This is a genomic window from Pseudomonas sp. LH21 (assembly GCF_036549575.1).
GTDB classification, from domain to species: Bacteria; Pseudomonadota; Gammaproteobacteria; order Pseudomonadales; family Pseudomonadaceae; genus Aquipseudomonas; species Aquipseudomonas peradeniyensis.
Map to the genome: position 1 here is coordinate 2,014,221 of NZ_CP144367.1, position 56,191 is coordinate 2,070,411.

The 56,191-nt window shown below is 64.8% G+C and carries 50 protein-coding genes (1 of these 50 running past the window's edge); 23 read left to right on the top strand and 27 right to left on the bottom strand.

The annotated features are described in order from the left end of the window. Nucleotides 1–39 precede the first annotated feature (39 nt). Nucleotides 40–1,356 (top strand): APC family permease, encoded by a 1,317-nt coding sequence (locus VUG52_RS09275; protein WP_050704963.1) that lies wholly within the window; start codon nt 40–42, stop codon nt 1,354–1,356. A gap of 94 nt (nt 1,357–1,450) precedes the next feature. Here the strand turns inward: VUG52_RS09275 and VUG52_RS09280 are convergent, their stop codons facing one another. The 11 genes from VUG52_RS09280 to gloB all read right to left on the bottom strand — a co-directional run bounded on the left by VUG52_RS09280 (nt 1,451) and on the right by gloB (nt 13,697). Further along, nucleotides 1,451–1,783: a hypothetical protein gene (locus VUG52_RS09280; RefSeq protein ID WP_050704964.1), complete on the bottom strand. Its 333-nt coding sequence runs from the start codon at nt 1,781–1,783 to the stop codon at nt 1,451–1,453. Continuing rightward, complete coding sequence (locus VUG52_RS09285) at nt 1,780–2,403, bottom strand: hypothetical protein (RefSeq protein ID WP_156329607.1); 624 nt, start codon at nt 2,401–2,403, stop codon at nt 1,780–1,782. The genes VUG52_RS09280 and VUG52_RS09285 overlap by 4 nt, the downstream gene beginning before the upstream one ends. Nucleotides 2,404–2,681: 278 nt before the next feature. Further along, nucleotides 2,682–2,951 carry a DUF3077 domain-containing protein gene (locus VUG52_RS09290; RefSeq protein WP_050704966.1) on the bottom strand — a complete coding sequence of 90 codons (270 nt, stop codon included), beginning with the start codon at nt 2,949–2,951 and terminating at the stop codon, nt 2,682–2,684. Nucleotides 2,952–3,150: 199 nt separating this feature from the next. Then, on the bottom strand, nt 3,151–3,396 hold the full coding sequence (locus tag VUG52_RS09295; protein WP_050704967.1) for a hypothetical protein: 246 nt from the start codon (nt 3,394–3,396) through the stop codon (nt 3,151–3,153). 387 nt (nt 3,397–3,783) lie between these two features. Further along, entirely contained in the window at nt 3,784–5,394 is a 1,611-nt protein-coding gene (locus VUG52_RS09300; RefSeq protein ID WP_050704968.1) for an ABC transporter ATP-binding protein, read from the bottom strand. Nucleotide 5,395: 1 nt separating this feature from the next. Beyond that, the gene (locus VUG52_RS09305; protein WP_028690523.1) at nt 5,396–6,415 is read right to left on the bottom strand and encodes an ABC transporter permease; all 1,020 of its coding nucleotides are present in this window, start codon (nt 6,413–6,415) and stop codon (nt 5,396–5,398) included. Nucleotide 6,416: 1 nt separating this feature from the next. Next, on the bottom strand, nt 6,417–7,490 hold the full coding sequence (locus tag VUG52_RS09310) for a microcin C ABC transporter permease YejB (protein WP_050704969.1): 1,074 nt from the start codon (nt 7,488–7,490) through the stop codon (nt 6,417–6,419). Between the two features lies 1 nt (nt 7,491). Continuing rightward, nucleotides 7,492–9,324, bottom strand: a complete 1,833-nt coding sequence (locus VUG52_RS09315) for an extracellular solute-binding protein (protein WP_050704970.1) — start codon at nt 9,322–9,324, stop codon at nt 7,492–7,494. After that, nucleotides 9,321–11,153 carry an extracellular solute-binding protein gene (locus tag VUG52_RS09320; protein ID WP_218188890.1) on the bottom strand — a complete coding sequence of 611 codons (1,833 nt, stop codon included), beginning with the start codon at nt 11,151–11,153 and terminating at the stop codon, nt 9,321–9,323. The genes VUG52_RS09315 and VUG52_RS09320 overlap by 4 nt, the downstream gene beginning before the upstream one ends. Nucleotides 11,154–11,389: 236 nt before the next feature. Next, nucleotides 11,390–12,817 (bottom strand): lytic transglycosylase domain-containing protein, encoded by a 1,428-nt coding sequence (locus VUG52_RS09325; RefSeq protein ID WP_050704972.1) that lies wholly within the window; start codon nt 12,815–12,817, stop codon nt 11,390–11,392. Between the two features lie 100 nt (nt 12,818–12,917). Beyond that, on the bottom strand, nt 12,918–13,697 hold the full coding sequence (gene gloB / locus VUG52_RS09330; RefSeq protein WP_050704973.1) for a hydroxyacylglutathione hydrolase: 780 nt from the start codon (nt 13,695–13,697) through the stop codon (nt 12,918–12,920). An 84-nt stretch (nt 13,698–13,781) separates the two neighbouring features. Here gloB and VUG52_RS09335 point away from each other — a divergent pair, with 84 nt between their 5' ends. From VUG52_RS09335 to VUG52_RS09350, 4 genes are all read left to right on the top strand, one after another. After that, complete coding sequence (locus VUG52_RS09335) at nt 13,782–14,555, top strand: class I SAM-dependent methyltransferase (protein ID WP_028690528.1); 774 nt, start codon at nt 13,782–13,784, stop codon at nt 14,553–14,555. Between the two features lie 13 nt (nt 14,556–14,568). Next, a complete protein-coding gene (gene rnhA / locus VUG52_RS09340) occupies nt 14,569–15,015 on the top strand; it encodes a ribonuclease HI (protein ID WP_050704974.1) in 447 nt (148 codons plus the stop codon). Nucleotides 15,016–15,165: 150 nt separating this feature from the next. Then, nucleotides 15,166–15,921, top strand: a complete 756-nt coding sequence (gene dnaQ / locus VUG52_RS09345; protein WP_050704975.1) for a DNA polymerase III subunit epsilon — start codon at nt 15,166–15,168, stop codon at nt 15,919–15,921. 152 nt (nt 15,922–16,073) lie between these two features. Then, on the top strand, nt 16,074–18,317 hold the full coding sequence (locus tag VUG52_RS09350) for an Orn/Lys/Arg decarboxylase N-terminal domain-containing protein (RefSeq protein WP_050704976.1): 2,244 nt from the start codon (nt 16,074–16,076) through the stop codon (nt 18,315–18,317). Here VUG52_RS09350 and VUG52_RS09355 read toward each other — a convergent pair. Continuing rightward, nucleotides 18,301–18,519 (bottom strand): hypothetical protein, encoded by a 219-nt coding sequence (locus VUG52_RS09355; protein ID WP_028690532.1) that lies wholly within the window; start codon nt 18,517–18,519, stop codon nt 18,301–18,303. The two genes, VUG52_RS09350 and VUG52_RS09355, sit on opposite strands and share 17 nt — an antisense overlap. Before the next feature lie 158 nt (nt 18,520–18,677). On the opposite strand from VUG52_RS09355, the gene VUG52_RS09360 reads away from it, so the two are divergent. Further along, on the top strand, nt 18,678–19,238 hold the full coding sequence (locus tag VUG52_RS09360) for an NADPH-dependent FMN reductase (protein ID WP_050704977.1): 561 nt from the start codon (nt 18,678–18,680) through the stop codon (nt 19,236–19,238). Nucleotides 19,239–19,329: 91 nt separating this feature from the next. On the opposite strand, the gene phnX is transcribed toward VUG52_RS09360, so the two are convergent. Further along, a complete protein-coding gene (gene phnX, locus VUG52_RS09365) occupies nt 19,330–20,157 on the bottom strand; it encodes a phosphonoacetaldehyde hydrolase (RefSeq protein ID WP_050704978.1) in 828 nt (275 codons plus the stop codon). 34 nt (nt 20,158–20,191) lie between these two features. After that, nucleotides 20,192–21,298: a 2-aminoethylphosphonate--pyruvate transaminase gene (locus VUG52_RS09370; RefSeq protein WP_050704979.1), complete on the bottom strand. Its 1,107-nt coding sequence runs from the start codon at nt 21,296–21,298 to the stop codon at nt 20,192–20,194. A gap of 113 nt (nt 21,299–21,411) precedes the next feature. Here VUG52_RS09370 and VUG52_RS09375 point away from each other — a divergent pair, with 113 nt between their 5' ends. The 8 genes from VUG52_RS09375 to VUG52_RS09410 all read left to right on the top strand — a co-directional run bounded on the left by VUG52_RS09375 (nt 21,412) and on the right by VUG52_RS09410 (nt 33,637). Further along, nucleotides 21,412–22,275, top strand: a complete 864-nt coding sequence (locus tag VUG52_RS09375) for a LysR substrate-binding domain-containing protein (protein ID WP_050704980.1) — start codon at nt 21,412–21,414, stop codon at nt 22,273–22,275. Nucleotides 22,276–22,339: 64 nt separating this feature from the next. Continuing rightward, the gene (locus VUG52_RS09380) at nt 22,340–23,368 is read left to right on the top strand and encodes an AraC family transcriptional regulator (protein ID WP_050704981.1); all 1,029 of its coding nucleotides are present in this window, start codon (nt 22,340–22,342) and stop codon (nt 23,366–23,368) included. Nucleotides 23,369–23,438: 70 nt separating this feature from the next. Further along, on the top strand, nt 23,439–27,992 hold the full coding sequence (locus VUG52_RS09385) for an NEL-type E3 ubiquitin ligase domain-containing protein (RefSeq protein WP_262974368.1): 4,554 nt from the start codon (nt 23,439–23,441) through the stop codon (nt 27,990–27,992). Between the two features lie 89 nt (nt 27,993–28,081). After that, nucleotides 28,082–29,728, top strand: coding sequence for an AMP-binding protein (locus VUG52_RS09390; RefSeq protein WP_262974369.1), 1,647 nt, complete (start codon nt 28,082–28,084; stop codon nt 29,726–29,728). 12 nt (nt 29,729–29,740) lie between these two features. Further along, nucleotides 29,741–30,508 carry an SDR family NAD(P)-dependent oxidoreductase gene (locus tag VUG52_RS09395; RefSeq protein WP_050704984.1) on the top strand — a complete coding sequence of 256 codons (768 nt, stop codon included), beginning with the start codon at nt 29,741–29,743 and terminating at the stop codon, nt 30,506–30,508. A gap of 12 nt (nt 30,509–30,520) precedes the next feature. Then, nucleotides 30,521–31,714, top strand: a complete 1,194-nt coding sequence (locus VUG52_RS09400) for an acetyl-CoA C-acyltransferase (RefSeq protein WP_050704985.1) — start codon at nt 30,521–30,523, stop codon at nt 31,712–31,714. Nucleotides 31,715–31,722: 8 nt separating this feature from the next. Next, nucleotides 31,723–32,850, top strand: a complete 1,128-nt coding sequence (locus VUG52_RS09405) for an acyl-CoA dehydrogenase (protein WP_050704986.1) — start codon at nt 31,723–31,725, stop codon at nt 32,848–32,850. Nucleotides 32,851–32,863: 13 nt separating this feature from the next. Beyond that, on the top strand, nt 32,864–33,637 hold the full coding sequence (locus VUG52_RS09410) for an enoyl-CoA hydratase (protein WP_050704987.1): 774 nt from the start codon (nt 32,864–32,866) through the stop codon (nt 33,635–33,637). Nucleotides 33,638–33,676: 39 nt separating this feature from the next. On the opposite strand, the gene VUG52_RS09415 is transcribed toward VUG52_RS09410, so the two are convergent. Beyond that, nucleotides 33,677–38,221, bottom strand: a complete 4,545-nt coding sequence (locus VUG52_RS09415; protein ID WP_050704988.1) for a hypothetical protein — start codon at nt 38,219–38,221, stop codon at nt 33,677–33,679. A 342-nt stretch (nt 38,222–38,563) separates the two neighbouring features. Here VUG52_RS09415 and VUG52_RS09420 point away from each other — a divergent pair, with 342 nt between their 5' ends. The 3 genes from VUG52_RS09420 (at nt 38,564) to VUG52_RS09430 (ending at nt 41,039) form a co-directional block, all read left to right on the top strand. Beyond that, nucleotides 38,564–38,968, top strand: a complete 405-nt coding sequence (locus VUG52_RS09420; RefSeq protein WP_050704989.1) for a TraR/DksA family transcriptional regulator — start codon at nt 38,564–38,566, stop codon at nt 38,966–38,968. A gap of 275 nt (nt 38,969–39,243) precedes the next feature. Next, on the top strand, nt 39,244–40,728 hold the full coding sequence (locus VUG52_RS09425; protein ID WP_262974373.1) for a methyl-accepting chemotaxis protein: 1,485 nt from the start codon (nt 39,244–39,246) through the stop codon (nt 40,726–40,728). A gap of 116 nt (nt 40,729–40,844) precedes the next feature. After that, nucleotides 40,845–41,039 carry a hypothetical protein gene (locus VUG52_RS09430; RefSeq protein WP_050704990.1) on the top strand — a complete coding sequence of 65 codons (195 nt, stop codon included), beginning with the start codon at nt 40,845–40,847 and terminating at the stop codon, nt 41,037–41,039. 4 nt (nt 41,040–41,043) lie between these two features. On the opposite strand, the gene VUG52_RS09435 is transcribed toward VUG52_RS09430, so the two are convergent. Continuing rightward, the gene (locus tag VUG52_RS09435; protein WP_082337700.1) at nt 41,044–41,286 is read right to left on the bottom strand and encodes a hypothetical protein; all 243 of its coding nucleotides are present in this window, start codon (nt 41,284–41,286) and stop codon (nt 41,044–41,046) included. A gap of 259 nt (nt 41,287–41,545) precedes the next feature. On the opposite strand from VUG52_RS09435, the gene VUG52_RS09440 reads away from it, so the two are divergent. Both VUG52_RS09440 and VUG52_RS09445 read left to right on the top strand, forming a co-directional pair. After that, nucleotides 41,546–42,016: a hypothetical protein gene (locus VUG52_RS09440; protein ID WP_050704991.1), complete on the top strand. Its 471-nt coding sequence runs from the start codon at nt 41,546–41,548 to the stop codon at nt 42,014–42,016. After that, a complete protein-coding gene (locus VUG52_RS09445; protein WP_050704992.1) occupies nt 42,013–42,222 on the top strand; it encodes a hypothetical protein in 210 nt (69 codons plus the stop codon). Before VUG52_RS09440 ends, VUG52_RS09445 begins: the two co-directional genes overlap by 4 nt. A 165-nt stretch (nt 42,223–42,387) precedes the next feature. Here VUG52_RS09445 and VUG52_RS09450 read toward each other — a convergent pair whose 3' ends face one another. From VUG52_RS09450 to VUG52_RS09480, 7 genes are all read right to left on the bottom strand, one after another. Beyond that, nucleotides 42,388–42,753 (bottom strand): Na+/H+ antiporter subunit G, encoded by a 366-nt coding sequence (locus tag VUG52_RS09450; RefSeq protein WP_050704993.1) that lies wholly within the window; start codon nt 42,751–42,753, stop codon nt 42,388–42,390. Next, on the bottom strand, nt 42,750–43,028 hold the full coding sequence (locus VUG52_RS09455; protein WP_011534656.1) for a K+/H+ antiporter subunit F: 279 nt from the start codon (nt 43,026–43,028) through the stop codon (nt 42,750–42,752). The genes VUG52_RS09450 and VUG52_RS09455 overlap by 4 nt, the downstream gene beginning before the upstream one ends. Continuing rightward, nucleotides 43,025–43,513, bottom strand: coding sequence for a Na+/H+ antiporter subunit E (locus VUG52_RS09460; protein ID WP_050704994.1), 489 nt, complete (start codon nt 43,511–43,513; stop codon nt 43,025–43,027). Before VUG52_RS09460 ends, VUG52_RS09455 begins: the two co-directional genes overlap by 4 nt. Then, nucleotides 43,510–45,189 carry a monovalent cation/H+ antiporter subunit D gene (locus VUG52_RS09465; protein ID WP_050704995.1) on the bottom strand — a complete coding sequence of 560 codons (1,680 nt, stop codon included), beginning with the start codon at nt 45,187–45,189 and terminating at the stop codon, nt 43,510–43,512. Before VUG52_RS09465 ends, VUG52_RS09460 begins: the two co-directional genes overlap by 4 nt. Next, nucleotides 45,186–45,530: a Na+/H+ antiporter subunit C gene (locus tag VUG52_RS09470; RefSeq protein ID WP_028690551.1), complete on the bottom strand. Its 345-nt coding sequence runs from the start codon at nt 45,528–45,530 to the stop codon at nt 45,186–45,188. Before VUG52_RS09470 ends, VUG52_RS09465 begins: the two co-directional genes overlap by 4 nt. Next, on the bottom strand, nt 45,530–48,436 hold the full coding sequence (locus tag VUG52_RS09475) for a monovalent cation/H+ antiporter subunit A (protein ID WP_050704996.1): 2,907 nt from the start codon (nt 48,434–48,436) through the stop codon (nt 45,530–45,532). Before VUG52_RS09475 ends, VUG52_RS09470 begins: the two co-directional genes overlap by 1 nt. Nucleotides 48,437–48,731: 295 nt before the next feature. Beyond that, the gene (locus VUG52_RS09480) at nt 48,732–49,739 is read right to left on the bottom strand and encodes a DMT family transporter (protein ID WP_409077810.1); all 1,008 of its coding nucleotides are present in this window, start codon (nt 49,737–49,739) and stop codon (nt 48,732–48,734) included. A gap of 21 nt (nt 49,740–49,760) precedes the next feature. On the opposite strand from VUG52_RS09480, the gene VUG52_RS09485 reads away from it, so the two are divergent. Further along, nucleotides 49,761–50,324: a helix-turn-helix domain-containing protein gene (locus VUG52_RS09485; RefSeq protein WP_050704999.1), complete on the top strand. Its 564-nt coding sequence runs from the start codon at nt 49,761–49,763 to the stop codon at nt 50,322–50,324. 4 nt (nt 50,325–50,328) lie between these two features. Here the strand turns inward: VUG52_RS09485 and VUG52_RS09490 are convergent, their stop codons facing one another. Further along, nucleotides 50,329–50,877, bottom strand: coding sequence for a cysteine hydrolase family protein (locus VUG52_RS09490; protein WP_050705000.1), 549 nt, complete (start codon nt 50,875–50,877; stop codon nt 50,329–50,331). 82 nt (nt 50,878–50,959) lie between these two features. On the opposite strand from VUG52_RS09490, the gene VUG52_RS09495 reads away from it, so the two are divergent. Further along, entirely contained in the window at nt 50,960–51,937 is a 978-nt protein-coding gene (locus tag VUG52_RS09495; protein WP_050705001.1) for a GlxA family transcriptional regulator, read from the top strand. Here the strand turns inward: VUG52_RS09495 and soxR are convergent. After that, the gene (gene soxR, locus VUG52_RS09500) at nt 51,904–52,392 is read right to left on the bottom strand and encodes a redox-sensitive transcriptional activator SoxR (RefSeq protein WP_262951320.1); all 489 of its coding nucleotides are present in this window, start codon (nt 52,390–52,392) and stop codon (nt 51,904–51,906) included. The genes VUG52_RS09495 and soxR overlap by 34 nt on opposite strands. Nucleotides 52,393–52,480: 88 nt before the next feature. Between soxR and VUG52_RS09505 the strand changes: the two genes are divergently transcribed. Next, a complete protein-coding gene (locus tag VUG52_RS09505; protein ID WP_050705003.1) occupies nt 52,481–52,861 on the top strand; it encodes an antibiotic biosynthesis monooxygenase in 381 nt (126 codons plus the stop codon). On the opposite strand, the gene VUG52_RS09510 is transcribed toward VUG52_RS09505, so the two are convergent. Continuing rightward, nucleotides 52,840–53,610, bottom strand: coding sequence for an alpha/beta hydrolase family protein (locus VUG52_RS09510; protein ID WP_050705004.1), 771 nt, complete (start codon nt 53,608–53,610; stop codon nt 52,840–52,842). The two genes, VUG52_RS09505 and VUG52_RS09510, sit on opposite strands and share 22 nt — an antisense overlap. Continuing rightward, nucleotides 53,594–54,706: a DUF3182 family protein gene (locus VUG52_RS09515; RefSeq protein ID WP_050705005.1), complete on the bottom strand. Its 1,113-nt coding sequence runs from the start codon at nt 54,704–54,706 to the stop codon at nt 53,594–53,596. Before VUG52_RS09515 ends, VUG52_RS09510 begins: the two co-directional genes overlap by 17 nt. Before the next feature lie 195 nt (nt 54,707–54,901). Between VUG52_RS09515 and VUG52_RS09520 the strand changes: the two genes are divergently transcribed. Then, on the top strand, nt 54,902–56,191 hold the 5' portion of the coding sequence (locus VUG52_RS09520) for an aminopeptidase P family protein (protein ID WP_050705006.1). The gene runs 513 nt beyond the window's last position; the window shows 1,290 of its 1,803 coding nt (coding positions 1–1,290); its start codon is at nt 54,902–54,904; its stop codon lies off the right edge, out of view.

Genomic DNA, 56,191 nt, shown 5'->3' on the forward strand with positions numbered 1-56,191 from the left:
CGGCCCGTGGCATCGCCCCTGCGCGCCAGGAGGCCACTCATGCCTGACGCCACCCCTGCAAAACTTTCCCTGACTTCCCTGACCGTCTTCGGCCTGGCCTACATGTGCCCGAGCCTGGCCATGGTGATCTTCGGCGTGATCTCCGAACGCAGCGACGGCATCGCCCCCAGCGCCTTCCTGCTGGCCACCGGCGCCATGCTGCTGTCGGCCCTGAGCTACGCCAAGCTTTCGCGCCTGTTCCCGGTGTCCGGCTCGGCCTACTACTACGCCAAGCGCCTGCTCGGCCCCGGTTGTGGCTTTGTGGTCGGCTGGGCGGTGCTGCTGGCCTACCTGTTCATGCCCATGGTTGCCTGGCTGCTGCAGTCGGTGTTCCTCAACGCCCAGTTCCCGCAGGTGCCCACCTGGGGCTGGCTGCTGATCAACATCGGTTTGACCACGGCGGTGACCGTCAGCGGCATGACCCTGACCGACCGCCTGAACAAAGTGCTCACGGTCTTCAGCATGGCCCTGGTGCTGTTGTTCATTGGCTACTGCCTGCGCTATGTGGCCGGCCAGCCCCAGGTCGGCTTCACCCACCCCGTATGGAACGAGCACAGCACCTTGACCGGCCTCACCGCCGCCGCCGCCATCGCCGCCTATTCGTTCCTCGGGTTCGACGCCGTGACCACCCTGGCCGAGGAGGCCGAGCAGCCCAAGCGCGACATCCCCCGGGCGGTGCTGCTGGTGATCAGCGTGGGCGGGCTGCTGTTCACGGCGGTGGCTTACCTGATGCAACTGAGCCACCCCGGTGGCCAGTTCGCCGACCCAGAGACCGCGACCTACGCACTGTCGATCGAGGTGGGTGGGCAGTTCTTCGCCGACTTCGTCAATCTCGGCGGCATCGTCGCCGGCTTCGCCTCGTGCCTGGCGGTGCAGGTCAGCGCCAGCCGCTTGCTGTACTTCATGGGCCGCGAAGGCGTGCTGCCGCCGCGTTACTTCGCCAAGGTGCAGGGCAGGGCGCGCACGCCGGTGTTCAACCTGCTGCTGATTGCCGGGCTGGGGTTGATCGGGATCGGCGCGGATGTGAGCTCGGCCGCTTCGCTGATCAACTTCGGCGCGTTCCTGGCGTTTGCCGCGGTGAATGTCTGCGTGATTGCGTACTACCTGCGTGAGCGGCGCAAGCAGCGGTTGAGTGGGGTGGGGTTCGTGGTGTTTCCGCTGCTGGCGATTGGGGTAAACCTGTATCTGCTGTCGCTGTTGAGCACGGTGGTGATACTGGCCGGGGTGGCTTGGCTGGTGTGTGGCGGGTTGTACCTGATGTGGTTGACGGCGGGGTTCAGCAAGCCCACGCCGGGGCTTATGGAGGTTGAGACCTGAAAGCGCAGGGTGTCCAGGTCAGGTATCTGGTGGGAGCGGGCTTGCCCCGCGATCAACTGAGATCGAAATAAAACGAGGCATGGCGAGCTATGCCTCAAGCTCCACGACTGAACCCGGCCATGAACTTCTCCATATCGCTTTTGACATCGTTCGCGTTTGCAGTGACTTCTTCAAAAATACTCTTCATAAGCCCATACCCCTGTTCCTTTTCAGAGACTGAAAATGGCGTAGAGCGTGTACTGCCATTCAGACGGAACCAAAATGTGTTGATATCGCGGTCTGGGTCGTAATCAGAGGAGATGATCAAGGTGATTTCCTCGTGAGAAGCAACGAAGCTACCACCCTCGCCAATGCCCCATTGCAAGTCGCCATTTTGAGTGTGGGTCAAGACGAATTGCATAAAACGTTCGAAGTGAGATGGAATCATGCAGGGTCACCTATGTATTCATTTTTTGAAGCCGAATGCATCAGCAGGTCATCTTGCATTCGTTTCAGTGTGTCGATGGTCAGTCTATAGGGATTGTCGGGCGCCCCGGGGTTGGGTTTGGGATACTGGCTTCCCGCATAGTTGGGATTGGTTTTGGTCTTGAGCACTCGGGATTGCACCAGATGCTCGTAGCTATTCAGGATATTCAGGTTTTCTCGGTAACGATCAGGTATCCCGGCTTTTGAGAATGACGAGATGTAGCCTTGTTTGATCCGGGTTATAAAAATGACTGAAACGGCTTTCTTGTTATACAGGTCGCTCAGTGCGGAATTTATTATTTCAATGCAGGCTTGGACTTCATGATGTTCCATTTGACGCTTGAGCCTATTGTGTGAAGCCTCGGCAACGCGAGCCATTTGATGAGCCGCTGAGCCATTGCGTACAATTTCGCATATGGCAACAATCAAGCCGTACAGCGTTAACCAGAATCCCAGGAAGCCCAAGGTGTTGACGTCAGTGTCATGCAATGCTGGGTATTTGTGTGCAGTGAAAAGTGCACCTGCTGTGAGTAGAACCAAGATAGCTATGTACACCAATCGGCTTAAGGGGTTTCCTTTCATGGGGGAGTTCCATTGTTTGTACTGTGCCGGGCCGAACAAGAAAACTGATTATAGTGGCAGGGCAAACTGTGCAGCTGCCCGATAGCGTGACTCGGTGTGTCAGTGCTTTCCCAAACAGCCATGGGGTGGCGCTTCTGTCGTGTCCACCCTCATACAAATCTCCAGAAGTGGCCTTGTGCCGCGATGGGCCGCGACACAGCCCAGGCTATTGCCGGGGCTGCTACGCAGCCCTTTCGCGGCACAAGGCCGTTCCTACAGAGCCCGCATGTACCTTGAGGTCAGTGTTTCATCCCCAACTCCGCATCATCCATCAGCGCCTTGGCCAGCGCGCTCAGGTAATACGATGCCCAGATTAACTGAGGCTTCTCCTCCATGATCCCGGTGATGGTCAGGTCGCACACGCAGCCCATCAACTCCGAAGCCTGTTCCCGAGCGTGCTGGCAAGGGATGCCGGGTTCGATGCAGAACAGCGGGTCGGTATGCTTTTCACCCTGGTAGAACTTGGTCTTGCCCACGGTGGTGTGGGGCGTGCTGTCGTCTGTGCTCATGGCTCAATCTCCCTGAAATGATCGGTGCCTGGGCTTGCGCAATCGCGGGACAAGCCCGCTCCCACGGGTACAGGTGCCACGCCGCATGTGGGTGTGCTGCACATAGATCGCAGCCATGGATCACAGCGTGTTGGGATCACAGCGTGGGAGCGGGCTTGCCCCGCGATTGCGTCAGCCCAGCCAACAAATGACTCAAGCCCTAGTGCAAAGTCCGAGGCTCCACCTGCGGCATCTGCACCTGAATCAACGCCGACTCGAGCAGTACCCGCAGCGCCTCCATTTCATGCATCGCGGCCATGACCAGAATCGACACGGGCGACTTGGGATGCAGCAGAATAGCCTGATGCGCCACAGTCTGCGCGCACAGGGCGTACTCCGTGGCCTGAATGATGGTGTCTTCGAGGGAGTGGTGGTTGTGAGGTGGATCGGGGACGATCTTTAACATAACAATTTCCCTGTGGTGGTGCGGCCACCTGCCTGCTGTCAAACAGTAGGGTGGCAGCTGTACGTGGGTTGACAGACCGGCGGAAATTGCAAAGTTCCGGCGCACGCAAGCGTGCCCGCACGTACAGCTGCCATAAAGGTTGAGCTGCGTGCAATTTGCCGTCACAGCCTGTCAAAGCTGTATCGTTGATGTGCAACGATAGGCCGAGACTAGAGCCCCGCCAGGGCGACCGCAACGGAAAAAAGGCGGCAGAAGTATGTTTGGGAAATGGACTACAGCATAGGGTCTTAATCTGATTTTTCTGGACGACCCACCGCGATACGACGTGATACCAACAAGGCGGACAGCGGTTGCGCGTCCGATGACATTTGAGTTGGCTACGCTGCTTCAGGCGGTCGATGTCGTCCCCAAAAACGCAGCTTCCAACAACTGCCGCGTATACCCATGCCGCGGCTCATGAAATATCGCCCCCGCATCCCCCTGTTCCACCACCTGCCCATGCTTGATCACCATCAACTGATGACTCAACGCCTTGACCACCGCCAGGTCATGACTGATAAACAGATAAGTCAGGTTGTACTTAACCTGCAAATTCCGCAGCAACTCAACCACCTGCCGCTGCACCGTCCGATCCAGCGCCGAGGTCGGCTCATCCAGCAAAATCAGCGCCGGCTTCAACACCAACGCCCGAGCAATCGCAATCCGCTGCCGCTGCCCCCCAGAAAACTCATGGGGATACCGATGCCGCGTCCGCGGATCCAGCCCCACTTCCTCCAACGCCGCAATAATCGCCGCTTCCTGCTCAGCCGGCGTGCCGATCTTGTGAATCCGTAACCCCTCGCCAACGATATCCGCCACGCACATGCGCGGGCTCAGGCTGCCAAAGGGATCCTGAAACACCACCTGCATCTCCCGCCGCAGCGGTCGCACGGCCTTCTGGTTCAGCCCTTCAAGATCCTGCCCATGAAAGCGAATGCCACCCTGGCTGGAAATCAACCGCAGGATGGCTAGTCCCAAGGTGGACTTGCCCGATCCACTCTCGCCAACGATCCCCAGCGTCTGCCCCTGGGGCAGGCTGAAGTTCACCCCATCCACGGCCTTCACATGGTCCACGGTCCGGCGCAGCAGCCCCTTCTTGATCGGGAACCACACCTTCAGGTCCTTCACCTCCAGCAACGGCGCCCCTTCGGCGTTCGCGGCGGGCGCCCCGCTGGGCTCGGCATTGATCAGCATCTGCGTATACGGATGCTGCGGCTTGCTGAACAGCATGGCGCAATCGGCCTGCTCGACGATCTTGCCGCACTGCATCACGCACACCCGGTGGGCGATGCGGCGCACCAGGTTGAGGTCGTGGCTGATCAGCAGCAGGGCCATGCCGAGGCGCGCCTGCAGCTCCTTGAGCAGGTCGAGAATCTTCAATTGCACGGTCACGTCGAGCGCCGTGGTGGGCTCGTCGGCGATCAGCAGTTCGGGCTCGTTGGCCAGGGCCATGGCGATCATCACCCGCTGGCGCTGGCCACCGGACAGCTCATGGGGCAGGGCTTTCAGGCGCTTCTTCGGCTCGGGAATACCCACCAGCTCCAGCAGCTCCAGCGTGCGCGCAGTGGCGGCCTTGCCGGTCAGGCCCTTGTGCAGCAACAGGATCTCGTTGATCTGCTTCTCGATGCTATGCAGCGGGTTCAGCGAGGTCATCGGCTCCTGGAAGATCATCGCAATGCGGTTGCCGCGAATCCGCTGCATGGGCTTCTCGCCCAGGTGCAGCAGGTCCTTGCCGCCGTACTGGATGGTGCCGGAAGGATGCCGGGCCAGCGGGTAGGGCAGCAGGCGCAGGATCGAATGGGCGGTCACCGACTTGCCCGAGCCGCTTTCGCCGACCAGGGCCAGGGTCTCGCCCTTGCGGATGTCGAAGCTGATGCCGTCGACCACGCGGTTGACCTGCTCGCCAGTGACGAACTCCACCGCCAGGTCGCGGACTTCGATCAGGGTGTCTTGGCTCATGTCATTTCCTCGGGTCGAAGGCGTCGCGGGCGGATTCGCCGATGAATACCAGCAGGCTCAGCATCACCGCCAGCACGGCGAAGGCGCTGATGCCCAGCCAGGGGGCTTGCAGGTTGGACTTGCCTTGGGCGACCAGCTCGCCCAGCGACGGCGAGCCGGCAGGCAGGCCGAAGCCTAAGAAGTCCAGGGCGGTGAGGGTGCCGATGGCGCCGGTGAGGATGAACGGCATGAAGGTCATGGTCGAGATCATGGCGTTGGGCAGGATGTGGCGGAACATGATCGGGCCGTTGCGCATGCCCAGCGCGCGGGCGGCGCGCACGTATTCGAGGTTGCGCCCGCGCAGGAACTCGGCGCGCACCACGTCCACCAGGCTCATCCACGAGAACAGCAGCATGATGCCCAGCAACCACCAGAAGTTGGGCTGCACGAAGCTGGCAAGGATGATCAGCAGGTACAGCACCGGCAGGCCGGACCAGATCTCCAAAAAGCGCTGGCCGGCCAGGTCCACCCAGCCGCCGTAGAAACCCTGCAAGGCGCCGGCGATTACGCCGACGATGGAGCTGGCGATGGTCAGCGTGAGGGCGAACAGCACCGAGATACGGAAGCCATAGATCACCCGGGCCAGCACGTCGCGGCCCTGGTCGTCGGTGCCCAGCAGGTTGTCGGTGGAGGGCGGCGCGGGGGCCGGCACTTTCAGGTCGTAGTTGATGCTCTGGTAGCTGTAGGGGATCGGCGCCCACAACACGAAGGCGTCTTTTTTCTCCAGCAGCTCGCGGATGTACGGGCTCTTGTAGTTGGCCTCCAACGGGAACTCGCCGCCGAAGGTGGTCTCCGGGTAGCGCTTGAAGGCGGGGAAGTACCACTCGCCGTCGTAGCGCACGGCAATCGGCTTGTCGTTGGCGATGAACTCGGCGCCCAGGCTGAGCACGAACAGCACCAGGAAGATCCACAGCGACCACCAGCCGCGGCGGTTGGCCTTGAAGCGCTCGAAGCGCCGGCGATTGAGGGGGGACAGGGCCATGTCAGTGCTCCCGGCTGGCGAAGTCGATGCGTGGATCGACCAGGGTGTAGGTGAGGTCGCCGATCAGCTTCACCACCAGACCGAGCAGGGTGAAGATGAACAAGGTGCCGAACACCACCGGGTAGTCGCGGTTGATCGCCGCTTCAAAACTCATCAGGCCCAGGCCGTCGAGGCTGAAGATCACCTCGATCAGCAAGGAACCGGTGAAGAAAATGCCGATGAACGCCGAGGGGAAGCCGGCGATCACCAGCAGCATGGCGTTGCGGAACACATGGCCGTACAGCACCCGCGAACGGCTCAGGCCCTTGGCCTGGGCGGTGACCACGTACTGCTTGTTGATCTCGTCGAGGAAGCTGTTTTTGGTCAGCAGGGTCATGGTGGCGAAGTTGCCGATCACCAGTGCGGTGATCGGCAGCACCAGGTGCCAGAAGTAGTCGAGTACCTTGCCGGCGGTGGAAAGCTCGTCGAAGTTGTTGGAGGTCAGCCCGCGCAGCGGGAACCAGTCGAAGTAGCTGCCGCCGGCGAACAGCACGATCAGCAGGATGGCGAAGAGGAACGCGGGGATGGCGTAGCCGACGATGATCGCCGAACTGGTCCACACGTCGAAATGGCTGCCGTGGCGCACGGCCTTGGCGATCCCCAGGGGGATCGACACCAGGTACATGATCAGCGTGCTCCATAGCCCCAGCGAGATGGACACGGGCATCTTCTCGGCGATCAGGTCGATGACCTTGGCGTCGCGGAAGAAGCTGTTGCCAAAGTCCAGATGGGCATAGTTCTTGACCATGATCCACAGCCGCTCGGGCGCGGACTTGTCGAAGCCATACATGCGCTCGATCTCGGCGATCAGCGCCGGGTCCAGGCCTTGCGCGCCACGGTAATTGGAACCGGCCACCGACACTTCGGCGCCGCCGCCAGCGATGCGGCTGGTGGCACCGTCGAAGCCTTCGAGCTTGGCGATCATCTGCTCCACCGGGCCGCCGGGGGCGGCCTGGACGATGATGAAGTTGATGATCAGGATGCCGAACAGGGTCGGGATGATCAGCAGCAGGCGCCGCAGGATATAGGCCAGCATGTCAATGAGCCTCTTCCACGGCGGGGGCTTCGCTTACGGCAGGCGTGACGTCGGGCTTGATCCACCAGGTGTCGATGCCGATGTCGTACTTGGGCGACACGGCGGGGTGACCGATGTGGTTCCAGTAGGCCACGCGCCAGGTCTTGATGTGCCAGTTGGGGATCACGTAGTAGCCCCACAGCAGCACGCGGTCCAGGGCGCGGCAGTGGTCGACCAGGCTCTGACGCGAATCGGCGTTGATCAGCTGTTCCACCAACTGGTCGATGGCGGGGTCGCGCAGGCCGATGAAGTTGCGGCTGCCGGGGTTGTCGGCGGCGGCGCTGTTCCAGTATTCACGCTGCTCGTTGCCGGGCGAGTTCGATTGCGCGAAGCCGCCGACGATCATGTCGTAGTCCCGCGAACGCAAGCGGGTGATGTACTGCGACACGTCCACGCGGCGGATCTCGAGGTTGATGCCCAGGTCCGCGAGGTTGCGCTTGAACGGTAGCAGCACGCGCTCGAACTGGGTCTGGGCCAGCAGGAACTCGATGCTCAGCGGCTTGCCGTCCTTGTCGACCATCTTGTCGTCGACGATCTTCCAGCCGGCGTCCTGCAGCAGCTTGTAGGCCTGGCGCTGCTGGTCGCGGATCATGCCGCTGCCGTCGGTGACGGGGTTGCGGAAGGCGCCGTTGAACACCTCGTCGGGCACCTTGCCGCGCAGCGGTTCGAGAATCTTCAGTTCGGCGGGCGAGGGCAGGCCGCTGGCGGCCATCTCGGAGTTCTCGAAATAGCTGCCGGTGCGGGTGTAGGCGCCGTTGAACAGCTGCTTGTTGGTCCATTCGAAGTCCAGCAGCAGGCTGATGGCCTGGCGCACGCGGATGTCCTGGAACATCGGCTTGCGCAGGTTGAAGATGAAGCCCTGCATGCCCACCGGGTTGCCGTTGGGGATCTCTTCCTTGATCAGGCGGCCGTCGCGCACGGCGGGCACGTCGTAGGCGGTGGCCCAGTTCTTCGCGCTGACTTCCAGGGCGTAGTCGAACTGGCCGGCCTTGAGCGCTTCGAGGGCGACGGTGTTGTCGCGGTAGGAGTCGAAGGTCATCACGTCGAAGTTGTAGAAGCCGCGGTTGATCGGCAGGTCCTTGGCCCAGTAGTCCTTGACCCGCTCGTAGCGGATCGAGCGGCCGGCCTTCACCTCGGCGACCTTGTACGGGCCACTGCCGAGCGGAATTTCCAGGTTGCCGCGGTTGAAGTCGCGGTTGGCATACCAGTGCTTGGGCAGCACCGGCAGCTGGCCGAGGATCAGCGGCAGCTCGCGGTTGTTGCTGTGCTTGAACTTGAACAGCACCTTGAGCGGGTCTTCGGCGACCACTTCGGCGACGTCGGCATAGTACTGGCGGTACAGCGGCGCGCCGTCCTTGATCAGGGCGTTGAAGGTGAACACCACGTCTTCGGCGCGCATCGGCTGGCCGTCGTGGAAGCGCGCCTCGGGGCGCAGGTAGAAGCGCACCCAGCTGTTGTCGGGGGCCTTCTCGATCTTGCCGGCCACCAGGCCGTACTCGGTGAAGGGCTCGTCCAGGCTCTGGCGCATCAGCGTGTCGTAGATGCTGCCGACGTTGTCGGCGGGCACGCCCTTGTTGATGAACGGGTTGAGGCTGTCGAAGCCGCCGAAGCTGGACTGGCGGAAGGTGCCGCCCTTGGGTGCGTCGGGGTTGACGAAATCGAAGTGCTTGAAGGTGGCCGGGTATTTCGGCTCCTCGCCGTACAGGGTCAGGGCGTGTTGCGGGGCGGCCACGGCCGGGAGCGTGAGGCAGGCCAGCAGCAGGCTGGCGGCCAGGCGGCGCAGGGTGGGCGTCATTTGGCTTTCTCCGAAGTCTTCTTGATCCACCAGCTGTTCAGCCCGAGGGTGTAGGGCGGCGTGGTGACGAAGGCGAACCGGTTGCGGTAGGCCAGGCGGTGATTGTCGAGGTACCAGTTGGGGATCATGTAGTACTGCCATGAGAGTACGCGGTCCAGGGCGCGCGCGGCGGCGATCTGGTCATCGCGGCTGCGGGCGGCGAGCAGGGTGTCGAGCAGGTGGTCGACCACCGGGTCCTTCACGCCAGCATAGTTCTTGCTGCCCTTGGTGGCGGCCTGGCTCGAGTGGAAATACAGCCACTGTTCGAGGCCCGGGCTCAGGGTCTGGTTCAAGGTCATCAGGATCATGTCGAAATCGAACTGGTCGAGCCGTTGTTTGTACTGGGCGCGGTCGACGGTGCGCAAGCGCGCATCGATGCCGATGCTGGCCAGATTTTCGACATAAGGTTGCAGGATGCGTTCGAGGTTCGGGTTCACCAGCAGCAGTTCCATACGGAATGGCTGGCCCTTGCCGTCCACCAGGCGCTGGCCGTTGAGTTTCCAACCGGCCTGGGCGAACAGGTCGAGCGCCTGGCGCAGGGCAGGGCGGCTGATGCCGCTGCCGTCGGTGTGGCTGACCTGGTAGGGCTGGGTGAACAGCTTTTCGGGTAACTGGTCGCGGAACGGCTTGAGCAGCAGCCATTCCTTGCCGGTGGGCAGGCCTGTGGCGGTGAAATCGCTATTAGGGTAATAGCTGGTGGCGCGCCGGTAGGCGCCGTTGAACAGGGCGCGATTGGTCCATTCGAAGTCGAGCATCAGGCTCAGGGCCTGGCGCACCCGTGGGTCGCTGAACGCGGCACGGCGGCTGTTCATGAACAGGCCTTGGGTCTGCGTGGGGATCTGGTGTGGGATCTGCGCCTTGATCACCTCGCCCCGGCGCACGGCGGGGAAGGTGTAGCCATTGGCCCAGTTCTTCGCCTGGTGTTCGATATAGATGTCGAATTCGCCGGCCTTGAACGCTTCGAAGGCCACGGTGGCGTCACGGTAGAACTCGTATTCGACGCGCTTGAAGTTGTACTTGCCGCGGTTCACGGCCAGGTCCTTGCCCCAGTAGTCCTTTACCCGTTCGAACACCAGGCGCCGGCCCGGTTGCACCTCGGTGATGCGGTAGGGGCCGCTGCCCAGCGGCGGGTCGAAGGTGGTGGCCTTGAAGTCGCGTTTTTCCCAGTAGTGCTTGGGCAGCACCGGCATTTCGCCCAGGCGCAGGATCAGCAGCGGGTTGCCGGCGCGCTTGAACACGAAGCGGATGCGCAGCGGGCCTAGGATGTCGACCCGGGCCACTTCCTGCAGGTTGGTGCGGTAGATCGGGTGACCGTCCTTGAGCAGGGTGCGGTAGCTGAAGGCGACGTCGGCGGCGGTGATCGGCACGCCGTCGTGGAAGTGCGCTTCGGGACGCAGGTTGAACACCACCCAACTGCGGTCCTCGCTGTATTCGACGGAGCGGGCGATCAGGCCGTAGCTGGAGGTGGGTTCGTCTCCGGAGGGGTCGTACATGCCGGTGCCGACCATCAGCGGCTCGTTGAGCTCGTTGATGCCGTATTGCAGGAAGTTGGGCGTGGTGACCGGGCTCGAGCCCTTGAAGGTATAGGGGTTGAGCGTGTCGAAGGTGCCGAAGGCCATGGCCCGCAAGGTGCCGCCTTTCGGGGCTTGCGGGTTGACCCAGTCGAAGTGGGTGAAGCTGGCCGGGTACTTGAGCGTGCCGAACTGCGCGTATCCGTGGCTTTCGCTCACCATCGCGACGGCGGGGAAGCTCAAGGCCAGGCTGAGAGACAGCAGGAGGGGACGTATCAAGTCGGCATCCGATCCAGAAGGCGTTGGGCTTGGTTCGGGGTACAGTAACAGCTTGTCTGGAATGGAAAAAGGGCTGGGGCAGGGCGGGTGGGGGTGGCTGCAATGGGGTTGCTTCGCAACCCTTTCGCGACACAAGGCCGCTCCTACAGGGATTGCGCAAACCCTCAGGCTGGTGCAATGCCTGTAGGAGCGGCCTTGTGTCGCGAAAGGGGCGCGAAGCGCCCCCAGAATTCACATCAACGCGACAGGTAAACGGTCAGCGTCTGCCCCGGCTTGAGCGCATGCCCGCTACGCGGATTCCAGCGCTTGAGGTGTTTCATCTCAACGTTGAAACGCTTGGCCACCAGGTAGTACGAGTCGCCCTTGCGCACCTTGTACTGGGTGGACCGCTGCTTCGCGTCGGCCACGCGGTTGGCCGCCGCGCTCGGCGCGTTGCCGCCACGCAGTGCCAGCACCTGGCCGACCTTGAGGCTGTTGCCGCGCAGGCTGTTCCAGCGCTGGATGTCCTTGACCGCGACGCGGTTGGCCTTGGCGATGCTGCCCAGGTTGTCGCCACGCTTGACCCGGTAGCTGCGCGCCGCCGGCGCCTTGGCTTCGGCCAGGGCGGCTTGGAACACAGCCTTGTTCGGCTGCAGGGCGACCAGTTCCTCGGGCTTGAGGTTGGACATGCGGTCGCTCAGCAGCTGCGCCTTGGCGGTGGGCACCAGCAGTTGCTGCGGGCCGTCCACGGTCATGCGCTTCTTGAAGGCGGGGTTGAGCTGGATCAGTTCGTCTTCGTCGATGTCGGCGAAAGCCGCGACGCGGGACAGGTCGAGGCGGTCGTTGATGGCGACGGCTTCGAAATAGGGTTCGTTGGCGATCGGGTTCAGGTTGATCCCGTAGGCGGCCGGGGTGTTGACCACCTGCGACAGGGCCAGCAGCTTGGGCACGTAGTCGCGGGTTTCCTGCGGCAGCGGCAGGTTCCAGTAGTCGGTCGGCAGGCCCAGGCGCTCGTTGCGCTCGATGGCGCGGCTGACGGTGCCTTCGCCGGCATTGTAGGCCGCCAGGGCCAGCAGCCAGTCGCCGTTGAACATGTCGTGCAGGCGGTTCAGGTAGTCCAGCGCGGCGTTGGTCGAGGCGGTGACGTCGCGGCGACCGTCGTAGAAGTTGGTCTGGCGCAGGTTGAAGTGGCGCCCGGTGGATGGGATGAACTGCCACATGCCGGCGGCATGAGCGCGGGAATAGGCCATCGGGTTGTAGGCGCTTTCGATGGCCGGCAGCAGGGCCAGTTCCAACGGCATGTCGCGTTCTTCGAGGCGCTCGACGATGTAGTGCAGGTAAAGGCTGCCGCGCTCGCCGGCGTTCTCGAGGAACGACGGGTTGCTGGCGAACCACAGGCGCTGCTGTTCGATGCGCGGGTTGACGTCCATGCCGTCCTGCAGGGCGAAGCCCTGGCGCATGCGCTCCCAGACGTCCTGGGGCGGTGCTTCCTTGGGTTTGACCACCAGCGGCGCGGGCTTGTGTTTGATCCGCGCCTGGTAGTTGTGCGCGCGAACGCTGTCCGAATCGTCGAGCTGACGGGTGCTCTGGCAGCCGACCAGGGTGGCGGCCAGCGCCAGTGCACTGATCTGTGCCAGTCGCGTCAGGGCGACCGAATGAGCGGTTCTGCGGCTAGGGGAAGACATCGGCTGGAACGGTTATCCGGGCAAAAAAGTTGGGCGATTCTAAAAACCGGCCCCGGCCGGGTCAACCTTTGGGCTTATGTCACGATATATCTTGAGGTTATCAGAACACGTCCTTCCAAGACCTCAAGGCAGCAAAAACAGTGGCTTGGGTGGGGTTGGAATGTCCCTTCCATTCGTCTGCTTTTTGTTTAACGAATGTTTCAGCAGTACGCAAAAACGGGTTGGTCAGGCGCTCGAGGCCGATGGTGGAGGGCAAGCTGATGCGATTGTCGGCGCGCAGGCGGGTAACGTCTTCGAAGCGTTGCAGAACGTGCAGGTTTTCCGGTTCCACGGCACGGGCGAAGCGCAGGTTGCTCAGGGTGTATTCGTGGGCGCAGTACACTTCGGTCTCGGCCGGCAGGGCGGCCAGGCGCTGCAGCGAATGGTGCATCTGCTCGGGCGTGCCTTCGAACAACCGCCCGCAGCCGGCGGCGAACAGGGTATCGCCACTGAACAGTAGCGGCGTGGGCGATTGCGCAGTGTAATAGGCGATGTGGCCGAGGGTGTGTCCGGGCATGGCCAGGACCTCGAAGGTCAGGCCCAGTGCCTGCACCTGTGCGCCGTCCTCCAGGGCGACATCACGGGCCGGGATGCGCTCGTTGGCCGGGCCGTAGACGGTGGCGCCGCTGGCCTGCTTCAGGGCTTCGACACCGCCGACGTGGTCATGGTGGTGGTGGGTGACCAGGATCGCCTCCAGCGCCCAGTCGGGATGCTGGCCGAGCCAGGCGAGCACCGGCCCGGCATCGCCGGGATCGACCACTGCGCAGCGGCGATTGGCAGTATCCTGTAACAACCAGATGTAGTTGTCGTTGAAAGCGGGTAGGGCATCGATCTGTATCATGTGCGGATCCGTATCGCCAAGCCTGGACATTGGGGGCATCTTAGCCGCGATGTCGCGGCCCGAGAACCTTCGAGGGAGAATGCAATGACCGACCAAGCCTTCGCCCAGGCCGACCCCGACTGGGTCGAGCTCATCAGCCTGGCCCGCGACTGGTTCAATGGCCCCCTTGGGCAGTTGATGCTCAAGGAAGAGGAAAAGTTGCTTGAAGAAGAGCTGCGGCGCTTCTTCGGTGGTTACCTGGTGCACTACGGCCCCTGCGCCGAACCTCCGCCCAATGCGCCACAGGTGCAGCGCAACGTGCGCCTCGGTGCGCCACTGCCGGGGGTGGAGATCGTCTGCGAGGAACAGGCCTGGCCGTTGTCGGAGCACGCCGCCGACGTGGTGGTGCTGCAGCATGGCCTGGACTTCAGCCTGTCGCCCCATGGCCTGCTGCGCGAGGCGGCCAGCGCGGTGCGTCCGGGCGGGCACCTGCTGATCGTCGGCATCAACCCGTGGAGCAGCTGGGGCCTGCGGCATTTCTTCAGCCAGGGCGCCTTGCGCAAGGCCCGCTGCATCTCGCCGTCGCGGGTCGGCGACTGGCTCAACCTGCTGGGCTTCGCGCTGGAGAAACGCCGCTTCGGGTGCTATCGTCCGCCGCTTGCCTCGCCGGCCTGGCAACAACGCCTGGCCGGTTGGGAGCGGGTGGCCGGAGGCTGGCAGAGTGCTGGTGGCGGCGTCTACCTGCTGGTGGCGCGCAAGATGGTGGTCGGCCTGCGGCCGCTGCGCCTGGAGCGCCGCGAGCCGATGGGCAAGCTGCTGCCGCTGCCGTTGGCCAAGGTCAACCGCAGCGCCACCCACCCCGATTCCGAAAAGCACTGAACACGAGTGGTACATGAGCGATAGCGTCGAGATCTACACCGATGGTGCCTGCAAGGGCAATCCCGGCCCGGGCGGCTGGGGCGTCCTGATGATTTTCAAGGGCGTCGAGAAGGAACTGTGGGGCGGCGAGCGCGAGACCACCAACAACCGCATGGAGCTGATGGCCGCGATCGAGGGCCTGAAGGCGCTCAAGCGCGAGTGCGAGGTGGTGCTGACCACCGACTCCCAGTATGTGATGAAGGGCATCAACGAGTGGATGACCAACTGGAAGAAGCGCGGCTGGAAGACCGCCGCCAAGGAGCCGGTGAAGAACGCCGACCTGTGGATGGCCCTCGATGAGCAGGTCAACCGGCACAAGGTGACCTGGAAGTGGGTGCGCGGGCATATCGGCCACCCGGGCAACGAGCGGGCTGACCAGTTGGCCAATCGTGGGGTCGACGAAGTACGCGCCCAGCGTTGATTGTGTTGCGGGTCATCGCGGGGCAAGCCCGCTCCCACAGGGTGAGCACTGCCTGCGTGGGAGCGGGCTTGCCCCGCGATGGCCGCAAAGCGGCCCCGATTTCGTTATACTCCCACCCTGAATTCAAGCACCGCCAGTTGGAGTCCCCGCGTGGAGCAGCAGCAAGACAAACGGTTCGTCATCCTCGACACCGAGACCACCGGCATGCCGGTGGCCGAAGGCCACCGCATCATCGAGATCGGTTGCGTCGAGGTCATCGGCCGGCGCCTGACCGGGCGGCATTTTCACGTCTACCTGCAGCCCGACCGCGACAGTGACGAGGGCGCGATCAACGTCCACGGCATCACCGACGCCTTCCTGGTCGGCAAACCGCGTTTCGGCGACGTGGCCGAGGAGTTCTTCGAGTTCATCCAGGGCGCCACCCTGGTCATCCACAACGCGGCGTTCGACGTCGGCTTCATCAACAACGAGTTCGCGCTGATCGGCCAGCAGGACCGCGCCGACATCTCGCAGCACTGCCCGATCCTCGACACCCTGATGATGGCGCGCTCGCGCCATCCGGGGCAGCGCAACAGCCTCGATGCGCTGTGCAAACGCTACGGCATCGACAACTCCGGCCGTGAGCTGCACGGCGCACTGCTCGACTCGGAACTGCTGGCCGACGTCTACCTGGCGATGACCGGCGGCCAGACCAGCCTGTCGCTGGCGGGGGATGGCGCGCAGGGCGAGGATGGGCAGGCCAGTACCGGCAGTGAGATCCGTCGGATTACCGGTCGTGCGGCGGGTAAGGTGATCATGGCCAGCGAGGAAGAGCTTGAGGCCCATGCCGAGCGCTTGGCGGCCATTGCCAAGTCAGCCGGTGGGCCGGCGATGTGGCAGGCGTTGACCGAGACACCTGCCAGCTGATTTGCCAGCAGTACTGGCCCTTTCGCGGGTAAACCCGCTCCCACAGGCTATCCCCGAACCTGTGGGAGCGGGTTTACCCGCGAAGAGGCCGGCACTGACGACACCAGCCTCAACTACCCTGAGGGGGAAGCCCCCGCAGAGGTAGCCGCCCGATGTACAAGGACCTCCAGTTCCCCATCCTCATCGTCCACCGGGCGATCAAGGCCGACAGTGTCGCCGGCGAGCGGGTGCGCGGCATCGCCGATGAACTGGCCAGGGACGGCTTCGCCATCCTCGCCGCCGCCGACCAGGCCGAGGCGCGCCTGGTGGCCGCCACCCACCACGGCCTGGCCTGCATGCTGATCGCCGCCGAGGGCGTTGGCGACAACAGCCGGCTTCTGCAGAACATGGCCGAGCTGATCCGCCTGGCTCGGCTGCGCGCACCCAACCTGCCGATCTTCGCCCTGGGCGAGCAGGTCACCCTGGAAAACGCTCCGGCCGAGGCCATGGGTGAGCTCAACCAGCTGCGCGGCATCCTCTACCTGTTCGAAGACACCGTGCCCTTTCTCGCCCGCCAGGTGGCACGGGCCGCGCACAGCTACCTAGACGGCCTGCTGCCACCATTCTTCAAGGCCCTTGTGCAACACACCGCGCAGTCGAACTATTCGTGGCACACGCCGGGTCACGGCGGCGGCGTGGCCTATCACAAGAGCCCGGTGGGGCAGGCCTTCCACCAATTCTTCGGCGAAAACACCCTGCGCTCGGACCTGTCCGTGTCGGTGCCGGAGCTGGGCTCGCTCCTCGATCACACTGGCCCTCTGGCCGCCGCCGAGGCGCGGGCGGCGCGCAACTTCGGCGCCGACCACACCTTCTTCGTCATCAACGGCACCTCCACCGCCAACAAGATCGTCTGGCATGCGATGGTCGGGCGCGGTGATCTGGTGCTGGTGGACCGCAACTGCCACAAGTCGGTGGTGCACGCGATCATCATGACCGGCGCCATCCCCCTCTACCTGAGCCCGGAGCGCAACGAGCTGGGCATCATCGGGCCGATTCCGCTCAGCGAGTTCACCCCGGCGTCGATCCAGGCGAAGATCCAGGCCCATCCGCTGGCCCAGGGGCGGCCGGCGAAGATCAAGCTGGCGGTGGTCACCAACTCCACCTACGACGGCCTGTGCTACCACGCCGGGCTGATCAAGCAGACCCTCGGCGCCAGTGTCGAGGTGCTGCACTTCGACGAGGCCTGGTTCGCCTACGCCGCCTTCCATGAATTCTTCGCTGGCCGCTATGCCATGGGCACGCCACGCGGCGATGAAGGGCCGCTGCTGTTCAGCACCCATTCGACCCACAAGCTGCTGGCCGCCTTCAGCCAGGCGTCGATGATCCATGTGCAGGATGGCGCCTCCCGCCAGCTGGACCGCGACCGTTTCAACGAAGCGTTCATGATGCATATCTCCACTTCGCCGCAGTACAGCATCCTCGCCTCGCTGGACGTGGCCTCGGCGATGATGGAAGGCCCAGCCGGGCGTTCGCTGCTGCAGGAGATGTTCGACGAGGCCCTGAGCTTTCGCCGGGCGCTGGCCAACCTGCGCGAGCACATCGCTGCCGACGACTGGTGGTTCAGCATCTGGCAGCCGCCGCAGGCCCAGGGTGGCGAGCGGCTGGAGGCGTCGGACTGGCTGTTGCAGCCTGGTGCCGAGTGGCATGGCTTTGCCGAGCTGAGCGACGAGTATGTGCTGCTTGACCCACTCAAAGTCACCCTGGTGATGCCCGGGGCCGGTGGCGGCGCGGGCGAGCAGGGCATTCCGGCTGCGGTGGTCAGCAAGTTTTTGTGGGAGCGGGGGCTGGTGGTGGAGAAGACTGGCCTGTACAGCTTCCTGGTGCTGTTCTCGATGGGCATCACCAAGGGCAAGTGGAGCACGCTGCTCACCGAGCTGCTGGAGTTCAAGCGCCATTACGATGCCAATACCGCGCTGGCCGACTGCCTGCCCAGCGTGGTGACGCCGCAGCCGTCACGCTACCAGGGGCTGGGGCTGCGCGACCTGTGCCAGCAACTGCATGCCTTCTACCGCGCCAATGCCACGTCCAGGCAGCTCAAGCTGCTGTTCACCCGTTTGCCCGAAGTGGCGATGACCCCGGCCGAGGCCTATGACCGGATGGTGCGCGGGGAGGTGGAGGCGGTGCCGATCGAGCAGCTGTTGGGTCGGGTCGCGGCGGTGATGCTGGTGCCGTATCCGCCGGGAATTCCCTTGATCATGCCGGGCGAGCGCTTCACCGAGGCGACCCGCTCGATCCTGGTCTACCTGGACTGTGCCCGGGCCTTCGACCAGGGCTTCCCGGGCTTTGTCGCCGACGTGCATGGCCTGCAGCGCGAGGGGACGCTGTACACCGTCGATTGCGTCAAGGAATGCGGATGATCTCGACGCCGGTCTGGGCCAGTTCGAAGCGGTCGTCGCCCAGGTGGTTGACGCGGTCGCCGATGGCCAGCCGATAGCTGGTGACCGGCGCGCCGAGGGTGCTGCCGTCGGCCTGGAGGGTGGACTCCTGGAACTCGTGGACCGGGTAGATACGGCCTTCGGCGTCGCGGGCGTGGAACTGGCCGACCATTACTGCTGCCATTTAGGTGGAAACCTCTGAATCGTGTAGGAAATGTCTGTAGGCATAGACCAGTGAAACGCCCGGGAAGTTTTCAGCCGAATGGAAAAAAACCGCGAAGCCGAGGAACGGTCATCTATAACTAACAGGTCCCATTCCCAGAGCAGAGGTTGCAAAACGCCATGAGCCAGGTCTATTCGGTTGCGGTTGTCGTCGGCAGCTTGCGCAAGGAGTCCTACAACCGCAAGGTGGCCCGCGCGCTGTCTGAGCTGGCGCCGTCCAGCCTTGCCCTGCGGATCGTCGAGATTGGCGAGCTGCCGTTGTACAACGAGGATGTCGAGGCCGAGGGCGCGCCCGAGGCATGGAAGCATTTTCGCGACGAGATCCGCCGCAGCGATGCGGTGCTGTTCGTCACCCCGGAGTACAACCGTTCGGTGCCGGGCGGGTTGAAGAACGCCATCGATGTGGGGTCGCGGCCCTATGGGCAGAGCGTGTGGGGCGGCAAGCCGGCAGCGGTGGCCAGCGTGTCGCCGGGGGCAATCGGCGGGTTCGGTGCCAATCATGCGGTGCGCCAGTCGCTGGTGTTCCTTGACATGCCGTGCATGCAGATGCCCGAGGCGTATATCGGCGGGGCGGCGACGTTGTTCGATGACAGCGGTAAGCTCAATGACAAGACCCGGCCGTTCCTGCAGGGCTTTATCGACCGTTTTGCGTCGTGGGTGAAGCTGAACCGGGCGGTCTGATCCCCAAAAGGCATCGCGGGGCAAGCCCGCTCCCACGCCAGGCTATACCAACCTGCGTGGGAGCGGGCTTGCCCCGCGATGTTTTTCGACATCACGCGCTCTGCGGCATCTCCCCCTTGGCCAATCGCCGGTTGATATCGGCAATCACCTCGGGCAACTCGTTGATGGTATCGATCAAGTAGTGCGGCCGCGATGCGGCGAACATCCCATGAATCCGCTTGCGTTCGCTCTCCAGCTTCTCCGCGCTCAACGCCCGGTAGCCTTCCCAGGTCAGCCCCAGGGCATTGCCCGAGCACACCAGCGCCACGGTCCACATCCCGGCGCGGCGGCCTTCGAGAATCCCCGGCACGGTGTCGTCGACCTTCACGCAGGCAGCCACGTCATCGATGCCCAGGGCAATCACGTTGGCCAGCGCCTGGGCCGGCCACGGGCGGCCGTTCGGTGTCTCGTCGGTGGCCACCACATGGTCGGCCACGTAGCCGTTCTGCGCGGCCAGTTCGACCACCTTGTCCATCACCACCTTCGGGTAGCCCGAGCAGGAGCCGATCTTCAAGCCGTCCTTGCGCAACCCGGTCAGGGTCTCCAGGGCGCCGGGGATCAGCGCCGAGTGCACGGCGATCTTCTCGATCTGCAGCGGCATGAAGCGCTCGTAGATGGCGGTGACGTCGTCGTCGGTGGGTGCGCGGCCGAACACCTTGCGGTAGCGCTCGGCGATCTCCGGCACGTCGCACAGGGTGCGGATATGGTCCCACTTGCCCATGCCCATCGGGCCACGGGCCTCTTCGATGGACACCTGCACGTCGAACTCGGCGAAGGCTTCGACGAAGATCTGGGTCGGGGCGAACGAGCCGAAGTCGACCACGGTGCCGGCCCAGTCGAGGATGGCGGCTTGCAGCTGGGTGGGGTTGCTGTAGTTCATGTGCGCATTTTCCTTGAATTGGGTGGGCAAAGGGTCAGATGTCCAGCACTTCCATTTCCCGCAGCACCTCGGCCACGGCATTGACGGCGGCCTGCATGCCGTCGGCACCGACCACGCCGATGCAGCCGACGCGGAAGGTCTCGACCTGGGTCAGCTTGCCCGGGTAAAGGATGAAGCCCTTGGCCTTGACCCGCTCGTAGAAGTCCTTGAACTGGTAGCGCGGATCCTTCGGCGCGTGGAAGGTGACGATGATCGGTGCCTGGATGTCGGCGGGCAAAAAGCTCTGCAGGCCGATCTTCGCCATGCCGTCGAGCAGCGTCTTGCAGTTGTCGGCGTAGCGCTGGTGGCGGGCGGGCAGTCCCCCCTCTTCGTTGTATTGCTGCAGTGCTTCGTGCAGGGCGGCGACCACGTGGGTCGGCGGGGTGAAGCGCCACTGGCCGGTCTTGGCCATGTAGGCGTGCTGGTCGTGCAGGTCCATGGCCAGGGAGTGGGCGTTGCCTTCCGCGGCGGCCAGGGCGGTTTTCTCGGCGAAGACGAAGCCCATGCCCGGCACGCCCTCCAGGCACTTACCGGAGGCGGCGATCAGCGCTTCGAAGGGGATCTGGCGGGCATCGATCGGCAGCGCGCCGAAGGAGCTCATTGCGTCGATGATCAGGCGCTTGCCGTGGCGCTGGATCACCTGGGCGATCTCGGGCAGTGGGTTGAGGATGCCGGTGCTGGTCTCGCAGTGGATCAGCGCCACGTGGGTCACGGCGGGGTCGGCGGCCAGCAGGCGGTCGACATCGGCAGCGGTGGTCGGCTGGTCCTCGGCGGTCTCGAAGGTGCTGTAGGCGCGGCCCAGCACCTTGCAGATCTTCGCCAGGCGCTGGCCGTAGGCGCCGTTGATCAGCACCAGGACCTTGCCGTCACGGGGTACCAGGGTGCCGATGGCGGCCTCGACGGCGAAGGTGCCGCTGCCTTGCAGGGGCACGCAGTGGTGGCTGGCGCTGCCGTCGAGGATGGCCAGCAGTTGCTCGCAAACGCTGGCGGTCAGCTGGTTGAAGTCGCGGTCCCACGAGCCCCAGTCCACGAGCATGGCCTGGCGGGTGCGGATCGAGGTGGTCAGTGGACCGGGGGTCAGCAGGATCGGGGCGTTGCTCATTCCGTGGTTCCTCACTTGCGGTGGGCTGGAAACTAGTGGGGCTAGGTTGCAATTCGCTGTGTCATCAATCAAATTGTTTGTAGATATGCCAGCCATAAGTCAGGCCGATAGATATGAACCTGTTCCAGCTCCGCGCCTTCGACGCCGTCGCTCGCGAGGGCAGCTTCACCCGCGCCGCCGAGCGGCTGTTCATCAGCCAGCCGGCGGTGACCGGGCATGTGAAGGCGTTGGAGGAGCACTACCAGATCACCCTGCTGCGCCGTACCGCCCGGCGGGTCGAGCTGACCGAGGAGGGCACGCGGCTGGCGGCCATTACCCGGGCCATGTTCGGCCTGGCCGAGGAGGCCCAGGCCATGCTCGAGGCCAACCGGCAGTTACTGACCGGGCGCCTGGAGGTGGCGGCGGACGGCCCGCACCGGGTGATGCCGATGCTGGCGCAGTTGCGCGAACGCTATCCCGGCATCACCGTCAACCTGCGCCTGGGCAATGCCCAGGAAACCCTGGCCGCGTTGCTGTCGGAGCATGCCGATGTGGCTGTGCTGACCGAGATCGAGCCGCGCAAGGGCCTGCACCTGCAGGCGTTATGCGAATCGCGGTTGTGTGCGCTGCTGCCCGTGGGGCATGCGTGGGCGGGTGCCGGGGGAGACTTGCCGCTGGCCGAGCTGGACAGGCAGATCATGGTGCTGCGCGAGCCCAACTCGACCACCCGGCGCACCTTCGATAAGGCCTGCGCCGATGCCGGCGTGCAACCTCGGGTGCTGCTGGAGCTGGACAGCCGCGAAGCAGTTACCGAGGCGGTGGCGGCGGAACTGGGCATTGGCGTGGTGTCCTCCACCGAGGTGGCCCATGACCCGCGGGTGGTGGCCCGCCCCCTGGCCGGTCTGGGCCTGGTCAACCAGCACATGGTCGGTTGCCTGGAGCGCCGCCGCGAGCTGCGCCTGATCCAGGCGTTCCTGGGCCTGGCCGCCGGCCAGTGATTGGCGGCTGACGTTTTCCCCGTGGCGGCCTAAGATGGCCGCCACAGCGCAGACTGGATTGTCGATGAGCGAGAAGGACACCATTTCCATGCAACTGGTGCGCGAAGCCCTGTTGCAGACCTGCCCGGCCGGCGAACCCGATGCTGGGCTGCTGGCGCGTGCCGGGATCGCGGCCGAGCAGTTGGACCGGCCCGAGGCACGGGTGACGGCCGAGTCCTACGCCCGGCTCTGGCGCCTGCTGGCGCGGCGCTGCAACGACGAGTTCTTCGCCATGGACCGGCGCGGCCTGCGCAGTGGCAGCCTGGCCTTCATGGCCCGCAGCGCCATGGCCCAGCCGACCCTGGGCGCGGCCCTGGACAACCTGCTGGCGTTCCTGTCGCTGATGCTCGAAGACCTGCAACCGGGCCTGGTGCGCCAGCAGAGCCTGGCCGAGATCGTCATCAACGAGCCCGGCGACACGCCGCGCCGGGCGTTCACCTACTTCACCTTCTGGATGATCGTGCACGGCCTGGCCTGCTGGCTGGCCGGGCGGCGCATTCCGATCCTGGCCATCGACCTGCGTTGCGCCGAGCCGCCATTCTGCGATGACTACCGGGTGATGTTTTCCGAAAACCTGCAGTTCGAGCGTCCGCGTACGCGGATGATCATCGCCGCCGAATGCCTGGAACTGCCGGTCAGGCGCAGTGACGAGGAGTTGCAGCGTTTTCTGGCCGAGGCTCCAGGCAATATTCTGGTCAAGTTCCGCGACCCGGCCAGCCTGGCCCGGCAGATCCGCCACCGCTTGCTGGAGATGCCGCCGGGCGCCTGGCCGGACGCCGAGCAGGTGGCCGCCACCCTGCACATGTCGGTGTCGACGTTGCGCCGGCGTCTGTCGGAAGAGGGCCAGAGCTATCAGGGCATCAAGGATGGCGTGCGTCGGGAGTTGGCCATTGCCTGGCTGGCCGAGGCGCAGCTGGGGTTGAGCGATATCGCCGAGCGCCTGGGCTTTGCCGACAGCAGCTCGTTCTACAAGGCGTTTCGCAAGTGGTTCGGTTGCAATCCGGGGCATTACCGTTCGCTGGTCATGCATGAAGGTGGCGCAACGGGTGGGTGAGCCTTCCCGCTGAAGCGGCGCTGGCGGCTTGTGCACTGTGAGGCACCTTCAAGTACAAGGTCCTTACAGCATGACTTCCAATACCCTCTTGCCAACCGAAGCAGGCAGGAATGCGCAACTTCGCGTACTTCTGGACAAATTCATTGGTGCAAGACTGCCGGACTGGTTCACACAGGCTTCCGTGGAGCGCCTGAGGGCACTGCACAAGGCGTTCCAGGTCCATGAAAAGAGTCGTCAGCAACTGGCGCGGGCGACAACTGCTTTGGTATCGGCGCAACAGTTCGCCGAGCAGCATTTCCAACCGATGCTCAAGACCCTGTTGCCTGACGGGCCCGCGCTGGATGCGCTGGAGTGGGTCGACGCCTGGTACGGGGTGACGCCGATCCTGTCCACACCTAGTGTCGAGCCACATGAGTTGCGTTCGCCGGCACGGCTGCGGCTGATGCAGAACTTTCCCACATCTGCCTCGTTTTTCGTTGCCACAGGATTGGTGAACAGCGGCGCTTCGGCTGTCCTGTCCAACCCAGAGGGTGTTGCCGGTGCCTGCCGCAAGCTGGATCTGGGCAAGCAGTACCAGGCATTGATCGCTCAGGTGCTCAGCCCGGCCAATCGAACTTTGCTTGCTGAACATAAACGAGCCGCGTTTGTCCTGATGTGCGAGCTTGCCTTGTGTCGTGCGCAGATCAGCGTCGAGGAGTACATGGCCCTTGACCAGCTTTCGAGCGGCAAGGCAGATCAGCCAGGCCAACAGTGCTTCGCCGGCGCCGGTGAACTGCGCATGCTGGGGTTCACCGTCGAGAACGCTTTGAAAATCCAGTTGCGTGACGCGCAGGGTACGGACAAGGGCGTCATCCTATACGTGCCCGATGATGGGCAGAACTCATTGCGCCGTTTCGATTCGGCCCGGCGAATGGAGCAGGCGCTGGCCAGTGAGCTGGAAAACGCGGATATCCGTCGGGACTTTCGCGAACGGATTCGCCTGCGTGACCGCGCTGCCTTCAGTCGGTTGCTGGAGGTGCGCCTGAGTGATGATGTGCCAGACCTGCAAATGGAAGGTGCCGCTTCCGGGCAAGATATCTTCAGCACTCTGGCCACTACCCAAGTAGAGCGGTTCAAGGATGACGGCAAGCTGCTGCTGGTCTCTAACGCGGACGCCGATCAACGAGCCGCCAATGAGCGTCTGGCCACTTGGTCAGGGATCGGTTTCACCGTGCTCGGATTGGCGGGGCTGGGTATTCCTATCGTTGGTGTGGCGCTCTTCGCGACCCTGGTGGTGGACACCCTCGCGCATGTGTATGAAGGCGCGGTCGATTGGAGCGAGGGGCACCAGCATGAAGCGCTGGAGCACCTGTTCAGCGTCGCCGAGACCGTGGCGATCACCGCCGCCACCGCCGCAGGTGCCATGGCGGTTGCAAGCGTGCTGAAGCGCAGTTCGTTCGTCGACCTACTGGATCCGGTCAAGACAAATCTGGGAGCGCGCCTTTGGCAGTCGGACCTGCAGGTGTACGAATCTGACCCGGGGGCGGCGCGGCTGTTGGACAACGGCTTGTACGGCGAAGGCTCCCGGCGCTGGTTACGTGTCGACGACAAGTACTACGAATTGCAACGAGAGGCGCCAGGCAAGCCCTGGAGTTTGCGTCATGCCGAGCGCGCCGATGCTTACGGGCCGCCGGTCGACTTCAATGGCGAGCGTTGCTGGCGCATACGCCTGGAGCGACCTTTGGAATGGGACGACAGCACACGGATGCTCAACCGCCTTTGGCCGCTGGACCCCCCGCTGTCTGCCGAAACGGCCGGGCGGATACTGCAGGTGGCCGGCGTCGACAAGGAGGCATTGCGTGGGGTGCTGGTGGAGAACCGCCAGGCGCCGATCACCCTACGGGATACCTTGAGGCGCTACATGGCGGCGAGTCGGGTTTCGGCGCTGTTCAGTGTACTGGAGAAACCCGGTGCGCTCCTCGAGGACACCCAGGTACTGGCATGGTGCAGGGCCTTTGCGGACATGCACACACTGGATGACCCGGCCATCGGCAGGCAGTTGCTGACGCGACGGTATGAGCTGCGAGAGGCACTGCAGAATCACCTGGCGGAGGACCTGCTGCTCGCCGAGGATCCTCTGGAGGCCTTGCCCGACGATGAACCTCCTGCTGACGCGCTGTTAAAGCAGTTGCAAAGCGAGTTTCCCGGCTTGCCCCTGGCTTATGCCACCGAGGCGGTGCAAGGCGCCGATTCGATGTTGCGTCGGGTGGCCATCAGCGAGTCTCGGCTGCCGATGACGATACTAAAGCAGGTTCGCTCGCTGCTTGGGCAAGCGCGACTGACACGGGCACTGGAAGGTCTTTTGCTGGATACCAGCTACACCGATGGGACTGGCGAGCTGGTGCTGGCCTTGCTGCCCAGACTCGCCAACTGGCCTGCGTCGCTGAACCTGGAGCTGCGCGAAGGTTCGGCGTTTGGTCGACTGATCAGTGTGTTGGACCCTCAAGGTCTGCGCGAGAAACGCACTGTGCTGGTCTGGCGGTCGGGCCAGTTCCACCTTTATGACCACCAGGGGCTGGCGCTGGAGCAGGACATCGACGCGCCGGGCGGGTTGTTCCAGGCTCTGGTGGGCGTGCTCGGGCAGGAGGGGAGGCAGGCCCTCAAGCTCACTGGCCAGTCACCCGCCGAGCAACTGCGCCAAGCGATCATCGGCGAACTGCCAATATCACGAGACGCCATCATCAACCGCTTAGGCTGGCGGGCAGTGGCCCCCAGGTTCAACCCTGGCAAGCGCTTGCCTGATGGACGAGTCGGCTACACCCTTGGCGGCTCTCTTTCCAGGCGCTCTGGGACCATGGATACCCTGAGGCTACGTGTCAGGGCGCTTTACCCCTCGCTCAGCATTGTCGAGGTGGACAGGATGATCCAGGAGTGGCAGTTGCGCACCGGGGATGCCATCGAGGAGCTATTGTCCCAGGAAACCAATTTCACTTACCTGGAAGATACGCTAAGCGCCTGGGAACGTGAGCCGCGCAGCCGTGCACTGCGCAATCGGCGCCGGCAGTTCTCCAATCGCCTGCGCAGCGCCTGGCGCCATGAGGGTGAAACCATTCGCAGCCACAGCCAGGACCGTGTCGGGCGTATCCTGAGCATCGGGGGCTGGCGCATCGGCTCATTGCCCGACCTGCCGGCGGAAATCGACATGGGGCACATCTACGAGTTGCGCATGTCCGGCATGGACCTGATGAGCATGTCGCCGATGTTCCTGGGCTGCTTCGATTCCCTGGAAACCTTGAGCTTGAACAATAACCTGCTGACTACGGTGCCTGAGCAGATTGCCCAGCTGCCCAGGCTCAGGCGGCTGGAGATGAGGTCGAACCGCATCCAGATGAATGCCTCGGGCGTCGCCACCTTGTCCAGCCTTGAAGGCCTGGAGACCCTGGTGCTCGACTTCAATCCGCTGCGTTCGCTCGAACTGGACTTCTCCCGTCTTACCGAACTGCAATTCCTCAGGGCGGATCGATGCTCCCTGAGAAGCGTGCCGACAGGTATCGAGCGATGCACGCAACTGATCCTGGCCGATCTGCGTTTCAACCTGATTTCGACGATTCCCAATGGCCTGATGGCGACCTCGCGGACCTTCAGGCGTCGCGTGAACCTGGACGGCAACCCGGTGCCACTGCCAACGTTGACCGCATTCATGGCCGGGGACGCTGACGAACCGGTCGACGCGCAGCTACCGGAGGTTATCGACCCCTTGCAACGCTGGCTCGAGACGGGTGAGCCGCAGGGGCGTGCTGAACGACGTGCCATGTGGCAGCGCGTGCAACAACTCGAAGGCAGCGCACAATGGTTCCAGTTGTTGGCGACTCTCACCAGGACCCAGGACTTCCTCCAGGCCCCCGAATACCTGGGTGAGCAGGTCTGGCAGTTGATCGAGGATATAGACACCGACAGCGTGTTGCGCGATGACCTCTTCACCCATGCCGGTATCCAGCTCACCTGCCATGATAGTGTCGCGGAACGCTTCAGCAGGTTGTGGATGCGGGCGCTGGTTCACCATGCCGAACTACAGGGCAAGGTAGGCAGCAATGGTGACGAACTGCTGAAGTTGGGACGGGCCCTGTTTCGCCTGGACCGTCTCGACGAGTTCGCCAGGCAGGAAGTGATGGTGCGGGAGGCTGCGAGGCAGGAGGTCGACGAGCTGGAGGTCGTGCTCGGCCTGCGGGTCGAGCTGGCCGACACGCTGGGTCTGATCGGGCAACCCAGGTCGATGCTGTATGGCGCGGTGGCGAACATCACGCCTTCGCTGAAGGAGCGGGCGGTCGATGCGGTGCTGGCGGACGAGACGGATGGGCACCTGGTGCAGAGCCTGGCCAATCGTGAATTTTGGCGTGATTACCTGAAAGTGCGGCATGGCGAACTCTTTGCCCAGCATGACGAAGAGTTCGCTGAAAAGCTTGCCGCGCTGGATGAGCAGGCCTTGAGCAGCGATGCGTACCTGAAGGCCTGCAATGCCGTGGCGGCGGAGCGCGAGGCCAGTGAGCGCGCGATGACGGTCACGCTGACCCAGGAAGTGCTGGACCTTGAGGCCGTGGGCGTCAAGCTCGATCCGGAGGATGGCGAATCCGCTCAGCCGGATTGACAGCTTTGGCCATTGCCGGCTGCGCCTCTCGGCGCGAACATCGTCAGACCGATGGTGCACTCCAACAATAAGAAACCAGGAGTCTGACGATGCGCGATTACGCCGAGGCCGCCCGTTCGTTCGACCATGCCCGGGCCGCCACTGCGGCGCTGCATGGCAACCTCGAGGCCCTCAATGCCTGTGTCGAGTGCTGCGACCGCCACACCGGCAGCAACAAACCCGCCTTGGTCTGGGAGGACCGGGATGGCAACAGCGGGCGTTACACCTTCGATCAACTGCAGGCCCTGGCCGCACGCTTTGCCAACGTGCTCAAGGCCCAGGGTGTCGAGGCCGGTGACCGGGTCGCCGGGCTTATGCCGCGTACCTCTGAATTGCTGGTGACCATCCTCGCTACCTGGCGCCTGGGTGCGGTCTATCAACCGCTGTTTACCGCTTTCGGCCCCAAGGCCATCGAGCACCGTCTCGAGCAGTCCCACGCCAAGGTGGTGGTCACCGACCGCCACAATCGGCCCAAGCTCGATGGGGTGGCGGGCTGCCCGACCATCGTCACGGTCGCCGCCGCCGAGGGCGAGCTGGACTTTCACCGCAGCCTCGAAGCCGCTGCCAGCGAATGCGCGCCGGTCATGCGTAGCGGCAACGATCCTTTCCTGCTGATGTTCACCTCGGGCACCACCGGCCCGGCCAAGCCGCTGGAAGTGCCGCTGCGCGCCATCGTCGCGTTCCAGGGCTACATGCGCGATGCCATCGGCCTGCGCCCGGACGACAACTTCTGGAACCTGGCCGACCCCGGCTGGGCCTACGGTCTTTACTACGCGGTCACCGGCCCGTTGTCGCTGGGCCACGCCACCACCTTCTACGACGGTCCGTTCAGCGTCGAAAGTTGCGCGCGGGTCATCGACAAGCTGGGCATTACCAACCTGGCGGGTTCGCCTACCGCCTACAGGTTGCTGATCGCGGCGGGCAGCGCATTCTCGGTGCCGATCAAGGGGCGCTTGCGGGTGGTCAGCAGTGCTGGCGAACCGCTCAACCCGGAGGTGATTCGCTGGTTCGCCGATGAGCTCGGGGTGACCATCCACGACCATTACGGCCAGACCGAACTGGGCATGGTGCTGTGCAACCACCATGCGCTAGCGCACCCGGTGCATCTGGGCTCGGCCGGCTTCGCCATTCCCGGCCACCGCATCGTCGTGGTGGACGAGCAGGGCAACGAACTGCCTGCCGGCCAGCCCGGCATTCTTGCGGTGGACCGCGAGCAGTCGCCGCTGTGCTGGTTCGCCGGTTACCACGGGCTGCCGACCAAGGCCTTCGCCGGCAAGTACTACCTGTCCGGCGACACGGTCGAGCTCAACCAGGACGGCAGCATCAGCTTCGTCGGTCGTAGCGACGATGTGATCACCACCTCGGGCTACCGGGTCGGCCCGTTCGATGTGGAAAGCGCGCTGATCGAGCACCCGGCCGTGGTCGAGGCGGCGGTGATCGGCAAGCCGGACCCGGAGCGCACCGAACTGATCAAGGCCTTCGTGGTGCTGGCCCAGGGTTACCAGGGCAGCGCCGAACTTGAGGAAACCCTGCGCCAGCATGTACGCCAGCGCCTCTACGCCCACGCCTACCCGCGTGAAATTGAATTCGTCGGCGAGCTGCCCAAGACCCCGAGCGGCAAGCTGCAACGCTTCATCCTGCGCAACCAGGAAATCGCCCGACAACAAGCCGCGCAGCCGATCGCTGCGGGCGCCTGAAGGAAGACCGACATGCACATCACTCAAAAGAACTTCATCGTCAGCGGCGCGGCCTCGGGCCTGGGCGCCGCCACCGCGCAGATGCTCATCGAGGCCGGCGCCAAGGTCATGCTGGTCGACCTGAACGCTGCGGCCGTCGAGGCCAAGGCCGCCGAACTAGGCACAAATGCCTGCTTCGCGGTGGCCGACATCAGCGACGAGCAGGCCGCCAAGGCGGCGGTCGATGCCGCCGTCAACGCCTTTGGCAGCCTGCATGGCCTAGTCAACTGCGCTGGCATCGTCGGCGCCGAGAAGGTCCTGGGCAAGAATGGCCCGCACGCCCTGGGCAGCTTCGCCAAGGTTATCAACGTCAACCTGATCGGCAGTTTCAACCTGTTGCGCCTGGCTGCAGCGGCCATGGCCGAAGGACCTGCGGATGAGGGCGGCGAGCGGGGCGTGATCATCAATACCGCCTCCATCGCCGCTTATGACGGCCAGATCGGCCAGGCCGCCTATGCCGCCTCCAAGGGCGCCATCGCCAGCCTCACCCTGCCGGCGGCCCGTGAGCTGGCGCGCTTCGGTATCCGCGTGATGACCATCGCCCCCGGCATCTTCGAAACCCCGATGATGGCCGGCATGACCGACGAAGTCCGCGCTTCGCTGTCCGCCGGCGTGCCATTCCCGCCACGCCTGGGCCGCCCGCAGGAGTATGCAGCGCTCGCTCGTCATATCATCGAGAACAGCATGCTCAACGGCGAAGTGATCCGTCTCGACGGCGCGCTGCGCATGGCTGCCAAGTAAGGAGAACCGAACATGAGCCTGAACCACGATCCGATTGTCATCGTCAGCGCCGTGCGCACCCCCATGGGCGGCCTGCAGGGCGACCTCAAGAGCCTGACTGCGCCACAACTGGGCAGCGCAGCCATTCGTGCCGCTGTCGAGCGCGCCGGTATCGATGCCGCCAGTGTCGAGCAAGTGCTGTTCGGCTGCGTGCTGCCGGCCGGCCAGGGCCAGGCACCGGCACGCCAGGCGGCGCTGGGTGCCGGCCTGGACAAGCACACCACCTGCACCACCCTGAACAAGATGTGCGGCTCGGGCATGCAGGCGGCGATCATGGCCCATGACCAACTGCTGGCCGGCAGCGCCGACGTGATCGTCGCCGGTGGCATGGAAAGCATGACCAACGCCCCGTACCTGCTGGACAAGGCCCGAGGCGGCTACCGCATGGGCCACGGCAAGATCATCGACCACATGTTCATGGACGGCCTGGAAGATGCCTACGACAAGGGCCGCCTGATGGGCACCTTCGCCGAGGACTGCGCGCAGAAGGGCGACTTCAGCCGCGAGGCCCAGGACGCCTTCGCCATCGCTTCGCTGACCCGTGCCCAGGACGCGATCAAGAGTGGCCGCTTCGCCGCCGAGATCGTTCCGGTTGAAGTCACCGAGGGCAAGGAAAAACGCGTCATCAAGGACGACGAGCAGCCGCCCAAGGCGCGTCTGGACAAGATCCCGCAGCTCAAGCCGGCGTTCCGCGAAGGCGGCACCGTCACCGCGGCCAACTCAAGCTCCATCTCTGACGGTGCTGCGGCACTGGTGCTGATGCGCCGTTCCGAGGCCGAGAAACGTGGCCTCAAACCACTGGCGGTGATCCATGGCCACGCGGCCTTTGCCGACACCCCGGCACTGTTCCCCACCGCGCCCATCGGTGCCATCGACAAGCTGCTCAAACGCACCGGCTGGAACCTGGCCGAGGTGGACCTGTTCGAGATCAACGAGGCCTTCGCCGTGGTCACCCTGGCGGCCATGAAACACCTCGACCTGCCCCATGACAAAGTCAACATTCACGGCGGCGCCTGCGCCCTGGGCCATCCGATCGGCGCCTCGGGCGCGCGCATTCTGGTAACCCTGCTGTCGGCCCTGCGCCAGAACAACCTGCGCCGTGGCGTGGCGGCCATCTGCATCGGCGGTGGCGAAGCCACGGCCATGGCGGTCGAGTGCCTGTACTGAGGTGAATCATGCTGGTAACTGAAGAGCAACAACAGATCGCCGACGCCGTGCGCGACTTCGCCCAGGAGCGCCTGAAGCCGTTTGCCGAGCAATGGGACAAGGAACACCGCTTCCCCAAGGAGGCCATCGAAGAGATGGCCGGCCTGGGCCTGTTCGGCATGCTGGTGCCGGAACAGTACGGCGGCAGCGACACCGGCTATGTGGCCTATGCCATGGCCCTGGAAGAGATCGCTGCCGGTGACGGTGCCTGCTCGACCATCATGAGCGTGCACAATTCGGTGGGCTGCGTGCCGATCCTCAAGTTCGGCACAGAGGCACAGAAACAGCAGTTCCTGGCGCCACTGGCCAGCGGTGCGATGCTCGGCGCCTTTGCCTTGACCGAGCCCCAGGCCGGCTCCGACGCCAGCAGCCTGAAGACCCGCGCTCGTCTGGAAGGCGACCACTACGTGCTCAACGGCAGCAAGCAGTTCATCACGTCCGGGCAGAACGCCGGGGTGGTGATCGTTTTCGCCGTCACCGATCCGGACGCCGGCAAGCGCGGCATCTCGGCCTTCATCGTGCCCACCGATTCACCGGGCTACCAGGTGGCGCGGGTCGAGGACAAACTTGGCCAGCATGCCTCCGACACCTGCCAGATCGTCTTCGACAACGTGCGCGTGCCGGTGGCCAACCGCCTCGGTGAGGAAGGGCAGGGTTACAAGATCGCCCTGGCCAACCTCGAAGGTGGCCGCATCGGCATCGCCTCGCAGTCGGTGGGCATGGCCCGCGCTGCCTTCGAGGTGGCACGCGACTACGCCAATGAGCGGCAGACCTTCGGCAAGCCGCTGATCGAGCACCAGGCCGTGGCCTTCCGCCTGGCCGACATGGCAACCAAGATCGCCGTGGCCCGGCAGATGGTGCTGCACGCCGCCGCCCTGCGCGACGCCGGGCGTCCGGCACTGGTGGAAGCCTCGATGGCCAAGCTTTTTGCCTCGGAAATGGCCGAAAAGGTCTGTTCGGATGCCTTGCAGACCCTCGGCGGTTATGGCTATCTGAGCGACTTCCCGCTGGAGCGGATCTACCGCGACGTGCGGGTCTGCCAGATCTACGAAGGCACCAGCGACATTCAGCGCATGGTCATTGCGCGCAATCTTTGAAGGAGCAGACTGCATGGCATTCGAAACCATCCTGTTGGACATCCACGGCAAGGTCGGCCTGATCACCCTCAACCGCCCACAGGCGCTGAACGCGCTGAACGCGCAGATCGTCGGCGAGATCAACCAGGCCCTGGACCAGCTGGAGCGTGACCCGAACATCGGCTGCGTGGTGCTGACCGGTTCCGCCAAGGCCTTCGCCGCCGGCGCCGACATCAAGGAAATGGCCGAGCTGCAATATCCGCAGATCTACGTCGACGACCTGTTCAGCGATGCCGACCGCATTGCCAACCGGCGCAAGCCGATCATCGCCGCGGTATCGGGCTTTGCCCTGGGCGGGGGCTGCGAGCTGGCGATGATGTGCGACTTCATCCTCGCCGCCGACAACGCCAAGTTCGGCCAGCCGGAGATCAACCTCGGCGTGCTGCCGGGCATGGGCGGCACCCAGCGCCTGACCCGCGCCGTCGGCAAGGCCAAGGCGATGGAGCTGTGCCTGACCGGCCGCCTGATGGGGGCCGAGGAAGCCGAGCGTGCCGGCCTGGTGGCGCGTATCGTGCCGCAGGCGGAGCTGGTGGAAGAGGCGCTGAAGGTGGCCGCGACCATCGCCAGCAAGTCGATTCCGGTGAGCATGATGGTCAAGGAGAGCGTCAACCGCGCCTTCGAGGTCACTCTGAGCGAGGGCGTGCGCTTCGAGCGCCGGGTATTCCATGCAGCCTTCGCCACCGAAGACCAGAAGGAAGGCATGGCCGCGTTCATCGCCAAGCGCGAGGCGCAGTTCAAGGACCGTTGATGTAACAGGGGCGCCGTCCGTGCGGCGCCCCACTGGTGGTCACTCCAGACTGAAGAAGTAACGTGCGGCTGCGGCGCCGGTAATCGGTGCTCGGTAGACCTCCACGTCCTTGCCGCTGGCGTCGGTGTAACGCCCGCCGGCGGCATGGCGCTGGGCGGCGGTCTTCAGGTGGCCGGCGGTGAAGTCGACTTTGGCCGTATCCAGTGCCGGGTAGTGGAAATGCGCGTACCACAGCACCTGGCCGTCACGGCTGATGCTGTACTCATCGATGTAGTCGTCGGGCCGCCCTTTGACCTTGGCCAGGCGCGTGCGTTGGCCTACCTTGGCGATACGCGCCTCGCCCTGCTCCAGCAGGAACTGCACCTCGCCCATCTTGGGCTTGCGCGTCACTGCGGCCTCTATTCGCATCCGTGTCGCTTGGCTGGTCAACGTATCGGCAAGTTCCCGCAGGTGTTTGGCAACCGTCTCGGCGTCCTTGCCCTGGCTGGCTTCATCGGTTTCGTTGTCCTGGGTCAGGCGTGCCTCGATACCGTCGACCATGGCCAGGACGCGATCGCGCTGGTGCAACACGGACTCTTCGATCTCCACCGGCAGGTAGCTGTCCGATGCACGCAGCAGACGTGCGACCTCTTTCTGGGCTTGTGTTATCAAACCGTCGCTGTCTTTTAGCAGGCGCTTGAGACTGTGCCCCGAGGGGCGGCTTGGCGCAGAGGGCGGCGTGACTTCCACCCATTCGCCTTGCTTGAGGTGGTAGGTCTGGCCGGGTGTCTTGCTGTCCGGGCCGGGTATGTCCACGGTGTTCTCATCGTCCGCTCGGGGCTCGGCCAGCAGCAGGCCATGCTCGGTGGTCTCGATCAGGCCGGGCGCCTTGTTGCGCAACTGCTTCAGCGAGCTGACCGGAGGATAGTCCGGCAGGTTGCCAAGGTCCTGGGCAATCAGCGCTTGTATGTGTTCCAACTCGTCCTGTAGCAGACGCAAGGTCTGCTGCGCGGCCTTGCCTTGGATAAGCTCACCGAGATTGCCGAGCTGGCGGGCCGCCGCCTGAAAGTGCCCCTGGATGCTGCGCAGCAGGCGGACCGTGAGCTCTTGTGCCGGGTCTGTCAGGTTGTACAGTTCACTGCGCTGGACGATACCCAGCTGGAAGTTGCTCCAGAAACGATCCCTCCAGTAGCAGGCTTCGCTGGTCAGACCATGAACCAGGGTCAGGCGATTGAGTTGGGCCTCCAGCAGCAGGAAGCGCATGAGCAGGTCCTTTTGTGCCGTGGCCGCAGGCAGGGCCGCGAGGTCGCGCCATTCGACGATCTGCGGGTGTCGCTGGCTGGCCAGCCTGGCCAGCTCCTCCTGGCGTTGGCGCAACCGGTCGTTGTTGTCGATCATCTGCTCGAGCAGGGGGACCAGCTTGTCCAGGCGCTGGGTAGCGATCTGGACATCGGCGGGGGTGAGTTCCTCGCGGTTCTGCTCTTGTTGTCGAGCGATCACCAGCAACTGTTCGCGACTGGGCTTGTAGCGTTTGTTCAGGAGTTTGCGCAGTAAATGCTGGCAGCTGGCGTCCTGATACAACGCAAAGGCATGCACTTTCCTGAAGTCCTTCACCGGTTCCAGGGCGTTGCGTGCCCTGAGGTGTTCCCTGTGTTCGCCCCAGAACTGTGAGAGCGCCTGGAGCTTGCCTTGGCACTGTTCGAGGATGGTGTCGTCCGGGGTGGCGTGAACCAGTTTTTCAATCGTGGCCATCTGTGCAAGCTTGGTGGGGAGGCTTTGCTTGTCTGCCTTGATCGCCTCATTGGCAGCGAGCATGGCCTGTTCCTTGTTCAGGCGCAGCTTGCGGATCTGTTCGGACAATGGCATGCCGCCTTTCAGGCCCAGGCGCAGATCGAGTTGCCAGCGGCCGATCTCGTCACGGTGCAGCCATGGGCCCTGGGTGCCGTCCGGGCCGATGATGTGCAGCTTCTGTGGTTCGGCCATCTCCACTTCATAGACCTTGTCGTCAAGCACCGTGTAAAAGCGTGTGCCTTTGAGGTAAAGGCCCCGCAGCGTGCCATTTGGAATCGGTTTACCAAGCGCGGGGGCGGCAACCGTGGCCTGGAGTGTCTCAAGTGTCTTGCGCTGTGTGGCGTTAAGCGTGCGATCGGGGTGTGCCCAGCCGAACTCGAGGCGAGAAGGTGGCGATGGGGGGCCGAAGGAGAGGGGCTCGCTTTTCTCAGGTAGGGTCGGGGGGCTTTGTTCGAGCGGCGATTGCGCGGTATCGCCCTGTTCCAGTTCCAGGCGGAACAGGGCGTGGGAAAACAGCAACAAGGCGATGTTTACCAGCAGGTTGACCAGTGCCAGCTCATGACCTGTCGGGTTTTTCTCGGCATCGGATTCGATGAAGTCGGCCAGGGCGACTTCCATCTGGGCCAGCCATGCGATCTTGCCCAGGGTTTTGCCTGCCAAGGGCAGTAGCGTGTTGAACAGCAACCAGCCCAGTTCCTTCCAGCTTTCCCAGCGTGCCTGGGCGGTGGTGGCGGACTGCGCCTCGAAACGTTGGATCGATTCGGTCACGCATCCCTCATAGAGCGCCTTGCCGATGTCGCTGATCGCATCCTCGACGGACAGTGTGACCGGGGCGGGAGTCCCGAAAGGCACGGCGCTGGTATCGTCCAGGGGCACGAACAGATGGGGTTCGATGAAGCCTCCGTGGGCATAGAAGCGCCGGTCCTCGGCGGGCAAGCGTTGCAGCAGGTCGTCCTGCAGCGCACCTGCGGTGCTGATGGCGACGAACAGGGCCATGCGGTCGCCGAAGTACAGCAGCGGCGCCACGTGCAGGGGGCGATACAGCAGGCAGCCCTCGGTACCGGGTGTTTCGGGTTCGATCAGCCAGGTATTGAGCGGATGATCCGGTGATGAGCCAGGTGCCTTGATCAACCCCAATGCTCGCATGATCCAGCGCGTCGCGCCCTGGTCGGGCCCGGGGACGAATACCTGGGCGATGTGTTCTGCCAGGGTAGGGCTTGGCAGTTGGCCGCGAAGGTACAGCTCCATTGCCAGTGCCGGCAGTTGCACCCGCAACTGATCGCTTAGCTGGCGTTGACGTTGCGGGCGTCGAAGCGGATCGTTCAGCAGCTTTTCGCGCAGCATGGCGGGATAGGCGCGGCCAATGTCGAGCTCGGACACCAGGCGACGCAGGTAAGCGGCGTCCATCCAGGCAGGCAGGGTATCGTCGTCCTTTCGGCTCAGGGCTACGCGTCCTGGCCTGAGCAGCCCCAAGTTGCCGATGGCCAGTTGTGCCAGCGAGAAGTCCACCGGGGTGACTTCCCCCGATGTGATGATCACGTCCTGACCGGCGATCGCGCTGGCGGTGGTCTGGTAGTTGGTGACCACGATATCTTCGGGCTTGAGCGTGTCCTGTGGATGGTCGCGGGCCAGTCGTGCCGCCAGTTGGCGGTTGGCGAAGGCTTCGGCTTGCTCGATACCGTCAAGCCAGAATTGCCCACTGCTGTCGCGGTATTGCTGGGCGACATCGATCAGTCGTTCGCTGTACTGCATCAGTGAGCGGCTTGTGGCGTTGCGCAGCCAGTCAGGCAGTTGTTTGCTGAGGGCCTGGCGTTGCGCGGTTTCGACTTCGTCGCACAGATCGATCAATGATGTCAGGCGATCCAGATCGCGGTTCATGGCAAGCGCGTCGAGCCTGCCGCGGTATCGCCCGGCGAGGTGTTCGATGAGCCGTAGTAACTGGATCAGCAGGCCGAGGGCCTGGACTTCAAATACCGAGTCGGTCGAGGCCGCGATCTCGAGTTGGCGGGGCGTGGAACGCAACGGAGCCGGCAATGCGGTGCTGAGCGCTTGCAGCAACGCCGGGCGTGATGGATAGCGGAACAGGCGACCGGTCAGTGTGTACAGCAGCGCTACGTTGCGCGCGGGATCCTTGTCGCTGTGCTCGATCAGCACCGCGCTGGACATATCGGCATCGAGCCTGCCGCCGGCCGACAGGTCCAACCCCATGTTGAGTGCCTTGAGCCCTTGGGTGTTCGCCCAGCGGTCGCGCTGACCTTCGGCGGGATCGTCGTGCACCATCTGCAGAATGGCACGGGCAAAGCCCGGCAAGCGGGTTGCCTTACGTTGAGCCTGCTGGAATTGGTTGCGCAGGTAACCGGAGTACCAGCTCCACGGCGTTACGCCGCTGCTGTCGAAGCGGCTCCAGTAAGCGATCAGCTGCTGCAGGTAGATCTCGAGCAGAAGCGGTCCGCTTTCGTTGATCAGCAGTTCGACTTCGTGCAGGTCGATATCCACGCTCCAGGCCGGATCGGCCTCGGATCGGGTGGTGAGATAGTCTTCTTCGGCGGTGAGGTTCAAGGTGCCCGGTTGACAGTAACGCTCCACCAGGACCTGTGAAAGCGGTCGGACCCAGGCGCTCCCCGGATCGGGTTGGGGACTGGCCAGGTACAGGGTGAGAGGATCATGTGCGCTGCTGACATGGCGTTGTTGCCACTGTTCACGCAGGATGTCATCTGCGGCGTCCAGCAGGGTGGGGCGGTCGCTGAAGCGTTTGGCGACCTTGCAGTCCAGGCTGCTGAAGCTGGCCAGGCGTTGGTGCAGGTTGTCGTTCATGAAAGGGCCTCGGGGCGGTGAGAGGGCCACAATCAAGCGCGCTTGCCTGGCGATTCGTGCGCTAGCTGGCTACTACCCGAGAGAACCATTATTATTTCGGCATATTACCCAGTGGCTCCGCGCAGGTGCGCAATCCGTACTATTCCACCGCGCCAGTCAGCGGATTCCTCACCTGTTTCGGCCAAATCCGCCGTCATTTCTGTTGCCCACTCGGGCGCGGCGCCTTAGACTGCCGCCCCCTGTAAAAGAGTGCCGGTTGGCGCTTGAAGAATTCCGCCGCCGACGAAGCTTCGCTGGCGGCACCCGAATCGCCCAAATGCACATTTTTTCATAGAGAAATCGATGACCAAGGAACAGTTGCTGGCCATGTCGGCCGATGACTACATGAACGCCGAACAGCTCGCGTTCTTCACCAAGCTGCTGCAAGCGATGAAAGTCGAAACGCACGAGCGCATCGAACTCAGCCGCACCTCCATCGAAAGCCTGGACAGCCCGTCGGATCCGGCTGACGTGGCCTCGGTCGAGGAAGAGCGTACCTGGCTGGTCAACGCCATCGACCGCGACCAGCGCCTGTTGCCGCAGCTGGAGATGGCCCTAGACCGCATCGCCGATGAAAGCTTCGGCTGGTGCGACGACAGCGGCGAGCCGATCGGCCTGAAGCGCCTGCTGATCAGCCCGACCACCAAGTACTGCATCGAAGCCCAGGAGCGTCACGAGCAGCTCGACCGCCACCAGCGGCAGATCTGATCCAGCGCCTTGCGCAAGGCCCCACGGAGTGATCCCTGGGGCCTTCGTGTTTTCTTGCCCTGTATCAACGGGTGGCCGGCTGCATCCAAGTGAGCGTGGATAATGGCGTTATAGTGGCGTTTAATGGCGTCACAATAACGACATGCGGATGGACCACGAAGATGATGCGAGAAGGATCTCTGCCGGCCAGCGAATCACCGCGGGCCACCCCGGCCCGTACGGGAGCCGCCGTCGCCCTGTTGCAGGGCGTTTTGCTGTGCGCGTTGCTGGCGGCCATGGCGTTCACCGGGTTGCCCCTGTACCTGGCCTTGCCGCTGGCGCTGCTGGTGCTGTGGCTACCGCGTGCGCGCAAGGCAGCCGTCGTGCAGCCGGTGTCGGCTCCTGTCCAGGATGGCGCGCTGCTTCAGGAACTGGCCCGCGGTACCAGCCACAATGCCCTGTCGGCCGCCGCGGTGGCCCATTCGGTGCAGCAACTGGCGGCCCGGGTGCAGTCGCAGCTGGGGGCGGCGCAGGAGATCGTCGGCAGCGCCGAGATCATGATCACCACCGAGGAGCAGACCGCCCAGCTCAGCCAGCAGGCGCTTGAAGCTGCTCGCTCTGCCCACGGCAGCAGCGTGGCCGGCAGCGAAGTGCTGGCCGAGTCCATCCAGTGCATGCGCGAGCTGAGTGCCCGCGCCTCGGCCAGCCGCGAGCTGATCGAGGCCCTGCACCAGCGCAGCGAGGATATCGCCCGGGTTACCCTGGTGATCCAGGGCATCGCCAGCCAGACCAACCTGCTGGCGCTCAACGCCGCCATCGAGGCGGCGCGAGCCGGCGAGCATGGTCGTGGTTTCGCGGTGGTGGCCGACGAGGTGCGCGGCCTGGCCGGGCGCACCGCCAGCGCTACTGAGGAGGTGGGGCAGATGGTCGCGGATATCCAGTCGCGCACTGCCCAGGTGGTGGCGCAGATCCGCACGCTGGCCGAGGACCTGGGCAAGGGTGTCGGCCAAGTCGAGCAGGCCGGCAGGCAGCTGGCGCAGATCGCCAGTCTGGCGGCCAGTGTCGAGGGGCAGGTGAGCGAGATCGCCGGAGGGACTCAGGTCAACCAGGCCCAGCTCGATACCCTGTTCCAGGCCGTGGCCCAGGTGCGTGGTGATCTGGAGGTCAGCGACCAGCAGACCCGTCGCCTGGCCAAGGCGGCGGTGCAGATGGAGGGGCAGGTGGAAAGCCTCAGCGAACGGTTGGCCGAGGTCGGCCTGGACGCCTATCACCAGCGGGTGTTCGAGCTGGCGCAGACCGGCGCGCGGCAGATCGGCGAGCGTTTCGAGGCGGACATCGCGCAGGGGCGCATCGGCCTGGATGATCTGTTCGACCGCCAGTATCGGCCAATTGCCGGCATGCAGCCCCCGCGTTTCACCACGCGCTTCGACCACTACACCGATACCGTGCTGCCACAGCTCCAGGAGCCATTGCTGCAGCAGGACGGGCTGGTGTATGCCATCGCCTGCACCCAGCAGGGGTATGTGCCGACCCACAACAATGCCTTCAACCAGCCGCTGACCGGCGATATCGCCCACGACACCGCACATAACCGCAGCAAGCGTATGTTCGACGACCGTACGGGTGCCCGTTGCGGCAGTCATCAGCAGAGGGTGTTGTTGCAGACCTACACGCGGGACACCGGCGAGCTGATGCACGACCTGTCGGTACCGATCTTCGTCGCGGGACAGCACTGGGGCGGCCTGCGCCTGGGGTATCGGCCCGAGCCCGGGCTCGACTGAGGCGATTTGTTGCCTGGAATGCAACACTGCTGTACCGCGTTGCGCTTTATTCGCGGGGTACCCAGGTCGTATCATGCGCGCATCGTTAGGTTGCTAATTAAATTCCGGAGGGAATGATGACTAGCCGAGTCGATGTGGCCGTGATGATCGGCAGTGGTGTGCCACGGTCCTTGCAGGCCCTGGGCAAAAGGGCCTGCTGGGTGGTGCTGGTTGACGGCGAGCGCCGTGGCACGGCCTTTGCCAGCCGCGACGAGGCCCTGGAGTGCCAGGCGGCGTGGCAGCAGCAAGTGGACAGGAGTCATGCGGCGTGAGGCCTCAGCGCTCCAGCCAGCGTGCCAGTTCACAGGCGTCCTGGTAACGCTGGCGAAAGCCACGGACCTTGCCTGAGGGGCTTTCGGTGATGTGGAACAAGCCTTTACCGGCTGCTACGACACGATATCGAGGCTTGTCTGGCACCGCCGCATGACAAGAAATGTTACGCGCCTCTCGACGGATTTCAGTGTTTTCGTGCATATTCGTATCCCTGTAATGCGCGACGAAGGGTTGGGGCACACTCATGCTGAAGTGTCGCCCTCAGTAGTCGCATCTTCCTGACCCCATAGCTGTCAGGTAATACGTTTCCTATTTGCGGATAGTTTGCCGAAGCACGCCGGATGTTCCAGCGGGGAAGTGTTCCCTGCTTGGCGTATCGTCCCTGTGCGTGGATCTTCGCTGACCGAATCCATGGTCCATCGGACTTCGACTCGAAGTGGCTGCCACCCCACGCCCAGCGGCGTGCGCGGTGCGGCCCGCTGTAATTGATGTGAGGAGCTTTTCATTGGCAGTCAGTACTCTTGATACCCATGCGTTGTTTGCCCTGGGCGATTTGCGCGCCAAGCTGGTCAAGTTGTTCCAGGGGCGCTTCGTGTATGTCACCGAGCAGAACCCCGACGGTCTGTACATGGCCGAGATCGATACCGATGACGCCATGGTGGTCGACGACAAGCAGCGCCTGGAGCTGAAAGTGGGTGACCACTTCCGCGCCGCGGTGCTGCCCAGCCGCGAAGGCGGCAAGCTCGAACTGCGTTTTCGCGAGATCAAGTTCAATGTGTACGGTCAGGGCGACTACGCCTTCGTTTCCGTGCCGGAAGGCGAGGCCATCGTGTTCCGTGAAGGGCAGGGCGTGATGCTGGTGTTCGCAGCCCACCAGCAGGTCCAGGAAGGCCTGGGCAAGCTGCTCAAGGCGGTGACCGGCAAGGTCGCCAAGTGGCGCAAGGGTGAGCTGACCACCTTCAAGGCCAGCGAGTGAGCGACGAGGCCACGCCTGCCTCGCGGGCCGACTTCCACCGTGAGCATCAGGCCCGGGCCCTCGAGCAGGCCGAGCGTCTGCTGGCGCGCCGGGATGAGCTGCAGGGGGCATGGCTGGCCTGGGTGGCCGGCGAGCTCTACCAGATGAGCCCGCCGCCTTTCGTTGCGATGGTGCGACGCGAGTTGCAGCGCCTGAGCCAGGCCTGACGGTTGGGTTTACACGCCTCCATGTAGGAGCGGCCTTGCGCCGCGAAAGGGCTGCGCAGCGGCCCCAGGGTATCAGCGTCCATACAGAGATCGCCGGGGCCGCTTTGCGGCACTTTCGCGGCGCAAGGCCGCTCCTACAAGGGGCGTGCGTGGTTTGACGCTGCTTCAGTTACCGCGATCACGCCCGCTGCTGACTTCTTCCGGTACGTCCTCGCCCGAGGTGCGTTTGCGAAATAGCGCGGCCCTGGCCAGCAGCAGGGTGGTCACCGGCACGGTGATCGACAGCAGGATCGGGATCAGCCAGGCGTGCAGCACCGGGCTCTGCTTGAGCACCGAGAAATACAGGATCGAGGCCAGCGCCACGCACCAGGCGCCGATGGTCGAGGCCAGCGCGGGCGGGTGCATGCGCTGGAAGTACTCCTTCAGGCGCACCAGGCCGATGGCGCCGATCAGTGCGAACAGGCTGCCGATAAGCAGCAGGGCGGCGGTGACCAGCTCCAGCCAGAACGGCAATACCACGCTTTCGTTCATTCGATCACCTCGCCACGCAGGAGGAACTTGGCCAGGGCGAAGGAGCCGACGAAGCCGAACAGGGCGATCAGCAGGGCGCCTTCGAAGTAGGTGTCACTGGCGTAACGGATGCCCAGCACCAGCATCATCAGCATGCCGAGGATGTACAGGTAGTCCAGGGCCAGTACCCGGTCCTGGGCGGACGGACCGCGGAACAGCCGGATCAGCGTCAGGCCCATGGCCAGGGCGAAGATGAACAGGCTGGCGAGGACGGCATTGGCAAGCAGGCCGCTCATTCGAAGATCTCCATCAGCGGGCGTTCATAGGTGTGTTTGAAGTGCTCGACGAACGCCGGTTCGTCGTCCAGGTCGAACACGTGCAGCAGCAGCACGCTACGGTCCAGGGCCAGCTCCGACCAGATGGTGCCCGGCACCACGGTGGTGATCATCGACAGGGCCGCCAGGCCGTGGGCGTCGCGCAGGTCCAGCGGGATATGCACGAACGCCGAGCGCGGTGGCGTGCTGCCGGCGCGCAGGACACCACGGGCGACCTGCAGGTTGGAATGGATCACGTCGAGGCCGACCCGACCAATCAGCTTGGCGATCACCCAGGGCCGGCGCACGTGGGCATGTTGCGGGCGCAGCGGGGCCATCAGGATCGGCGCGAGGATACCCAGCAAGGCACCCAGCAGCAGGTTGCCCGGGCTGACCGACAGATTGAGCAGCAGCCACAGCACGAACAGCGCGACGGACAGCAGCGGCGCGGGGAACAGGCGGTTCATGGCTGCACCTCCAGGCCGGCGGTGGTCGGGCCGGGCTGCGGCCGGGTCGACATCACGGCCTTGATGTAGGCCTCCGGCGTGCGCAGGCTGGCGGCGGTGTCCTGGGTGTAGCGCAGCAGCGGTTCGGCCTTGAGGCTGAGGAAGATGCACAGGCCCAGGAGGATGACGATGGGCACGCATTCATAGCGACGTAGCACCGGGGAGGGGCGCTCCTCGGGCTTCCAGAAGCGCTGGATGCCGACGCGGCCGAAGGCGATCAGCGAGGCCATGCCGGACAGCACCAGCAGGGTGACCAGGGTCCAGCCCGCGGCGCCCAGCGGTTGCTCCGGGACAACGCCCAGGCCTTGCGGGTTGAACAGCGCGCTGATCAGGTTGAGCTTGCCGATGAAGCCCGACAGCGGTGGCATGCCGATGATCAGCAGGGCGCAGGCGATGAAGCTCAGGCCCAGGAAGGCCATGGTCCAGGGAATGATCTGGCCGATCACCACCTGCTGCTCGTCGTCCAGGTTGATGCCCTTGGGCGGGTGCAGCGACTCCAGCGGCGAGGGCATCGCGTCCTCTTCCTCATCCAGCGGCGCCTCGTTGGCCGAACGCGAGCGCTCCACCAGCTCGGCCAGCAGGAACAGCGCGCACAGGGCCAGGGTGGAGCTTGCCAGGTAGAACAGCGCGGCGCCGGTCAGGATCGACTGGCCGAAGCCGACGGCGGCCAGCAGCGTGCCGGCGGACATCAGGATGCTCAGGGCCGCCAGGCGCTCCAGGCGCTGGGCGGCGAGGATCGACATGGCCGCCACGGCCAGGGTCGCCAGGCCGCCGTACACCAGCCAGTCGCCACCGAAGTACGCCGAGGCGCCGGCCTGGCCGGAGAACAGCAGCGTCCACATGCGCAGGATGGCGTACAGCCCGACCTTGGTCATGATTGCGAACAGCGCGGCCACCGGCGCGCTGGCCGATGAATAGGCCGGCACCAGCCAGAAGTTCAACGGCCACATCCCGGCCTTGGCCAGGAAGGCGATGGCCAGGATCGCCGCGCCGGCATGCAGCAGGCCGCGGTCGGCTTCCGGCACCAGCGGCACTTTCAGCGCCAGGTCGGCCATGTTCAGGGTGCCGGTCACGCCATAGAGCATGGCCGCGCCGACCAGGAACAGCGACGAGGCGAACAGGTTGATGGCGATGTAGTGCAGCCCGGCCTTGACCCGCGCCCGCCCCGAGCCATGCAGCAGCAGGCCGTAGGAGGCCGCCAGCAGCACCTCGAAGAACACGAACAGGTTGAACAGGTCGGCAGTAAGGAAGGCGCCGTACAGGCCCATCAGCTGGATCTGGAACAGCGCATGGAAGCTGGCCCCGGCGCCATCCCAGCGTGCCCGGGCGAACAGCAGGGCGCTCAAGCCGACGATGCCGGTGAGGGTGAGCAGCAGCGCCGACAGGTGATCGACCACCAGGGCGATACCAAACGGCGCCGGCCAGTTGCCCGGCAGGTAGACGCCGATGGACTCGGCCTGGCCCTGGGTGCGCACCCACATCAACAAGGTGATGGCGATGCCCAGGCCGACGGCGGTGGACAGCAGGTTCAAGCGCGCCTTGAGCCAGCGGTGCTTCTCGCCAATCAGCAGCATCAATGAGGCGGTGATCAGCGGCAGCAGGATCGGCGCGATGATCAGTTGGTTCATCCCGCTCATTCCTCACGCTCCCGGCCATCGACGTGGTCGGTCCCGGTCAGGCCGCGGGAAGCCAGCAGCACCACCAGGAACAGCGCAGTCATGGCGAAGCTGATGACGATCGCGGTGAGCACCAGTGCCTGGGGCAGCGGGTCGGTGTAGTGCAGCAGGTCGTGGGGCACGCCGTCCTTGATGATCGGCTCCTTGCCGATGAACAGGCTGCCCATGCTGAAGATGAACAGGTTGACCCCGTAGGACAGCAGGCACAGGCCCATGATCACCTGGTAGGTTCGCGGGCGCAGGACCAGCCAGACCCCGGAGGCGGCCAGGACGCCGATGGCGACTGCAATGACTTCTTCCATCAGGCGGCTCCTGCTTGGCTGGACTTGGCGGGGCGGTAGGCGCGCACCGACTGGTGGGCCAGGGCGGTGAGAATGAGCAGGGTCGAGCCGACCACCACGGTGTAGACGCCGATGTCGAAGAACAGCGCGCTGGCCACGTGCACGTCACCCAGCAGCGGCAGGTGCAGGTGGGCGGTGTGGGTGGTCAGGAACGGGTAGCCCAGCAGCATCGCCCCGGCGCCGGTGAGGGTGGCGCAGAGCAGGCCGGTGCCCATCCAGCGCAGCGGACGCAGGCTCATCTGCGCCTCCACCCACTGGGTGCCGGCGACCATGTACTGCAGGATGAACGCCACCGACATCACCAGGCCGGCGACGAAGCCGCCACCCGGCTGGTTGTGGCCGCGCATGAACAGGTACATCGACACCAGCAGGGCGATCGGCAGCAGCAGGCGCACCAGGGCGGCCGGCACCATCATGAAGCCGAGCGCGGTGTCGGTGGCCTGACGCGGGTTGACCAGGTCGGTGACCACGTCCGGCGCAAGTAAACGCTGCTGGGCCGGCAACTGCATGCTCTCCTTCGGCGGGCGGAAGCGGCGCAGCAGGGCGAACACGGTCAGCGCCACGGCCACCAGCACGGTGACCTCGCCGAGGGTGTCGAAACCGCGGAAGTCCACCAGCATCACGTTGACCACGTTGCTGCCGCCGCCCTGGGGCAAGGCACGGCTGAGGTAGAACGATGAGATGTCGTTGGGCGTCGGACGGGTCAGCATGGCGTAGGACAGCAGCGCCATGCCGCCGCCGACCAGTACCGCCAGCACCAGGTCGCGCAGGCGCCGCAGGCGTGCGCGGTCCTGGCTGCCGGGCAGCGGCGACACGCCTTCGATACGCCGTGGCAACCAGCGCAGGCCAAGCAGGATCAGCACGGTGGTGACCACCTCGACCGCCAGCTGGGTCAGTGCCAGGTCCGGCGCGGAGAACCAGACGAAGGTGATGCAGGTCATCAGGCCGCAGACGCCGACCATGATCAAGGCGGCCAGTCGGTGGTACTTGGCCTGGTAGGCGGCGCCGATGGCGCAGGCGATGGCGATCAGCCAGAGCGCGACGAACACGCCGGAGCCCGGGATCTTCGGCCGGTCGCCCCAGCTCAGACCGCTGTACAGCAACGGCACCAGGCCGGCGACGAAGGCCGCCAGCACCAGCATGAACAATTGCGTCTGCAGGCGCTTGGTGGTCAGCAGCCGCTCGGCATGCCGGGCCAGCAGCATCAGGCGCACCAGGCCGTGCTCGAACAGACGCTTGCCGTTGAAACGCTCGATCAGCGGTGGGTAGGGGAAGCGGCCGCGCTGCAGCTGCTTGCGTAGCAGCAGGTAGAGCACGATACCGCCGGTCATGGCGATCAGGCTCATCATCAGTGGCGCGTTCCAACCGTGCCAGATGGCCAGGCTGTATTCCGGCAGCACGCCACCCACCACGGGGGTCGCGGCCGCGGCCAGCAGCGGGCCGACCGATTGCGCCGGGAAGATGCCGACCACCAGGCAGGTGAGCACCAGCAGTTCGACCGGCGCGCGCATCCAGCGCGGCGGCTCGTGGGGCGTGTGTGGCAGGTCCTGGGCCGGTGGGCCGAAGAACACATCGACGGTGAAACGCAGCGCGTAGGCCACGCTGAACGTCCCGGCCAGGGTGGCGATCACCGGCAGGGCCGCTTCGACCCAGGCGGTGGAGGTGATGAACACGGTCTCGGCGAAGAACATTTCCTTGGACAGGAAGCCATTCATTAACGGCACGCCGGCCATCGAGGCGCTGGCGACCATGGCCAGGGTCGCGGTGAACGGCACCAGGCGGAACAGGCCGCTCAGGCGGCGGATGTCACGGGTGCCGCTCTCGTGGTCGATGATACCCGCCGCCATGAACAGCGAGGCCTTGAAGGTGGCGTGGTTGAGGATGTGGAACACCGCGGCGACCGCCGCCAGCGGGCTGTTCAGGCCCAGCAGCAGGGTAATCAGGCCCAGGTGGCTGATGGTCGAATAGGCCAGCAGGCCCTTGAGGTCGTTCTGGAACATCGCGGCGAAGGCGCCGAGCAGCAGGGTGGCGGCGCCGGCGCCGCCGACGATCCAGAACCATTCCTCGCTGCCCGACAGCGCCGGCCACAGGCGGGCCAGCAGGAACACCCCGGCCTTGACCATGGTCGCCGAGTGCAGGTAAGCCGAGACGGGGGTGGGAGCCGCCATGGCATGGGGCAGCCAGAACTGGAAGGGGAATTGTGCGCTCTTGCTCAGGGCGCCGATCAGGATGAGGGGCAGCAGCACCGGGTACAGCGCATGCTGGCGGATGGTGTCGCCGGCAGCCAGGACCTTGTCCAGGTCATAGCTGCCGACCACATGGCCGAGCAGCAGGGCCCCGACCAGCAGGCACAAGCCGCCGGCCCCCGTGACCATCAACGCCATGTAGGCGCCGCGGCGGGCGTCGGCGCGGTGGTGCCAGTAGCCGATCAGCAGGAAGGAGAACAGGCTGGTCAGTTCCCAGAAGAACACCAGCTGGATCAGGTTGCCGGAGATCACCAGGCCGAGCATGGCGCCCATGAACGCCAGGAAGAAGGCGAAGAAGCGCGGCACCGGATCCTGGGGCGACATGTAGTAGCGGGCGTACAGCGACACCAGGGTGCCGATGCCCAGCACCAGCAGGCTGAACAGCCAGGCGAAGCCGTCCATGCGCAGGACCAGGTTCAGGCCCAGGCTTGGCAGCCAGAGGAACTCTTCGCGGATCACCCCGCCATCGGCGATTTGAGGGTACAGCAACGCCACCTGGACGGTGCCGACCAGGGCCACGAGCCCGGCAAGAATGGACTCGGCGTTGCGTGCGTTGTGCGGCAGTACTGCCGCCAGGCAACTGCCCAGGAAGGGCAGAAGCAATAGCACAATCAATGACATAGCGTTCTGTTCTGAGAAGTTTGCCAAGGATCATACGTGCCGGACGGTTGATCACCAACACGCAAGGGTTTGCAGGATCCTACAAATGTGCTGTGACACGCTGTTTTTTTATAACAGTTTCTTTCAGAGCATAGCGGCTGATCGTGTGCCCGTGGGGTTATGCGTTCCCTGTGTAGGAGCGGCCTTGCGCCGCGAAAAGGGCCGCATGGCGGCCCCGGGGATTCAGTGTTCAATCGCCGGGGCTGCTTTGCAGCCCTTTTCGCGGCGCAAGGCCGCTCCTACACAAGGTGGTTACCTACAACCCCGCCTCGCGCTCACGCGCCTCATCATCCTGCAAGGCATCGGCCTCATCCTGGCGACGGATCTTCAGCTCGCTCACCACCACCGCCAGTACGATCAGCAGCCCGCCGATCAGCGCCACGCCCGGCAGGCGCTCGCCGGCGATGCGCCCGACGATGCCGGCCCACACCGGCTCGCCGGCATAGATCAGGGTGGCGCGGGTCGGCGAAACCGACTGCTGCGCCCAGTTCATCGCCACCTGGATCACCGCGCTCATGGCGCCCAGGCCCACCGCGCTGATCAACAGCAGCCAGGAAAAACCGGGCAGTTGCTCCTGGGTCGGCACGATCATCAGGAACGACAGCGCCGAGGCGGTGGCCAGCTGCACCACGGTGACCCGGCGCACATCGACCTTGCCGGCGTAGCGGCTGATCAGGATGATCTCGCCGGCAATCGCCACGGCGCTGACCAGCGTCACCAGTTCGCCTTCGCTGAAGTGCAGCGCGCCACCCTCGGGGCCGGCCAGCAGCATCAGGCCGACGAAGGCCAGGCCGATGCCCAGGCTCGGCATCAGGCCCGGGCGGCGGCCCAGCACCAGCCATTGCAGCAGCGGCACGAAGGGCACGTAGAGCGCGGTGATGAACGCCGACTGGCTGCTGCTGATGGTCTGCAGGCCCATGGTCTGCAAGCCGTAGCCAAGCATGATCGATACGCCGATGAGCACGCCGGCCTTGAGCTCGGTGAAGGTCAGCCCCGACAGCGAACGGGCCGATACCAGGCCGACGAACAGCGCGGCGGCGGCAAAGCGCAGGCCGACGAAGAACATCGGCCCGCTGACGGTCATGACGTTGTGCACGATCAGGAAGGTGCCGCCCCAGAGCATGGTGATGAACACCAGCACCAGTTCGGCCTTGCTCAGGCGCAAGCTCACGGTGGGTTTGCGGGTGGGGGCCTGGTTCATGGTCTTGCACACTCGGAAGGGGCGGCGCACAATTCGCCGCAAAGTGGGCAGTATACTGCGCATCCCCTACCAGTGAGCAATATAGTGCACAAAGATTCCGAGCACCGCGCATCGGTGCTGCAGCATGTCAGCCAGAACGTTCGTCGCCTGCGCGGCGACGCCGGCCTGAGCCAGGCCGCCCTGGCCGAGCGTTCCGGGGTCAGTCGGCGGATGCTGGTGGCCATCGAGGCTGGCGAGAAGAATGTCAGCCTCACCACCTTGGACCTGATCGCCGAAGCGCTGGGGGTGGCGTTCAGCACCCTGATCCAGGCGCCGGACCGCCGCGACCCCAGCCGCATCGAAGAGCTGGCCTGGGCCGGTGTGCACCCTGCCAGCCGCGCCGTGCTGCTAGGCAGCAGCCCGGCGCGACGCGAGGTCGAGTTGTGGGAGTGGACCCTGGCCCCCGGCGAGTGCTACGCCAGCGAAGCCGATGCCGCCGGCTGGAGCGAGCAGATCTATGTGACCGAAGGCCGCCTGACCCTGATCATCGAAGGGGGAGAGCGGCACTTGGGCAAGGGCGAGTTCTTCGTCTTCCCCAGCGACTGCCGCTACGCCTACCGCAACGATGGGCAGGAGTCGGTGCGCTTCGTGCGCAACGTGGTGATCTGAGCCCTCAACCGGCCAGCAACTCGTCGGTACTGGCGACCCTGGCATAGGCGAACGCCAGCGCGGCCATTGCCGAGGCGTGCACATCGGTCGCCGCCACCGACTTGCCGCCGAAATCCAGCGCTAGGGTCGCGCAGGCATCGTGGGCGACGCTGACTTCATAGCCGAAGTCGGCGGCGGCGCGGGTCGCGGCATCGATGCACATGTGGCTCATGCTGCCGGCGATGGTCAGTGCCTTGATGTCGTGCTGGTCGAGCAGCGCCTTCAGCTGGGTGTCGCGGAAGCTGTTGACCTTGTGCTTGAGCACCACCGCCTCGCCGGCCGCCGGCGCGACCTTGGGGTGGATCTGCGCGCCGGCCGAGCCTGGCACGAAGAAGGGGGCGTCGACGCTCTCGAACTCATGGCGCACATGCACCACCAGGTCGCCACGCTCACGGGCCGCGGCCAGCAACCGGGCGGCGTTGTCGGCGGCCGCCTCGGCGCCGTCCAGGGTCCATTTGCCACCGGGGAAGTAGTCGTTCTGGATATCGATGACGATCAGGGCGCGCTTGCTCATGGTGCCTCCTGCGGCAGTAGTGATGAACTGCCGATAGTTATAGGCTGTGGCGACCCGATCGAGGATAGGCGCGAGCGACACAATGACGGCAAAAACTGACAGCCTGGAAATCGGCGTGCTGATCTATCCCGGCGCCCAGAGCGCGGCGGTGCACGGCCTGACCGACCTGTTCGCGGTGGCCAACCGGGTCGCCGCGCAGCTGGGGGGCCACGATCTGCCGGTGCTGCGGGTGACCCATTGGCAGCTCGATGGCGCGGGGCAGCTGCAGGTGGTGCATGACAGCCAGCCGGCAAGCGGCCATGCGCTGCGGGCGCTGATGATTCCGCCGAGCCTGGCGGCGACCCCTTCGGCCGAGGTGTTGCAGGCCCATCGCGCCGCGCTCAGTCGGGTGCACGGCCAGGGTACCGTGCTGGCCTCGGTATGCATCGGTGTGTTCCTGGTGGCCGGCAGCGGCCTGCTGGATGGTCGGGCGGCCTGTACCCATTGGAACTATGCCCAGGCCCTTTCCGATCGCTTCCCCAAGGTGCGGGTGCAAGGCAGCCAGCCACTGCTCGACGACGGCGACATCGTCACCTCTGCCGGGCTGATGGCCTGGACCGACCTCGGCTTGCACTTGATCGAACGCTTCCTCGGCCACACCCTGGCCCGCGAGACGGCCCGCTATCTTGCGGTCGAGCCCTCGCCGGCGCCGCTGCCCGGCGCCCTGTTCCAGCCGCGCCTGGACCATGGTGACGAGGCGGTGCTGAAGGTGCAGCACTGGTTGCAGGCCGAGGAGGCCCGGGATGCCGGGCTGGCCGACATGGCCGGTTGCGCGGGCCTCGAGCCGCGCACCTTCCTGCGTCGCTTTCGCGCCGCCACCGGCCTGCGTCCCACCGAATACGCGCAGCAGGTGCGGGTCGGCCGGGCCTGCCGCTTGCTGGAGTTCACCCGGCGCAGCGTCGACCAGATCGCCTGGGGCGTCGGCTATCAGGACCCCAGCGCCTTTCGCAAGGTGTTCCAGCGCCTGACCGGGATGACCCCCAGCGATTACCGGCGGCGTTTCGCGGTTATCAGCGGCTGAGCTTCGCTGGTGGTCGGGTGCGGCCCCGGGCCTTTATCGGCGAGGCGGTCGTGATGGTTGCGCAGCGGGCATTCCTTCAACGACATGCAGCCACAGCCGATGCAGCCGTCGAGCTGATCGCGCAGCATCACCATCTCGTCGATGCGCCGGCTCAAGTCGTCGCGCCAGCGCGCCGACAGGCGCTGCCAATCGTCGGCGGTGGGGGTGTGATCGCAGGGCAGGGCCTCCAGGGCGCTGGCGATGTCGGCCAGGGCGATGCCCAGGCGCTGGGCCATCTTGATCACCGCCACCCGGCGCAGCATGGCTCGTGGATAGCGGCGCTGGTTGCCGGCGTTGCGGGTGCTGTGGATCAGCCCCTTGGTCTCGTAGAAGTGCAGGGCGGTCACGGCCACGCCGCTGCGCGCGGCCAGCTGGCCGACGCTGAGCAGGCGCTCCTGGGCGGAAGGGGGCTTCATCGGCAATAAAATCCTTGACCTTGAGTTAGCTGGAGGTTTTACCCTCCACGACCATCTGCTGCAAGAGCCCGAAACGAGGAGATGCGTCATGGCGGCCAACACCCAATCCCTGTGGTTCACCCAGATGATCGAGTACGACGTGCCACCCTTGCGCCAGGACGCCCTGGCCGAGGCCCTGGTGGTGCGCAGCGAATACCTGGCGCATCGCTGCGACGGCCTGCTCAGCGTCAGCATCCAGGTCAGCGACGACGGTCGCCGGGTACTCCAGCACCTGCGCTGGCAATCGCGCCAGGCCTGGGTCGCCGCCGCCGGCTGCTTCATCGAGGAGCCGTTCCTCGACCTGCTGGGCGAGCATCAGGCCCGTGGGGTGAACTTCGCCGCGTACCAGACGCTGCGCAGCCTGGTGCGTGGCGCCGATGGCGGCCTGCATTGCCAGCTGGGCAGTAATCAGGCGTACCAGGGCGCGTAGTGCGGGTAGCGGTCCAGGCGTGCGCCGATGACCATCTCGCTGATCCACGCGGTGAGTATGGCGCTGTAGGCTTTCTGGCTTTCCTCGCTGGACAGCGCGTGGTCGGCGCCGTCGACCAGGCGGTGGGTCATCGAGTGGGCGCCGACGAAGGCCGAGCGGTAGCTCATCAACGTGCTGTGTGGCACATAGTCGTCCTGTTCGGACTCCACCAGCAGCACGTCGCCGCCGAACTCGGCGCAGGCCGCCAGGGCACGATTGTCGGCCGGGCCCAGGTCACGCCGGCGATAGGCGTTGAGCCGCTGACGGTCGAGGGCCTGCTTGGGCGCATCCCATTCATCGTCCCAGTACAAGGCCGGCACCCTCAACGCCAGCCATTTGACTGACCGGTGACGGGTGAGCAGGGTCGCCAGGTAGCCGCCGTAGCTGCTGCCGATCACGGCGATGGCGCCGGGATCGACCGACGGGTGGCTGGCCAGCCGGTCATAGGCGGCCAGCAGATCGGCCAGGTTCTGCTCGCGGGTGACGGTCAGGCGCTGGCTCTCGGTCTTTTCGTGGCCGCGCAGGTCGAAGGTCATGCATACGCAGCCGAGCCCGGTGATCTGCCGGGCACGGGCCAGGTCGCGCTGCTGGCTGCCGCCCCAGCCATGGACGAAGAGGATCCCAGGCATGCGGCTGCCCGGGCTGACCAGGGTGCCGGCGATGCTGTCGCCTTCTACTTGCAGTTCCACGGTTTCACTCTCGATGGTCATGGTCGCGTATCCGTGCATATTTACTGAGTTGTCCAAGTTCACTGTCATGGCCCTGGTAGAACAGGGTGGCATCGGCGGGCAGTTGCGCGTCGCCGAATACCTCGTGGGTCGAGGCGTGTAGCCGTTGCAGCGCGGGATCGGCGGCGAAGGCCTGCAGCGCTAGGACCTCGGCAGGGCTGGCGCCGCCCAGGCGCCAGGATTGCTCGAGCACGCCACTGCGCAGATGGCCATGGTGGTCCTGGCCACGGGCGATGTCGTAGTTGCGACGTGAGGCGATGAAGCCCGGGAAGTAGCGTTCGGCGGCCTCTTCGTAGGTCATGGCCTGGTTGATGGCAAGGCGCAGGTGGTCCTCGAGCGGCAACTGCAGCAGTTGCTGGTAGTCGCCGCGCACGATCACCAGGTCGGAGCCGCCGTACACCTCCGTGCCCGCATGATCGTGGGTGAGGTGCTGGGTGCCGTGATAGCTCAGGGTCAGCCCGGCCACGCGCACCTGCCCTACGCTGAAAGTCTCGACCTTGTCGAGGTCTTCTTCCAATACCAATCCCCATAAGCCCAGCTGCTGTTCATCCATCGCCTCCAGCAACGGCTCCAGGGCCAGCCTGTCGATGATCACCTCCTGGCCCCGGCCAGCGCAGGCCAGTACCGGCTTGATCCTTACCGGCCCATCGCGCAGCAGCAGTTCGGCGGCGCGGCGGGCGTCGGCCCTGGAGAACACGGTGTAGCCGCGCAGCAGGGCGTCGCTGGCATGCTGGGCAAAGGCATCGGTCCAGCCGGGCGGGAAGCTGGCGTCGGCTGGCAGCGGGTGCGAGATGGCCTTGGTGGCCATGTGCGGATGGCTGACAATGCCACCAAACAGATCCTGTTCGTCGTGAATGCCCAGTGCTGCGTGACGCTCCGGATCGACCAAAGTCTGGGTCGGTACATAGTAGTAGCCGGCCGTATCGGATTGCGTGGGTGAAGGCTCGACCCGCTCGATTCCCAGCAGGGGCGCCAGGTGATCGGCGATCTTCAGGTGGACTGCCCGTTCATGCTCGGGTGTGTGCTCGCGGGTGTCGAGCAGCACGATGGCGCTTTTCGGCTTGCGTGAGTGGGGCATGCTTGGCCTCGCGTACGCACGGTATGTAAGGGTTGTGAAGGCCCGCAGCCGGATTAGTTCAGGAGGATGGATCGACGGTCGGCAGGGCAGTTGGGGCAATGCATGCCTTGTTACGGTCGCGGAGATTGCGGGCGCCTGCCGGCTGTTCCATTATCAGCGTCCTGGACCCGTCGACACCTATCCGCAGGAGTGCGCATGAACAGTCAGTCCCCCCTTCACGAATCCGTCCCCGCGCGCCTTGCCCGCGTGCGCGAGGCCATGGCCCGGGAGGGCGTGGATGCCTTGCTGGTGCCTTCGGCCGACCCGCACCTGTCCGAGTACCTGCCGGGCTACTGGCAGGGACGGCAGTGGCTGTCCGGGTTCCTCGGTTCGGTGGGGACGCTGGTGGTGACCGCGGACTTTGCCGGGCTGTGGGCTGACAGCCGTTACTGGGAACAGGCGGACAAGGAACTGGCCGGCAGCGGCATCGAGTTGATGAAGCTGCGCCCCGGCCAGCCCGGGGCGCTGGAGTGGCTGGGCGCAGAAGTGTCCGGTACCGTCGCGGTGGACGGCGCAGTCATGGCCTTGGCCTCGGCGCGGCAACTGGGCGAGCGCCTGCAGGCGCGTGGTGCGAAATTGCGCACCGATCTCGACCTGCTGGAACTGGTCTGGGCTGACCGTCCCTCGCTTCCGGGTAATCCGGTATACCAGCACCTGCCACCCCATGCCACGGTCAACCGTGCGCAAAAACTCGCCGAGTTGCGCAGCACATTGCGGGAGAAGGGTGCCGACTGGCATTTCATTGCCACCCTCGACGACATCGCCTGGCTGTTCAACCTGCGCGGCAGCGATGTCTCCTACAATCCCGTGTTCGTTTCCTTCGCGCTGGTCAGCCAGGACAAGGCGTTCCTGTTTGTCGGGCGTGACAAGGTCGATGGCCACCTGCGCCAGGTGCTGGCGGCCGATGGCATCGAGGTTCGCGACTACGCCGAGGTCAATGACGCGCTGGCCGCGATACCGGCTGCGGCGAGCCTGCTGGTGGACCCGACGCGGGTTACCCGCGGCCTGCTGGACAACCTGCACGAGCAGGTGCGACTGGTCGAGAGCATCAACCCCACTACCTTGAGCAAGTCGCGCAAGGGGGAGGGCGACCTCGTCCATATCCGCCAGGCCATGGAGCAGGATGGCGCGGCGTTGTGCGAATTCTTCGCCTGGTTCGAAGCGAACCTCGGCGCGCAAGCGATCACCGAATTGACCATCGACGACCAGCTGAGCGCGGCCCGTGCCCGCCGTCCAGGCTTTGTGTCGCTGAGTTTTTCCACCATCGCGGCCTATAACGCCAACGGTGCGATGCCGCATTACCGCGCCACCGAAGAGTCCCACGCCGTCATCGAAGGCAATGGCCTGCTGTTGATCGACTCGGGTGGCCAGTACCTGGGTGGGACCACCGATATCACCCGCATGGTGCCGATCGGCGAGCCGAGCCATGAGCAGAAGGCCGATTGC

What these genes read in the sequence shown, in the direction of transcription:
- VUG52_RS09300 (WP_050704968.1), bottom strand. Translation starts at nt 5,394, where the DNA reads ATGAGCCAAGACACCCTGATCGAAGTCCGCGACCTGGCGGTGGAGTTC.
- VUG52_RS09290 (WP_050704966.1), bottom strand. Translation starts at nt 2,951, where the DNA reads ATGAGCACAGACGACAGCACGCCCCACACCACCGTGGGCAAGACCAAG.
- VUG52_RS09420 (WP_050704989.1), top strand. Translation starts at nt 38,564, where the DNA reads ATGACCAAGGAACAGTTGCTGGCCATGTCGGCCGATGACTACATGAAC.
- rnhA (WP_050704974.1), top strand. Translation starts at nt 14,569, where the DNA reads ATGAGCGATAGCGTCGAGATCTACACCGATGGTGCCTGCAAGGGCAAT.
- VUG52_RS09395 (WP_050704984.1), top strand. Translation starts at nt 29,741, where the DNA reads ATGCACATCACTCAAAAGAACTTCATCGTCAGCGGCGCGGCCTCGGGC.
- phnX (WP_050704978.1), bottom strand. Translation starts at nt 20,157, where the DNA reads ATGAACTACAGCAACCCCACCCAGCTGCAAGCCGCCATCCTCGACTGG.
- VUG52_RS09400 (WP_050704985.1), top strand. Translation starts at nt 30,521, where the DNA reads ATGAGCCTGAACCACGATCCGATTGTCATCGTCAGCGCCGTGCGCACC.
- VUG52_RS09480 (WP_409077810.1), bottom strand. Translation starts at nt 49,739, where the DNA reads ATGCGCAGTATACTGCCCACTTTGCGGCGAATTGTGCGCCGCCCCTTC.
- VUG52_RS09280 (WP_050704964.1), bottom strand. Translation starts at nt 1,783, where the DNA reads ATGATTCCATCTCACTTCGAACGTTTTATGCAATTCGTCTTGACCCAC.
- VUG52_RS09350 (WP_050704976.1), top strand. Translation starts at nt 16,074, where the DNA reads ATGTACAAGGACCTCCAGTTCCCCATCCTCATCGTCCACCGGGCGATC.
- VUG52_RS09370 (WP_050704979.1), bottom strand. Translation starts at nt 21,298, where the DNA reads ATGAGCAACGCCCCGATCCTGCTGACCCCCGGTCCACTGACCACCTCG.
- VUG52_RS09275 (WP_050704963.1), top strand. Translation starts at nt 40, where the DNA reads ATGCCTGACGCCACCCCTGCAAAACTTTCCCTGACTTCCCTGACCGTC.
- VUG52_RS09405 (WP_050704986.1), top strand. Translation starts at nt 31,723, where the DNA reads ATGCTGGTAACTGAAGAGCAACAACAGATCGCCGACGCCGTGCGCGAC.
- VUG52_RS09490 (WP_050705000.1), bottom strand. Translation starts at nt 50,877, where the DNA reads ATGAGCAAGCGCGCCCTGATCGTCATCGATATCCAGAACGACTACTTC.
- VUG52_RS09285 (WP_156329607.1), bottom strand. Translation starts at nt 2,403, where the DNA reads ATGAAAGGAAACCCCTTAAGCCGATTGGTGTACATAGCTATCTTGGTT.
- VUG52_RS09360 (WP_050704977.1), top strand. Translation starts at nt 18,678, where the DNA reads ATGAGCCAGGTCTATTCGGTTGCGGTTGTCGTCGGCAGCTTGCGCAAG.
- soxR (WP_262951320.1), bottom strand. Translation starts at nt 52,392, where the DNA reads ATGAAGCCCCCTTCCGCCCAGGAGCGCCTGCTCAGCGTCGGCCAGCTG.
- VUG52_RS09460 (WP_050704994.1), bottom strand. Translation starts at nt 43,513, where the DNA reads ATGAACCGCCTGTTCCCCGCGCCGCTGCTGTCCGTCGCGCTGTTCGTG.
- VUG52_RS09355 (WP_028690532.1), bottom strand. Translation starts at nt 18,519, where the DNA reads ATGGCAGCAGTAATGGTCGGCCAGTTCCACGCCCGCGACGCCGAAGGC.
- gloB (WP_050704973.1), bottom strand. Translation starts at nt 13,697, where the DNA reads ATGATACAGATCGATGCCCTACCCGCTTTCAACGACAACTACATCTGG.
- VUG52_RS09375 (WP_050704980.1), top strand. Translation starts at nt 21,412, where the DNA reads ATGAACCTGTTCCAGCTCCGCGCCTTCGACGCCGTCGCTCGCGAGGGC.
- VUG52_RS09310 (WP_050704969.1), bottom strand. Translation starts at nt 7,490, where the DNA reads ATGCTGGCCTATATCCTGCGGCGCCTGCTGCTGATCATCCCGACCCTG.
- VUG52_RS09425 (WP_262974373.1), top strand. Translation starts at nt 39,244, where the DNA reads ATGGCGTTCACCGGGTTGCCCCTGTACCTGGCCTTGCCGCTGGCGCTG.
- VUG52_RS09505 (WP_050705003.1), top strand. Translation starts at nt 52,481, where the DNA reads ATGGCGGCCAACACCCAATCCCTGTGGTTCACCCAGATGATCGAGTAC.
- VUG52_RS09515 (WP_050705005.1), bottom strand. Translation starts at nt 54,706, where the DNA reads ATGCCCCACTCACGCAAGCCGAAAAGCGCCATCGTGCTGCTCGACACC.
- VUG52_RS09430 (WP_050704990.1), top strand. Translation starts at nt 40,845, where the DNA reads ATGACTAGCCGAGTCGATGTGGCCGTGATGATCGGCAGTGGTGTGCCA.
- VUG52_RS09450 (WP_050704993.1), bottom strand. Translation starts at nt 42,753, where the DNA reads ATGAACGAAAGCGTGGTATTGCCGTTCTGGCTGGAGCTGGTCACCGCC.
- VUG52_RS09305 (WP_028690523.1), bottom strand. Translation starts at nt 6,415, where the DNA reads ATGGCCCTGTCCCCCCTCAATCGCCGGCGCTTCGAGCGCTTCAAGGCC.
- VUG52_RS09390 (WP_262974369.1), top strand. Translation starts at nt 28,082, where the DNA reads ATGCGCGATTACGCCGAGGCCGCCCGTTCGTTCGACCATGCCCGGGCC.
- VUG52_RS09510 (WP_050705004.1), bottom strand. Translation starts at nt 53,610, where the DNA reads ATGACCATCGAGAGTGAAACCGTGGAACTGCAAGTAGAAGGCGACAGC.
- VUG52_RS09415 (WP_050704988.1), bottom strand. Translation starts at nt 38,221, where the DNA reads ATGAACGACAACCTGCACCAACGCCTGGCCAGCTTCAGCAGCCTGGAC.
- VUG52_RS09455 (WP_011534656.1), bottom strand. Translation starts at nt 43,028, where the DNA reads ATGAGCGGCCTGCTTGCCAATGCCGTCCTCGCCAGCCTGTTCATCTTC.
- VUG52_RS09380 (WP_050704981.1), top strand. Translation starts at nt 22,340, where the DNA reads ATGAGCGAGAAGGACACCATTTCCATGCAACTGGTGCGCGAAGCCCTG.
- VUG52_RS09335 (WP_028690528.1), top strand. Translation starts at nt 13,782, where the DNA reads ATGACCGACCAAGCCTTCGCCCAGGCCGACCCCGACTGGGTCGAGCTC.
- VUG52_RS09475 (WP_050704996.1), bottom strand. Translation starts at nt 48,436, where the DNA reads ATGTCATTGATTGTGCTATTGCTTCTGCCCTTCCTGGGCAGTTGCCTG.
- VUG52_RS09465 (WP_050704995.1), bottom strand. Translation starts at nt 45,189, where the DNA reads ATGAGCGGGATGAACCAACTGATCATCGCGCCGATCCTGCTGCCGCTG.
- VUG52_RS09495 (WP_050705001.1), top strand. Translation starts at nt 50,960, where the DNA reads ATGACGGCAAAAACTGACAGCCTGGAAATCGGCGTGCTGATCTATCCC.
- VUG52_RS09385 (WP_262974368.1), top strand. Translation starts at nt 23,439, where the DNA reads ATGACTTCCAATACCCTCTTGCCAACCGAAGCAGGCAGGAATGCGCAA.
- VUG52_RS09470 (WP_028690551.1), bottom strand. Translation starts at nt 45,530, where the DNA reads ATGGAAGAAGTCATTGCAGTCGCCATCGGCGTCCTGGCCGCCTCCGGG.
- VUG52_RS09325 (WP_050704972.1), bottom strand. Translation starts at nt 12,817, where the DNA reads ATGTCTTCCCCTAGCCGCAGAACCGCTCATTCGGTCGCCCTGACGCGA.
- VUG52_RS09435 (WP_082337700.1), bottom strand. Translation starts at nt 41,286, where the DNA reads ATGAGTGTGCCCCAACCCTTCGTCGCGCATTACAGGGATACGAATATG.
- VUG52_RS09410 (WP_050704987.1), top strand. Translation starts at nt 32,864, where the DNA reads ATGGCATTCGAAACCATCCTGTTGGACATCCACGGCAAGGTCGGCCTG.
- VUG52_RS09315 (WP_050704970.1), bottom strand. Translation starts at nt 9,324, where the DNA reads ATGACGCCCACCCTGCGCCGCCTGGCCGCCAGCCTGCTGCTGGCCTGC.
- VUG52_RS09295 (WP_050704967.1), bottom strand. Translation starts at nt 3,396, where the DNA reads ATGTTAAAGATCGTCCCCGATCCACCTCACAACCACCACTCCCTCGAA.